Origin of the sequence: Methylobacter sp. Wu1 (assembly GCF_036553575.1) — a bacterium.
Taxonomy (GTDB): domain Bacteria; phylum Pseudomonadota; class Gammaproteobacteria; order Methylococcales; family Methylomonadaceae; genus Methylobacter.
Window position 1 is genome coordinate 1 of the sequence record NZ_JAZHOC010000035.1, and the last position, 48,341, is coordinate 48,341.

Annotated in this window: 46 protein-coding genes and 2 pseudogenes; 27 read left to right on the forward strand and 21 right to left on the reverse strand. The window is 49.3% G+C overall.

The window, feature by feature from the left end; genetic code table 11:
* The first annotated feature begins 230 nt into the window (after nt 1-230).
* The 4 genes from V2P20_RS04140 to V2P20_RS04155 all read left to right on the forward strand — a co-directional run bounded on the left by V2P20_RS04140 (nt 231) and on the right by V2P20_RS04155 (nt 2,391).
* On the forward strand, nt 231-530 hold the full coding sequence (locus V2P20_RS04140; protein WP_331816401.1) for a PilZ domain-containing protein: 300 nt from the start codon (nt 231-233) through the stop codon (nt 528-530).
* A 43-nt stretch (nt 531-573) separates the two neighbouring features.
* Nucleotides 574-978: a 6-carboxytetrahydropterin synthase gene (locus V2P20_RS04145; RefSeq protein ID WP_268119490.1), complete on the forward strand. Its 405-nt coding sequence runs from the start codon at nt 574-576 to the stop codon at nt 976-978.
* A gap of 8 nt (nt 979-986) precedes the next feature.
* Complete coding sequence (locus tag V2P20_RS04150; RefSeq protein WP_331816407.1) at nt 987-1,439, forward strand: DUF1249 domain-containing protein; 453 nt, start codon at nt 987-989, stop codon at nt 1,437-1,439.
* 145 nt (nt 1,440-1,584) lie between these two features.
* On the forward strand, nt 1,585-2,391 hold the full coding sequence (locus V2P20_RS04155; RefSeq protein WP_331816409.1) for a DNA/RNA non-specific endonuclease: 807 nt from the start codon (nt 1,585-1,587) through the stop codon (nt 2,389-2,391).
* 231 nt (nt 2,392-2,622) lie between these two features.
* Here V2P20_RS04155 and V2P20_RS04160 read toward each other — a convergent pair whose 3' ends face one another.
* Nucleotides 2,623-3,351, reverse strand: coding sequence for a helix-turn-helix domain-containing protein (locus tag V2P20_RS04160; protein WP_331816411.1), 729 nt, complete (start codon nt 3,349-3,351; stop codon nt 2,623-2,625).
* Between the two features lie 93 nt (nt 3,352-3,444).
* Entirely contained in the window at nt 3,445-5,598 is a 2,154-nt protein-coding gene (gene recQ / locus V2P20_RS04165) for a DNA helicase RecQ (protein WP_331816413.1), read from the reverse strand.
* A gap of 82 nt (nt 5,599-5,680) precedes the next feature.
* On the opposite strand from recQ, the gene gshA reads away from it, so the two are divergent.
* The 5 genes from gshA to V2P20_RS04190 all read left to right on the forward strand — a co-directional run bounded on the left by gshA (nt 5,681) and on the right by V2P20_RS04190 (nt 13,819).
* Nucleotides 5,681-7,270, forward strand: a complete 1,590-nt coding sequence (gene gshA / locus V2P20_RS04170) for a glutamate--cysteine ligase (protein ID WP_331816415.1) — start codon at nt 5,681-5,683, stop codon at nt 7,268-7,270.
* A 19-nt stretch (nt 7,271-7,289) separates the two neighbouring features.
* Nucleotides 7,290-8,021 (forward strand): phosphoadenylyl-sulfate reductase, encoded by a 732-nt coding sequence (locus V2P20_RS04175; RefSeq protein WP_331816417.1) that lies wholly within the window; start codon nt 7,290-7,292, stop codon nt 8,019-8,021.
* A gap of 395 nt (nt 8,022-8,416) precedes the next feature.
* Nucleotides 8,417-10,492 carry a TonB-dependent receptor plug domain-containing protein gene (locus V2P20_RS04180; RefSeq protein WP_331816419.1) on the forward strand — a complete coding sequence of 692 codons (2,076 nt, stop codon included), beginning with the start codon at nt 8,417-8,419 and terminating at the stop codon, nt 10,490-10,492.
* A gap of 52 nt (nt 10,493-10,544) precedes the next feature.
* Complete coding sequence (locus V2P20_RS04185; RefSeq protein WP_331816421.1) at nt 10,545-11,069, forward strand: YfiR family protein; 525 nt, start codon at nt 10,545-10,547, stop codon at nt 11,067-11,069.
* Between the two features lie 5 nt (nt 11,070-11,074).
* Nucleotides 11,075-13,819 (forward strand): response regulator, encoded by a 2,745-nt coding sequence (locus V2P20_RS04190; protein ID WP_331816423.1) that lies wholly within the window; start codon nt 11,075-11,077, stop codon nt 13,817-13,819.
* Nucleotides 13,820-14,153: 334 nt separating this feature from the next.
* Here the strand turns inward: V2P20_RS04190 and V2P20_RS04195 are convergent, their stop codons facing one another.
* From V2P20_RS04195 to V2P20_RS04205, 3 genes are all read right to left on the reverse strand, one after another.
* Nucleotides 14,154-14,387: an MbtH family protein gene (locus V2P20_RS04195; protein ID WP_331816425.1), complete on the reverse strand. Its 234-nt coding sequence runs from the start codon at nt 14,385-14,387 to the stop codon at nt 14,154-14,156.
* A 106-nt stretch (nt 14,388-14,493) separates the two neighbouring features.
* On the reverse strand, nt 14,494-14,769 hold the full coding sequence (locus V2P20_RS04200; protein ID WP_331816427.1) for a hypothetical protein: 276 nt from the start codon (nt 14,767-14,769) through the stop codon (nt 14,494-14,496).
* Between the two features lie 851 nt (nt 14,770-15,620).
* Nucleotides 15,621-16,844: an O-antigen ligase family protein gene (locus V2P20_RS04205; protein WP_331816429.1), complete on the reverse strand. Its 1,224-nt coding sequence runs from the start codon at nt 16,842-16,844 to the stop codon at nt 15,621-15,623.
* Nucleotides 16,845-17,049: 205 nt separating this feature from the next.
* On the opposite strand from V2P20_RS04205, the pseudogene V2P20_RS04210 reads away from it, so the two are divergent.
* Nucleotides 17,050-17,665: pseudogene (locus V2P20_RS04210) on the forward strand (IS6 family transposase).
* 365 nt (nt 17,666-18,030) lie between these two features.
* Here V2P20_RS04210 and V2P20_RS04215 read toward each other — a convergent pair.
* Nucleotides 18,031-19,155, reverse strand: a complete 1,125-nt coding sequence (locus V2P20_RS04215) for an autotransporter outer membrane beta-barrel domain-containing protein (RefSeq protein ID WP_331816431.1) — start codon at nt 19,153-19,155, stop codon at nt 18,031-18,033.
* 262 nt (nt 19,156-19,417) lie between these two features.
* Between V2P20_RS04215 and V2P20_RS04220 the strand changes: the two genes are divergently transcribed.
* A complete protein-coding gene (locus tag V2P20_RS04220) occupies nt 19,418-19,924 on the forward strand; it encodes a hypothetical protein (protein WP_331816433.1) in 507 nt (168 codons plus the stop codon).
* Nucleotides 19,925-20,006: 82 nt separating this feature from the next.
* On the forward strand, nt 20,007-20,465 hold the full coding sequence (locus V2P20_RS04225) for a hypothetical protein (protein ID WP_331816435.1): 459 nt from the start codon (nt 20,007-20,009) through the stop codon (nt 20,463-20,465).
* A 73-nt stretch (nt 20,466-20,538) separates the two neighbouring features.
* Here V2P20_RS04225 and V2P20_RS04230 read toward each other — a convergent pair.
* From V2P20_RS04230 to metE, 6 genes and pseudogenes are all read right to left on the reverse strand, one after another.
* Nucleotides 20,539-21,402: pseudogene (locus V2P20_RS04230) on the reverse strand (IS5 family transposase).
* Nucleotides 21,403-21,481: 79 nt separating this feature from the next.
* A complete protein-coding gene (locus tag V2P20_RS04235; protein WP_331816437.1) occupies nt 21,482-22,594 on the reverse strand; it encodes a methyltransferase in 1,113 nt (370 codons plus the stop codon).
* 10 nt (nt 22,595-22,604) lie between these two features.
* Nucleotides 22,605-23,225 carry a TetR/AcrR family transcriptional regulator gene (locus tag V2P20_RS04240; protein WP_331816439.1) on the reverse strand — a complete coding sequence of 207 codons (621 nt, stop codon included), beginning with the start codon at nt 23,223-23,225 and terminating at the stop codon, nt 22,605-22,607.
* Nucleotides 23,226-23,461: 236 nt separating this feature from the next.
* Nucleotides 23,462-24,604, reverse strand: coding sequence for an AAA family ATPase (locus V2P20_RS04245; RefSeq protein WP_331816441.1), 1,143 nt, complete (start codon nt 24,602-24,604; stop codon nt 23,462-23,464).
* A gap of 299 nt (nt 24,605-24,903) precedes the next feature.
* Nucleotides 24,904-25,830, reverse strand: coding sequence for an OmpA family protein (locus V2P20_RS04250; protein ID WP_331816443.1), 927 nt, complete (start codon nt 25,828-25,830; stop codon nt 24,904-24,906).
* Between the two features lie 379 nt (nt 25,831-26,209).
* Nucleotides 26,210-28,507, reverse strand: a complete 2,298-nt coding sequence (metE, locus tag V2P20_RS04255) for a 5-methyltetrahydropteroyltriglutamate--homocysteine S-methyltransferase (RefSeq protein WP_348532243.1) — start codon at nt 28,505-28,507, stop codon at nt 26,210-26,212.
* Between the two features lie 104 nt (nt 28,508-28,611).
* Between metE and V2P20_RS04260 the strand changes: the two genes are divergently transcribed.
* The 3 genes from V2P20_RS04260 (at nt 28,612) to V2P20_RS04270 (ending at nt 31,121) form a co-directional block, all read left to right on the forward strand.
* Complete coding sequence (locus V2P20_RS04260; RefSeq protein WP_331816444.1) at nt 28,612-29,520, forward strand: LysR family transcriptional regulator; 909 nt, start codon at nt 28,612-28,614, stop codon at nt 29,518-29,520.
* Between the two features lie 232 nt (nt 29,521-29,752).
* Nucleotides 29,753-30,142, forward strand: coding sequence for a glycine zipper family protein (locus tag V2P20_RS04265; RefSeq protein ID WP_331816446.1), 390 nt, complete (start codon nt 29,753-29,755; stop codon nt 30,140-30,142).
* A 445-nt stretch (nt 30,143-30,587) separates the two neighbouring features.
* The gene (locus tag V2P20_RS04270) at nt 30,588-31,121 is read left to right on the forward strand and encodes a copper resistance protein NlpE (RefSeq protein ID WP_331816490.1); all 534 of its coding nucleotides are present in this window, start codon (nt 30,588-30,590) and stop codon (nt 31,119-31,121) included.
* 215 nt (nt 31,122-31,336) lie between these two features.
* On the opposite strand, the gene V2P20_RS04275 is transcribed toward V2P20_RS04270, so the two are convergent.
* Nucleotides 31,337-32,053: a YebC/PmpR family DNA-binding transcriptional regulator gene (locus V2P20_RS04275; protein WP_331816448.1), complete on the reverse strand. Its 717-nt coding sequence runs from the start codon at nt 32,051-32,053 to the stop codon at nt 31,337-31,339.
* 230 nt (nt 32,054-32,283) lie between these two features.
* Nucleotides 32,284-32,739: a DUF6567 family protein gene (locus tag V2P20_RS04280; protein ID WP_331816450.1), complete on the reverse strand. Its 456-nt coding sequence runs from the start codon at nt 32,737-32,739 to the stop codon at nt 32,284-32,286.
* Nucleotides 32,740-33,516: 777 nt separating this feature from the next.
* Here V2P20_RS04280 and V2P20_RS04285 point away from each other — a divergent pair.
* The 4 genes from V2P20_RS04285 (at nt 33,517) to V2P20_RS04300 (ending at nt 36,850) form a co-directional block, all read left to right on the forward strand.
* Entirely contained in the window at nt 33,517-34,254 is a 738-nt protein-coding gene (locus tag V2P20_RS04285) for a TorF family putative porin (RefSeq protein ID WP_331816452.1), read from the forward strand.
* Nucleotides 34,255-34,340: 86 nt separating this feature from the next.
* Nucleotides 34,341-34,934, forward strand: a complete 594-nt coding sequence (locus tag V2P20_RS04290; RefSeq protein WP_331816454.1) for an RNA polymerase sigma factor — start codon at nt 34,341-34,343, stop codon at nt 34,932-34,934.
* A gap of 3 nt (nt 34,935-34,937) precedes the next feature.
* Complete coding sequence (locus V2P20_RS04295; protein WP_331816456.1) at nt 34,938-35,606, forward strand: hypothetical protein; 669 nt, start codon at nt 34,938-34,940, stop codon at nt 35,604-35,606.
* Complete coding sequence (locus V2P20_RS04300; protein ID WP_331816458.1) at nt 35,603-36,850, forward strand: S8 family serine peptidase; 1,248 nt, start codon at nt 35,603-35,605, stop codon at nt 36,848-36,850. The genes V2P20_RS04295 and V2P20_RS04300 overlap by 4 nt, the downstream gene beginning before the upstream one ends.
* Before the next feature lie 118 nt (nt 36,851-36,968).
* Here V2P20_RS04300 and V2P20_RS04305 read toward each other — a convergent pair whose 3' ends face one another.
* Nucleotides 36,969-37,265 carry a hypothetical protein gene (locus V2P20_RS04305; RefSeq protein WP_331816460.1) on the reverse strand — a complete coding sequence of 99 codons (297 nt, stop codon included), beginning with the start codon at nt 37,263-37,265 and terminating at the stop codon, nt 36,969-36,971.
* A 579-nt stretch (nt 37,266-37,844) separates the two neighbouring features.
* On the opposite strand from V2P20_RS04305, the gene V2P20_RS04310 reads away from it, so the two are divergent.
* Both V2P20_RS04310 and V2P20_RS04315 read left to right on the forward strand, forming a co-directional pair.
* Nucleotides 37,845-38,174, forward strand: a complete 330-nt coding sequence (locus V2P20_RS04310; protein ID WP_331816462.1) for a cytochrome c — start codon at nt 37,845-37,847, stop codon at nt 38,172-38,174.
* Between the two features lie 15 nt (nt 38,175-38,189).
* Nucleotides 38,190-39,527 (forward strand): FAD/NAD(P)-binding oxidoreductase, encoded by a 1,338-nt coding sequence (locus tag V2P20_RS04315; protein WP_331816464.1) that lies wholly within the window; start codon nt 38,190-38,192, stop codon nt 39,525-39,527.
* 213 nt (nt 39,528-39,740) lie between these two features.
* Here the strand turns inward: V2P20_RS04315 and V2P20_RS04320 are convergent, their stop codons facing one another.
* On the reverse strand, nt 39,741-40,556 hold the full coding sequence (locus V2P20_RS04320; protein WP_331816466.1) for a TraB/GumN family protein: 816 nt from the start codon (nt 40,554-40,556) through the stop codon (nt 39,741-39,743).
* 203 nt (nt 40,557-40,759) lie between these two features.
* On the opposite strand from V2P20_RS04320, the gene V2P20_RS04325 reads away from it, so the two are divergent.
* Together V2P20_RS04325 and V2P20_RS04330 are read left to right on the forward strand one after the other, a co-directional pair.
* Nucleotides 40,760-40,897, forward strand: coding sequence for a hypothetical protein (locus tag V2P20_RS04325; RefSeq protein ID WP_331816468.1), 138 nt, complete (start codon nt 40,760-40,762; stop codon nt 40,895-40,897).
* A 35-nt stretch (nt 40,898-40,932) separates the two neighbouring features.
* Nucleotides 40,933-41,301 carry a class IV adenylate cyclase gene (locus V2P20_RS04330; RefSeq protein ID WP_331816492.1) on the forward strand — a complete coding sequence of 123 codons (369 nt, stop codon included), beginning with the start codon at nt 40,933-40,935 and terminating at the stop codon, nt 41,299-41,301.
* A gap of 340 nt (nt 41,302-41,641) precedes the next feature.
* Here the strand turns inward: V2P20_RS04330 and V2P20_RS04335 are convergent, their stop codons facing one another.
* Nucleotides 41,642-42,658: a TIGR03118 family protein gene (locus V2P20_RS04335; protein WP_331816470.1), complete on the reverse strand. Its 1,017-nt coding sequence runs from the start codon at nt 42,656-42,658 to the stop codon at nt 41,642-41,644.
* A 133-nt stretch (nt 42,659-42,791) separates the two neighbouring features.
* Here V2P20_RS04335 and V2P20_RS04340 point away from each other — a divergent pair, with 133 nt between their 5' ends.
* From V2P20_RS04340 to V2P20_RS04355, 4 genes are all read left to right on the forward strand, one after another.
* Nucleotides 42,792-43,085 (forward strand): hypothetical protein, encoded by a 294-nt coding sequence (locus tag V2P20_RS04340; protein ID WP_331816472.1) that lies wholly within the window; start codon nt 42,792-42,794, stop codon nt 43,083-43,085.
* A gap of 285 nt (nt 43,086-43,370) precedes the next feature.
* Nucleotides 43,371-43,781, forward strand: coding sequence for an NUDIX hydrolase (locus V2P20_RS04345; protein ID WP_331816474.1), 411 nt, complete (start codon nt 43,371-43,373; stop codon nt 43,779-43,781).
* 141 nt (nt 43,782-43,922) lie between these two features.
* On the forward strand, nt 43,923-44,498 hold the full coding sequence (locus tag V2P20_RS04350; RefSeq protein ID WP_331816476.1) for a TIGR00730 family Rossman fold protein: 576 nt from the start codon (nt 43,923-43,925) through the stop codon (nt 44,496-44,498).
* A 105-nt stretch (nt 44,499-44,603) separates the two neighbouring features.
* On the forward strand, nt 44,604-45,008 hold the full coding sequence (locus V2P20_RS04355; protein WP_331816478.1) for a GFA family protein: 405 nt from the start codon (nt 44,604-44,606) through the stop codon (nt 45,006-45,008).
* A 193-nt stretch (nt 45,009-45,201) separates the two neighbouring features.
* On the opposite strand, the gene V2P20_RS04360 is transcribed toward V2P20_RS04355, so the two are convergent.
* From V2P20_RS04360 to V2P20_RS04375, 4 genes are all read right to left on the reverse strand, one after another.
* Nucleotides 45,202-45,978 (reverse strand): hypothetical protein, encoded by a 777-nt coding sequence (locus tag V2P20_RS04360; protein ID WP_331816480.1) that lies wholly within the window; start codon nt 45,976-45,978, stop codon nt 45,202-45,204.
* A 176-nt stretch (nt 45,979-46,154) separates the two neighbouring features.
* Nucleotides 46,155-46,880: a hypothetical protein gene (locus V2P20_RS04365; RefSeq protein ID WP_331816482.1), complete on the reverse strand. Its 726-nt coding sequence runs from the start codon at nt 46,878-46,880 to the stop codon at nt 46,155-46,157.
* 261 nt (nt 46,881-47,141) lie between these two features.
* Nucleotides 47,142-47,387: a hypothetical protein gene (locus V2P20_RS04370; protein WP_331816484.1), complete on the reverse strand. Its 246-nt coding sequence runs from the start codon at nt 47,385-47,387 to the stop codon at nt 47,142-47,144.
* Nucleotides 47,388-47,555: 168 nt separating this feature from the next.
* A complete protein-coding gene (locus V2P20_RS04375) occupies nt 47,556-48,182 on the reverse strand; it encodes a hypothetical protein (RefSeq protein WP_331816486.1) in 627 nt (208 codons plus the stop codon).
* Nucleotides 48,183-48,341: the final 159 nt, after the last annotated feature.

Here is a 48,341-nt window from a genome sequence, read left to right on the forward strand (position 1 = left end):
TGCCCATTTATTTAGGCTTTTTTGAATTTGTGCATAACGCCAGAAAACGCGGTAAAGCGTTATTAAGTTCACTGTTGGAACTGATTATCAGCTAACTCCCCGGAATCCATTATGAGCCCCTTGCTGCAATTCATCACCCATCCGTGTACTTTTTATAGTACACTGCGCCGCTAAAACGATATGGCTCATAGTAAACGCGATAACGAACAATATTTGGCAGGGGAAATCATATGATGGAATATGATGAAAAACGCAGCTATGCTCGCACCGAAGTAAACTGCGATATCATCTATAGACTCGCTGGCTCGAGTGAATATTATCGGGGGCGCTGTACATCGATCAGCGGCGCCAGCGTATCATTCACTGCCGACCGCTCTTTTGAACCCGGTAAAGCCATGGAGATCAATGTGATCCCCCACAATGCCATTACACCGCCGATGACGGCTTTTATTGAAGTAGTCAGAAGTACAAAACGTGAAAATGATCGCTACGAAATTGCCGCTACCATACAAAGCATAAAAGGGAATTAATCGCTTTTACTGTTAAAAACCACAAAGCTGTTTTACTTTAATTATGTTTACGATTACCAAAGAGGTCTATTTCTGCTACGGCCACCGGTTAATGAACCATCCGGGCAAATGCCGGAATCTGCATGGCCATAGCGTCAAAGCCTCGATTTCGATACAGCAGGCGCAACTTAACGAGCAAGGCATGGTCTGTGATTTCTCCGAGATCAAAGACTGTGTTGAAAGCTATATTGATCAGCACCTTGACCATAATTTTCTGCTGCACAAGGATGATCCCATCATTCCCATGCTAATTGAAAACAATGAACGTTTTCTCGCGCTGGCCGAACACCCTACCGCCGAAGTGCTGAGCAAAATGATTTATCAACATCTGAAACAGGCGGGTTTTAATGTTGCTCAGGTCGTACTATGGGAGACGGCCAGCGCCTATGCCTGCTACAGTGAGAACTGATATCCGCTATGGGCCTTCTTAATCCGATCAACAAGTCATTCTGCCTGGAACAAGTCTGTGCGTCCAACTACCGCAAGCTGTTCCAGCTGATTCCCGACCTGCTGGCTTTCAAAGAACAAGCCATCGGTCTTGCACCTGACAAAACCACGCTGCACCTGGAAGTCATTGAACGCACGCCCTATACCATGACCGTGGATCTAAGCCATTGCTTCAGGAAAAACCGCCATGAGCTTCTGGAGCCTGCCGTAAAAATAAGGATCTATCTTGATGCGCAGCTGGCGGAAGTGCTTAGCGACCATGCCCGGGAAAGCGTGCCGCATACATTCAAAGATCCGGGCTTGAGCATTGAAATCATGAATTACAAATGGCGTCTGAACTATTTTCTGCAAAAATGGCTGGACCACTGTTTAAAACATCACTACCAATTCAGCAATAAACCATCGATAGAAGCCTTGGCATGAAACCCTGCCAGATCAGCTAAAAGCAACCCCAAGCTTCGCCCGCCATAAACTTGCCATGCGCAGAAAGACCCGTACATTAAATTGGCTTATACTACTGCTTAGCTTATTTCGCATTGGCCGCAAGCATCCTGTGCTGTTGCTGACGATGATCTTAATCGGAGCCGGCGATTATGCCTATGAAGTCAAAATTGCCCGTCCGGCCCTGCTTTTTCAGGGCGCCCCTCAAGCCCGCGATGCAACAAACTACGAGACCTGGTTCCGGATATTGCGCAATGACGGATTTATTCTGGGTTATTCGGATTTGCGCGGCAATCCTCTATGGGTAGAGTACGCGCTCACTCCGCCTCCAGACAATACCCCATCTTTAAAACGCCCCAACCGCTTTGAAACGGACTGGCGCAGCATCAACCGCGTCAGCCATGACAGCTACCAGCAGAGCGGTTATGACCGTGGACACATGGCGCCGAATTATGCGATCAGCCGCCTTTACGGCAAAGAGGGGCAAGTCGACAGCTTCTTAATGACCAACATCAGCCCGCAGAAATCCAAGCTGAACCAGCGGGTATGGCAACGCCTGGAGGAAGTCGAAATCCAGCATTTCACCAAAAGATTCGGCAAAGTCTGGGTTGTTACAGGCCCGGTATTCAGCGGCACTGTCGAACGCCTGGCGTCAGACTGGACAGTGGAAGTACCGGATGCGTTTTATAAAATCTATATAGCGCGCCCCAATCCTAATGGATCGCCTATTGCACTGGGATTTTTGATACCGCAAACGGTCAAAGGCAAAGAACCGCTGATGCAATTCGTAACTACTATCGACCATCTGGAAGCGCAAACCGGTCTGGACTTTTTTCCTGATCTGGACGACAAAATCGAAAATGCCATGGAAGCCAGCGCTGATCCATTGCTGTGGGATTTGCCAGCCGTCAGTAAACTGCCGCCGCGTTATTGAGAGCGGCCAGGCTCTAACCGGACAAGTTGCCTAGGGAAAATCTGACGCCTCGGCTTATTAAACAAACATTTCTTGATCTGGCTCAACTTTAATATCGCAAAGTTTGTTTAAATAGCCTCGCTCTTAGCGCAAAATTGCTGAAAATTCCTCTCACGCAGCATATTTGTCTAAGTTCTACCTACATAGAATTACTAATTTTTAAATCCAACGAGCTTTCGGGCTGTTTGGCGATTATTCCGAATAATAGCCAAACAGCTTTTTTTTATCGATGATTTTCAATTGCTTGGATTTCACTTCAATCAACTGCAGCGCTTGAAAATGATGGATAATGCGACTGACCGTTTCATGGGCGATCCCCAAATAGTTGCCTATCTCCTCGCGCGACATGCTCAGGCGAAACTCCAGCTCCGAATACCCCCGCATCCTGAGCCGTTCAGAAACATGCAAAATGAAACAGGCTACTCTCGCTTCCGCCGACCTTCGGCTGAGCATCATCTTTTGCACCTGGCTGTCATACTGATCGCAGGAACGCTGCAGCAGCGCTTGACTTAGGCCTGGCGTTTTAAGGGCCAGCATTTCAATTTTATGGGCCGGCAGATGGCAATAATTCACCGTTTCCAGAGCAATAGCCGTACAGTTATGAATTTGTGCCGACAGGCCGTCAAATCCCAGCAACTCCCCAGGCAGAATGAAATCGACGACCAGCTCATTGCCGCTTTGGTCGAAACTGAGCAGTTTTGCGCTGCCGGAGCGCAAGGCGATAATGCCTCTGAATGGGCTGCCGGCATGATAGATCGCCTCGCCCTTCCGGCGGATATTGTTCCTGTTGACCAGCAAACCCAGTTCGCCAATCTCCGCACTGGTCAGTCCTTTTGGAATACATATGTTATCCAGGTTACAGTTTTCACACGTGATGGTTGATTTACTGGTCAATGGATGTGGAGCTGTTGGATCTATCATAAGGTCAGTATGAGGAAAGGACATTAAAATAGGCGACAAATCTATCAAAAACTTAGCTTGGTCACAAGCGCGCCCGATTTATTGACTAAGGCATTACAAAAGCGACTGGTAAAGCAAAGAGGCCCTGACGCAACGAAGAATACCGTAATTGTAGCGGCCGCCAAACCTCTCAAAGACGGGCTTGAGCGCATTTCTCTGATCTTCCGGCAGACTGATAAACGCATCCTCTATCAGCCTGATTTCCGGCTCCGGCAATTCAACAACATCGGCCAATGCCAAGAGCCCCTGTTCCAGAGACTGGGATAAATGGCCATAAATGGTCGTTTCCTGCATTTCCCGTTGCCGGGCAATCTGCTCCACACTGTAGCCCAGTCTGAATAAAGCCAGTGATTCGGCTATGGTATCAGATAAACCGATCGGCCCGTTATTTTCAATCGCGACAAATTCGCTGATAACAGCCAGAAATTCATCGCCATAAAGCGCCAGCTTGCGTTCACCAACGCCTGATAACAGACTCATCTGCTGAAGCGTCACAGGTTTGGCTTCCAGCATGGCCATCAAGGTCGCATCATGAAAAATGACATAAGGCGGCACATCCTGCGCATCGGCCAGTTCACGGCGCTTGGCGCGCAACGCATTCCACAGCAGCGCATCCTGGCTGCCGACAAACTGCCGGCTTTCGCCTTTGCTGCGTTTAATCTTGCCGGGCTGCAAATCCTTGCGCAGCATCAATTGCTGTTCGCCGCGCAGAATCGGGCGGCACGCCTCGGTCAGCTTAAAGGCGCCGAAGCCTTCAAAGTCGACCGCAACCAGCCCTCTGGCCACCAGTTGCCGAAATACCGAACGCCACTGGCCTTCGTCCAATTCCTTGCCGATGCCGAAGGTGGATTGCCGGTCATGGCCGAAGCTTTTGATTCGTTCATTGTCCTTACCGAGCAACACGTCGATCAGATAATTGACGCCGAAGCGCTGCTCGGTGCGGTAAATGCACGACAACGCCTGCTGCGCAGCCAACGTGCCATCCCAGGTCTCGACCGGCTCCAGGCAGGTATCGCAGTTGCCGCACGGTTGCGCCAAGGTGTCGCCGAAATAGCTCAGCAGCGCCTGCCGGCGGCAATGCACCTGCTCGCACAAGGCCAGCATCGATTCGAGCTTGTGGTATTCGAGCCGCTTGTGCGCCTCATCGGCATTGGAATCGGCCAGCATCTGCCGCAGCATGATGACATCCTGCAGGCCGTAGGCCATCCACGCATCGGCAGGCAGCCCGTCACGTCCGGCCCGGCCTGTTTCCTGATAATACGCCTCGACGCTTTTAGGCAAATCCAGGTGCGCGACAAAGCGCACGTTCGGCTTATCGATGCCCATGCCGAAAGCGATCGTCGCCACGATCACCAGCCCGTCCTCCATCAGAAACCGGTGCTGATGCTGCTGCCGCAGATCGGCGGTCATACCGGCATGATAAGGCAGCGCATTGATGCCTTTGGTCCTGAGCCATTCGGCTGTCGCCTCGACTTTCTTGCGCGACAGACAGTAAACGATACCGGCATCGCCGGCATGTTCGGCACGGATGAAATCGAGCAGTTGCTGCCGTGCATTTTGTTTCTGCACGATCCGGTAACGGATATTGGGACGGTCAAAGCCGCTTTGGAAAAGCCGGGCCTGTTCAAGCCCCAGACGCTGTATGATTTCCTGCCGGGTTTTCTCATCGGCCGTGGCCGTCAGCGCGATACGCGGAATAGTAGGAAAACGCTCGTGCAGCATCGAAAGCTGTAGATAATCGGCACGGAAATCATGTCCCCATTGCGAGACGCAATGCGCTTCATCGATCGCGAACAGGGCAATTTCAAGACGTTCGAACAGCGCCAGCGTGCGCGCCGACGTCAGCCTTTCCGGTGCAATATAGAGCAGATCGAGTTCACCGCGCAGCAGCTGCTGCTCGATGATGCGCACTTCACCCTGATCCAGCGTCGAATTGAGAAAGGCGGCTTTTACGCCGACCTGAAGCAGGGCAGTGACCTGATCCTGCATCAGCGCGATCAACGGCGAAATGACGATGCCGACGCCGGGCCTGATCAGGGCCGGAATCTGATAGCACAGCGACTTGCCGCCGCCGGTCGGCATCAAGACCAGCGCGTCCTGTCCGGCCAGCAATTGCTCGATAACGGCCTGCTGCTGTCCCCTGAAACTGTCATAGCCGAAAACCGCTTTGAGTATGTCAATGGGCTTGCTGTGCACGGCTTCCTTCACTGCGATAATATTTCTTCAATCAGTTAATACCTTCTATAATAGACCAAATTATACAGGACTACAGGGTACAAACGCCCAATCTATGACTCATTTGAATAATAATAAGCTTTCAACATGCCTTGATCACCTTCTGGAACACGGCCAGCAGCAATTGCTCCGTGAGGGCCTTAAAGGCATTGAAAAAGAAAGCCTTCGTATTTCCAAGGACGGTTTTATCGCCCAGACCCCTCACCCGAAAGCGCTGGGCTCCGCGCTGACCCATCCTTATATCACGACGGATTATTCCGAAGCCCTGATTGAATTGATTACGCCGCCGTTCGCCGATGTCAGGGACACATTGACATTTCTGCATAATACGCACCAGTTCGTCTACGATAATCTGGACAACGAAATGCTGCTGGCCGCGAGCATGCCCTGCGGCATCGACGGTGATGAAAGCATACCGATTGCACAATACGGCTTGTCCAATATCGGCCGCATGAAGCACATTTACCGGCACGGTTTATGGCACCGCTACGGCAGGACCATGCAGGCCATTGCCGGCATACACTTCAATTATTCCGCACCCGAGGCCCTCTGGCCCGTCCTGTACGGACTGGAAAAACCGGATGTCAGTCCGGAACAGTTCAAAGCCGATGCCTATTTCGCATTGATCAGGAATTTTCAGCGTCTGGGCTGGCTGATCCTGTATCTGTTCGGCGCCTCGCCTGCCATCTGCAAGAATTTCTTCAAAAGCCGGCCGGCGCTGATGGCCGGGTTTCAGGAGTTCGATCCGGGCACCCTATACCATCCTTATGCGACCTCTTTGCGCATGAGCGATATCGGTTATAAAAGCAAAAATCAGGCTAGCCTGCGGATCGATTACAACTCGTTGTCCGGCTATGTCGCCAGCCTGGGCAAGGCCATCGCCACGCCTTATCCGGAATACGAAAAAATCGGCACGGTCGTGGACGGGCAGTATCTGCAGCTCAACAGCAATATCCTGCAGATCGAAAACGAATTCTACAGCACGATGCGGCCTAAACAGATAGCCGAGTCCGGCGAAAAGCCGACCCTGGCGCTCAAGCGCCGAGGCGTGCGCTATGTGGAAATGCGCTCGCTTGACCTGGATGTTTTCACCCCTATCGGCATCGATGAAAGCAAAGCCCGTTTCATAGAAGCGCTGCTGCTGACCTGTCTGCTGAAAGACAGCCCCTTGATTTCCGAGCAGGACCTCCGCATCAACAACGCCAATCAGCTGGCCGTCGCGCAATTCGGCAGGAAGCCGGGACTGGAACTTGAAAGGGGTGGAAAGAAAATACTTTTACAGGACTGGGCCGCCGAAATTCTCGCCGACATGCAGCCGGTCTGCGAAATCCTGGACGGCGACGATGCCGGCAAACCTTACAGCCAGGCTCTCAAGCAACAGCAAGAAATCGTCGGCAACCCCGACCTGACCGCATCGGCGCGCATACTGGAGCACATGGGACATCAGCAACAGCAGTTCGGCTGCTTCTCCCTGAACAAATCGGCCGAGCATGAACAGTACTTCCGGCAACACAAGCTCGATGACAAGAATACTGCACGGTTCAATGAACTCGCCGAGCAATCGCTGGACAAACAAAAAGAAATCGAAAGCCGCGACCAACTGCCTTTTGACGAATTTTTAAGACAGTATTTCGCACAAAGCTGACTTTATATCACTGACCTTCATGACTGCATTCAACATCGATACTTTACAAACCGAGCTGGCCCAGAAAAACCCGCGCGCCGTTCTCAAAAAAGCCCTGGAGCTGTTCGACAACATCGCCATTTCCTTTAGCGGCGCCGAAGATGTCGTGCTGATCGACATGGCCGTCAAGATCAGGAAAGACATCCCGGTTTTCTCTCTCGATACCGGTCGCCTGCATCCTGAAACCTACCGCTTCATCGAGAAAGTCAGAAAGCATTATCAGATTGACATCGAGCTGCTGACGCCGGACCGGGACATACTGGACCGTTTCGTGAAAAACAAGGGCCTGTTCAGCTTCTATGAAGACGGCCACCAGGAATGCTGCGGCATCCGTAAAGTAGAGCCATTAAAACGCAAGCTGGCGCATCTGGACGCCTGGATCACCGGCCAGCGGAAAGACCAAAGCCCCGATACCCGACAAGCCATTCCCGAGGTGCAACTGGATACGGCGTTCTCAACGCCTGAGCACACGCTGGTCAAATTCAACCCATTGGCCAACTGGAGTTCGGCACAGGTCTGGGATTACATAGAGGCCTGGCAGGTGCCCTATAATGAGCTGCACGAAAAAGGCTTCATCAGCATAGGCTGCGAGCCCTGCACTCGGCCCGTCCTGCCTAATCAGCACGAGAGAGCCGGCCGCTGGTGGTGGGAAGCGGGAGCAAAAAAAGAGTGCGGTTTGCATGCCGGCAATGTAAAGATCAAAAACGAGTAAAAAGGCGATGCAGCCGGCTTGTTATCGCTATTACGGGCCTACTTGTTCTATAATTTTTTAGCAGCAAAAATCCGCAGGCCGGGTTGAGGAACGAACCCGGCCTGCGACAACAAAGAAACGGAGTTTCCGCAAAAGCAACCCAGGCTACGAGCTAAGGAAATCGTGCCCATATCCATCCAGTAAAAAGCACGCCCCAGGACGTAACTGAATCGTGTATCGGCAGGAAATGCCTTTGTTTTCGCGGCGGCCGATCAAATCGTTCTAAATGACAATTTATGCAATAAAACACTGATCAGGCGGTCGGACACTCTTGCCAAGCCTTGAATGGCTCGTAACCCAGGCAGCGCTTGGCAATACTTCACAGCTGTTCCTCGTTTTGAGGCGTATATAAAGCGATGAAAGGTAAAACAATAAAAAACTTGGCAAGCTGTCTATTCGCGCTCTTCTCTTTGCACGAGAGCGCTTTAGCATCGGAGCAATTGTCCTGCGACACGGTCGCCGAAAACGATATTGTCGACCTGGATCTGTCGGAACTGGGCAAAGTGCCGGTTTTTTTGTCCGCCAATCAAAAAGCGACTTGCACCAGGCAGGCAGCCGGCATTGTAACCGTGATCTCCGGCCAGGAAATCCGTAATATGGGCGCCCGGGATCTGGTCGACGTACTGCAACTGGTGCCCGGTTTCAGTTTCGGCGTCGACACCTCCAATGTCGTCGGCTTGGGCATTCGAGGCATTCAAGCCCATGAAGGCAAAGTCGCGGTTTTCATCGATGGCATCAATTTAAACGAGCACCGGTTTGGAACGACCCAGTTCGGCAATCATTTTCCAGTCGATCAAATCGACCGCATCGAAATCATCCGCGGCCCTGGCTCCATCATTCATGGCAATTTTGCGGAAATGGGCGTGATCAACATCATCAGCAAAAGCGCCGCGCAGATAGACGGCGTCAAAGTGACCGGAGCATATGGCCGCTTTGAGCGCGGCGAAGCCCGGAAAGTCACGGAATTTGTCTCCGGCAAAAAATGGGATGACTGGGAAGTCACGCTATCCGGCAAATATGGCCAGGCCCATCGGAGCGACCGGATCTATCATGACGCTACAGGGAAAAGCTTTGATATGGCCGACAACAACGAACTGGAGTCAGGGATGGTCAACCTGGGCGTCAAGTACAAAGACCTTGACTTCCGCTTTCTCGCCGATGATTACAGCGTCGATAGCCGCGACGGTTTTGCTGACGAAATTTTTGTAAACGACAAAGGCGAACCGGACCGATACCTGACCAATCGGTTCATGACATATGCGGCTAATCTAAATTATCAGCATGATTTTACCGAGGCCATACAACTGGATCTCAACGCCCAATTTTCCCGTCAGAATCCCTGGGAGCGCACCCGAAAGTATTTTGACGGCCGCCCATCAGTATTGCGCGAACAAGTCTTTGTCGATTCTTATAAATTCAACGCCAAAACCACATTCGCATCCGATGAAGGCAACTACGTGGTATTAGGCAACAGTTTCTCCTTTGACAAATTCGACATCCGTGTGCCCGAAGAAGTCGGTTTGGACACCCCTTTGCCGACCTTCAGCGATTACACCGCTTATGCTGAAGCCAGCTATGCTTTCCCTTGGGTAACTGTGTTGGCAGGATTGCGCTTCGATGCCTACAATGAATATGGCACCAATTTGGCTCCACGCTTTGCCTTGACCAAAGATTTCGGCCGATTTCATTTCAAGGGCCTTTACAGTGAGGCTTTTCGCATACCGACCGGCGGTAATTATCAAAAAAACGTGGAATACAATCTTATCCTGCCAGAGGATGAAAAAATCAGCCAGGTGGCTCCCGAAAGGACCTACACGGCAGAAATAGAGCTCGGCTATGAATTGCTCGACAATCTGGATCTAACCATCAATCTGTTCGATATCCGCAGCAAAAACATCATCTTGTATCAGGTCGATGAAACCAGGAATAACGCTGATTATTACATCAACGCCGCCGGCCAAAGCACCCGCGGGATCGAAACCGGATTGCGTTACAACGCCAAAGATTGGGGCTATCTGGAACTGGATTATTCTTTTTATCAATCGATCCGCAACACGGCAGGCAAATACAAAATCCTGACCGCCCAAGACCAGCAGATTCACGACCAGCTCAACGTTGGCTTTCCTACCCATAAAGTGACGTTCAATGCCCATGCCAATATAACGCCATCGTTTTCCATCAATCCGACCTTGATGTTCGTTAGCGACCGTTACGGCTATAACGGCAAGCTCCTGACGCAACACGGACCAGCTTGGATAGCCAACGTTTATTTCCGCTATCAGAACCTGCTGACCAAAGGACTGGAAGTCGGACTAGGCTTCTATGACATTTTTAACGAGCGATACGAATACGTCCAGCCTTACAATGGCGGCCATCCTGCCCTGCCCGGCCCCTCTCGGGAAATCATGCTGAAACTGTCCTATCAGTATTGATGATGCCCGCTCTCTTCCGTCAGCCTGATAAATTGAAAAGATAAAATCGATTATGCGCTTTTTGCAGTTGCTAACGAAGTCGGTTTTCATATCGGCGCTGCTGTTGAGCCAAGGCTGGGCCATGGAGCATCGGGAGCTGACGATTAAGGCGGCTTATCTTTTCAGGTTATCGCTGTTCGTGGAATGGCCGCCGTCCAAACTCAGTCCAACCGGTTCTGAGCCGATGCTTTTTTGCGTTGCCGGCGATCAAGGCATGAGCGAAGCCCTGAAAACAGCCCTGGCCGACAAATCAATCAATCAGCATAAAATAGAAGTGGCCGAGGTACAACTGCGTGACGACTTGTCTGCCTGTCATCTGCTTTATTTGCCCAGGCACATCCAGACGCCGAAGCCCTTTTTACAAGCCGTGGCTTCCTATCCGGTCCTGACTGTCGGAGAAACCGAGGCATTTTACCGACAGGGCGGAATGATATATCTTTACAATAAGGAAAACAGAATCCGCTTCGCTATCAATGAACAGGCGGCCAAAAGGGCCGGTCTGGAATTAAGAGCGCAATTATTGCATTTAGCCGATTAGCCACCATGATTCAGAACAAACGCTCCATCAAAAACCGGCTCTTCTTCGTCATCATGTTGACCAGCACTATCGTGCTCCTGATAGCGGGCCTGCTGTTCATAACCTTCCGGATGGTGCAGTTGAAGCAGGACATGAACAACAGTCTGACCATCCAGGCCGGCGTCATAGCCGATAACGCCCAGGCCGTCATTGTGTTTGGCGATAAGGATGAGGCCAACAACTTGTTAGCCTCATTGAAATACGATCCTCAGGTCATCTATGCATTATTACTGAACGACGAAAAACAGATTCTTGCCCATTATCAGCGCCCCGGCAGCGATGTGCCGATTACGACAGCGGCTATAGGCGAATTCTTGACCGAAAGCCCTGCCTCTAGCGAAACCGAGCGCTATCTAGCCTATGCTCGCCCCATTTATTCGCATGCCAATAAAATCGGCCATGTAATCCTGTTTGCCGATTTTTCCCGTTATTGGCAGTTGCTGAGCCGCTCGGCGATGGTAGTGGCCTTTGTAATCCTTCTCGCCCTGTTCGTAGCCTTATTTTTATCTTACATTCTGCAAAAGCTTATCTCGAAACCGATCGAGTCGCTGGCCAGCTTTGTCAGCACCGTTACCGAAGGGCAAAATTATGAATTGAGAACAGAGAATAAAAGCTATGCCGAAATCGAACAGCTGGCGGCCGCCTTCAACCAGCTGCTGGAGCAGATCCACCGTGCGATATCGGCGCGCGATCATGCTCAACACCAATTGAGGACATACAGTTTTCAATTGGAAGACCTGGTTTATCAACGAACCCGTCAGCTGGAAGAAGCCAAAGAGGCGGCTGAGGCATCATCCAGGGCAAAATCGGCGTTTCTGGCCAATATGAGCCATGAGATCCGCACCCCGATGAATGCCATTGTCGTGTTTACCAAATTGGCGCTGAATGCATCGGAATCCCCCCATCAGCAGCAGCAGCTGAAGCGGGCGCTTGAATCGGCCGATTTGCTGCTGGCCTTGATCGACGACCTGCTCGACATCTCCCGCATTGATGCCAACAAAATGGAACTGGACTATCAGAACTGCAATTTATTTGAAATCCTGAGCAGCATCGTCCAAATGCTGACCGCCAAATTTGTAGAAAAAGGGCTTGAATTCATCATAGACATCTCTGAGACTGTGCCCCGCTTCATCGAGACCGACTCACTGCGTTTAAAACAGGTGCTGATCAATTTATTGACCAATGCGATAAAGTTCACCGAAGCGGGGCAAATCCGCCTGTCCATCTCTGCCAGTGCAATGGGTTCAGCTGCGCAGGTGACTTTCGTCATCAGCGATACCGGCATCGGCATGGACCGCGAAACCATCGCCAGGATATTCGAGGTCTTCAGCCAGGCTGATGTATCAATCACACGCAAATATGGGGGCACCGGGCTCGGGCTCAGCATTTCCAAAAAACTGGTCGCCTTGATGGGAGGAAATCTGAACGTTGACAGCCACCCAGGGCAAGGCAGCCGATTTTCCTTTTCGCTGCCGATCAAATCAGCACTACCCGACTATGATGATGCTATTATCAGCCGTTCTGCTGCGTCGATGCCGGCCGTCATAGTCGTCGAATCGCGCCAACAGAGCCGGGAACATCTGCTCAAGCTGCTGCAATCGTTGGGATGCAGCGTCGACGGCGCCGAAACAGGCAATGAAGCGCTGGCTTTGCTGGCGCAGCGCCACTACCGCCATTTGCTGATAAGCCGGAACCTGCCGGATATTGACGCCTTTGCCCTGGTGCGCCAAATCAGAACCGATCCACAATTATCGGACATTTCGATTTCCCTGATGGACAGCCTGTTGGGCGAACAGGCCGTCAAACAGTTCTCCGAAACGGTCACACAGGTGGATTACCTGAAAACGCCCATTTTCGATCGGACACTGCTTTGCCGGCATCTGCTGCAGAACCAGCAAGAAACCGAACCGCAAATATTGCCTCATTTTTCCCGTCCAACCCAGACACCTAAGTTATTCAACGTGTTGATCGTCGATGACTACTATATTAACCGCCTGCTGATCATGGACATCCTTCAAGATCAGGTAGAGCATTTTCTGGAGGCCGGCAACGGCCGCGAAGCGCTGGAAATTCTGCAAAAAGAAAAAATCGATCTGGTGTTAATGGATATTCAAATGCCGGAAATGGATGGTTTCGAGGCGACGCGACAGATCAGGCGCCAGCTCCATCTCACAGCTTTGCCGATCATCGGCATGACGGCTTTTGCAGCCGAAAGCGACTGCCGGCAATGCTATCAGGCCGGCATGAACGACGTTTTGACTAAGCCGATCGACATCGACCAATTAAAAAAAATATTCGACCAGCTCGGCAAAGGACGAACAAAATTTGCAACCAAAGATCATGCGGCCGGCCTCACACTCTTGAATTATCGATTACCCGGTATAGATGTCGAAAGCGGCCTGTCGCGGCTGCGCAACGATGAAGAAAAATACAAAAAGCTGCTCGTGCTGTTTTATAAAAGCTATCAGGGCAAGGAATCCTTGCTGGAAGACCATCTGGAACAAAAAGACTGGACCGCCGCTGAAGTCTGGGTGCATGCGCTGAAAGGTATTTGCGCCAACCTATCCATCTCCAGCGTCAATGACAGCTGTGTAGCGCTTTATGAACAATTGAAGAATCGATCCGTCAACCAGCAGGATTTGCGGCAATTCAAGCACCATCTCACCGAAGTCATCATGGGCCTGCAACAATTGGCTGAGTCGGAGCAATAATACCCGCCAGAAGAAACTTGCCCACAATCACGGCTTTTATTGCTTGAAGCAGAATATTTTTACTTGGAAATTGCAAAAAATCCTTAGTGATTCAGCTCAACGGAATCGCTTTGCTCAACACTGAATTTTTAGTAGAGACAAAAATGAGGCGCTATCGCCGATCCAAGCTCGCGCACCTGGCGTCGCAGATAGGTTACTCTTGAAGACGAGGGAACCCGCTACCCTGTTTGTGAAAAAATAGACAGCATCTTTGCTGCCGACTGACGGCTTACAACCGGGAACCAGGCACATGCTCCCGCATGTGCGTCCGCTCCCGGGCCAGCTGAACTGACTCTCAGCCCGCTGCCGCTGACTGCCTGGCAGCATCCATCCGGCTGCGGAGACTAAAAGGCCGCATATCGCTCCATGCCTCTTTGATATACGCCAGACAGGTTTCTTTACTCCCGGCCTTGCCGACGGCCTGCCAACCGTCCGGGATAGCCTTAAAGTCTGGCCAGATTGAATACTGCTGTTCGTGGTTAACAACGACCTTATAGGTCATCCAATCATCTTCCTTGCCCTGGCTCATGAATCGTTCCTTTCCGTCATTAAATTTTTGCAATGGCTTTTTGACATTTGTACTGGAGTACCCCAGGCATTGAAAGCCTGGGGTACTCCATGCGCAAGGGCTTGGCTTATAAAGATAATGCCAAACCAGCGCCTACAGTAACAGTCGCGCCGGCTTGCAAACTTACTTCAGGCAATACTGCGTCTACTGTAGTGACTACTGATCCCAGAAGACCGTTTACCAGAGTCAGAGTGCTACCCACCAATGCGTCCAGCCCCAAAAGAGCACCAGCTGAAACATTGTCCATCTGAGCATCAGTCAAAGCCACAGGCTCAGCAGAAGCCAAACCCGTTGCAGTTAAAAGAACACCCGCTGCCAATGTTTTCATCAATTTGTTTTTCATAATTAATTATCTCTATTTTTAGTATTATTAACATAACCCATCCTGAACCTATCAGAATGAGAGATTATTTACCGTAGCGTTTCCTCAAACTCCCTAAAGCATTCGGTAAATTCCTTCTGCGATCGTCGCCGCCGAAGTATCCATTGGATGCCTAAGGCGCCGCCAACCGTTCAGGTGTCTCTTTTGGGAATCCGGCCATATTTTCCTGTCATGGCGCTTCCCTATATCCTTATATCCGGGCTAATCCTCGCCCTCTCGTACAAAAACTTAAGATTTTCTTAAATCATTGACCATACTGTAACCTAACTATATGACGATCTTATGACAAGCTTCCCTCAGTCGATGACGAAAAAAATGCTTGTTAAGTTGGGCCCATTTTCATCTCAACTGATAAAGGGCAGCGCTTCCCGTCTGGTCAATGCCCCAGCATGCATCTGATAGCTCGACCTTTAACTTAGCATATATCGTGCCCATGTTAACCAGCCGGGCAAACGTAAGCTGCAAAAAGCAACTCATTGGCAGAACCGACCTTGATATTGCAATCAGTAACCAGTGCGGCAGGCTCATTGCCAACGTGGTGATCGCTTATAACTCAATCATGCTCTCGATGTTGCTGGATCGGTATCGGTCTGCGGACAACCAAAGCGCACTGGCTATCCTAAAAAGAATCTCTCCAGTAGCATGGCAACACATCCACTTCCTGGGACACTATGCCTTCCGCGACAATAAGAAGCCGATAGACTTGGATGCTATATTGGCTAGCATAAGCCATTGTAATTTAAAGTATTACAAAATTTCCGGGGTTTGGGCTTACAGCCCCTATAAGTCACAGACTATTGTCGAACAGATCGCTAAAAATTCATGCGAGTCGATTTATGTTGGGAAAGTAAACAGGTAATAGCTGACAATATAAAAAACATTATTACGATCCACTGTCGTAAAAAACTCGATTCAAGAATAGCCGCTGCACAGTAACTGCATAGACTTGCCAAGACACAAATAGCAAAAGTACGGATAATGCCTTGTTCGATATTCACAATATGCAATAAAGTAGAAAAAAGAGCATAAAGCAAATAGATAAATGTGACAAAACCTACTATACCTTGTTCAGCAAGCAGCTCTAGGTAGAGATTATGCGCCCACGGCATCAAGCGATTATCTATGGGCATGGGTAGCCATGCTAACGCTTCGGTTGTTGGTAAATAATCTTGATAGAACAGCAAAAAAGTGCGAGGACCATGACCCCAAAGAGGGGAGTCCAAAAACATGCGCCAAGCTGCCAACCAAACTCGAAGCCGAGTATCTGCAAGAAAACCGTGTTTGGCTATCAGTGGAAAGCCCATCAGCCAATCAACCATGAGCAGGGGGCATACTATGCCAAAGCTGAAAAATAAAACGTATCTTGGTTTTAAAAAAAACAACATCCAGATAATTACAACGATCTCTGATATGAGCGCCGCTCGACTTTTAAGCAAAACCATGGACATTAAACCGAGAATGATCGACAGCGCCGCCAAAATGTGAATTATAAGTTTGTTTCTATGCAACAGTAGGGCCAAAGAAAAAGGCATTAGTGTCGAAAATAAAGTAACATCGTTAGGAACAACTAGCATGGGACTTCCTAACGATTTTATCCAATCAGTCGGAGTTTGCATCCAGTTAGATAGAGCTATCCAAATCAATGCCATGGAAAGCCCAATTGTTAGTATGGTAAATACTATGCAAAGATTTTGGAGAGCCCGCCAATTGAAATGCTGTGCAATCAGAATAAAAATCAATATGGCGGGCAAAAATATTCGGCTCATTCGCCAACTTCTTTCGATGTCATCAGATACAATAATCGAAACTAATCCTGAGAGAATAAATAGACTCAATGCGATGATGATAGGTTGACGCCATAGAGATGTATACTTTGCTTCTATTGACGCAGAAATAACGCCAACTATAGTTAACACAATAAGCGGAATGTCCCACTGAAAATTAAAGCAAAATCCAATTATGGCTAGATTTACTCCCCAACAAACCGTTTGAGCAGCAACATCGCATTCATTTTGAATGGTCTTTAAGTCCATCATGCCTTCTGCTTGAGAAAAATAAAATTTAACAACAATATTGGTGATATTTTGATAAGTTTTAGCTCGAATTTACAATATTAACAATGAAAATAGCTTAGTGAACCGTTTGGCTTGGTACACTTTTGAGGATGTGCTTCGAAGGGCTCTGTCGCAAAGTTTTACCGATTCAGTGACAATGCGTACTTTTAAGCAAATAAGCGGATTGATGATCAGTTTTAAAGGTGTGCATTTCCCCAAGGATGTCATTTTATACAGTATTTTCTATTCCTACCGTGATCTCGAAGACATCATGGAAGACCGCGGTGTTAATGTGGATCACGCAACACTTAATCACTGGGTTGTCGATTATTCTCCATTAATTGCCACTAAAGCCAAAAAACGTATACGTACTGCGACAAGTTCCTGGCGGATGAAGAAACCTACGTCAAGGTTAAAAACCGGCGGGGCTTATACCGGGGCTATCGACAAATTCGGCAATAACGTTGAATTTATGCTGTCTGAACACCGTGACGAAGCGGCAATGACCTCATTCTTTGTAAATGCCATCAACGCCAATGGGTTTACGCATAAAATCGTCATGGATAAAAGCGGTGCAATTATGCCGGGTAAGAGAATATCAACTTTCTGCTGATACTAGTTGGATTGACCTGTTTTATAGACAATTACCCAATCCAATAGTTGAACAATTTAATTGAGCAAGATCACCGATCCATAAAAAAATCACTAAACCAACGATGGGGTCTGGGGCTTGGCATTCAGCGAAAGCAACGATTGATGGCATTGAAACAGCATACATGATCCGAAAAGGACAACTATACTAATAACGAAGCATCCCGGCCTATCAGCAGTTCATGGCTTTAGCAGGATAGCCCTGCCTCCAGGACAGGCAGTCTTCGCCTTGAGCTAAACTTTGCGACAGCCCCATTCTTTAGCTATAAACCCAAAGCTTTTCTTGATAATGCTTGCAAACAGAGAGATAAATCGTTATTAAGCGGTCTTGCCAGTTCATGCGTTACTTTAGATGTATTGAAGGTGAGTGGTGTCTTCCTCAATAGTTTAACGGTATGAACAGGCTTCTATTCAGCCCTTAATTCGCATTTAAACAGTTTTACAAATCCTATCGAAGCACAAATCATTTAAGTCAACGGTGTTGACGTACACAACCCTTCATCATCGCAATATTACCCTAGAATTGGAACCTTAGCCCGCCCTCAATAGTATGGTTAGAGGCACCAGATATAATGAGAGCATTATAACCCACGTTTGCCGACAAGCCATTTGGTAATGTAACTAGAAAACCAGCACCGACATTACCCCAATCTCTTTCTCCTGCATTTGTCGCAATTAAAGTGGTGCCGCCCCCCTGAATCAGGGCCTGAGTTACGCGGGCGTCATTAGCATATTCCCGCACCCATTCCCCCGTCACACGGGGCGTAACTACTCCAAAAGGCAAGCTCCAAGCATAACTCAATTCTCCACCAAATGTACTTGTTACAGATGTAATATGTTGATCGGGTACATCAAGCAATCCCATTTGAGTATTCCCCATCTCCTTATATCCGTTAATATTTAAGTAGATGGCACTTGCTTGTCCGTAGCCGCGTAAACTCCATGCTCCAAAACTATGGGTATACCCTAAACCTGTCAGTATATTGAATTCATCCGTACCGAATGTTGCATTTGCAGAACCCGGACAATACTGACAATTACGTTTTGAATTATTGTCATGTCTCGCATAACCAGCGGCAATATCTATATATGTATTTTCAGTTGGAGCCAGTGTAACGAAAGGGGAAAATCTAAAAATATCTGCATCAAGTCGACCACCAGAGCTAAAAAGTTCAGCCGAAGAACTCGTATATCCAAATAAAAAGCCTGTTGCAAAATTATCACTCACAGCAAAATCAATGCCTCCATTGAAGTTCCGGTTGTATAAATCGAAACCCGAAGTATTAGTTTTACTATCAACCTTACCAAAGGTACCTCCTGCATTAGCATAAACGCCAAAAGGTCCCATAAGCGCATAACCATCACCTGCGCCGCCACCATTGGCTAGATTTTGCCTCATATCTCGCATGGAGTTTAATGATTGACTCATTTGTGTAGTGCTACGATTAAGCTGTAAATTAATAGTTAAAGCATTATTAACCGCGCTGATATCTTGCTGTTCTTTAATTAACTGTTCATTTGGTTGTAGATAATATCCTGCCGCTTGCAATTCGCCCCGCCAATCTGGAGATAACGCGGCTAGGGCACCGCATCCAATTGCAAATGCAGCGACTGGGAGCTGTTTTATTTTTATAAAACTCATCTGTCTCTTACCTTATATTAAAACTTTATTAGACTAAAGTAGATTAATTATTATTATCGTTATCGTGCGATTCAAAAATGAACAAATGGAATGTCTGTTATTGCTTATTTTTAAGTCAATTTATTTACCTTAAAAATGGCTTAAACATATTTTATAGATAAAATATGTGGACTGCATCACTAATTTAGAATTTTTTTACAAGATAACCGATGTCGTATATATTGCGTCGGACTTTGGAACTATCGCGTATCGGAGATTTTAAATGCGGTCTTATAAAATTAAGGAACGGACATCAGAAGCTATCAAGGACGGATTCGATGAAAACCCTACACAAAAACAAGTAGAATCGGGAACAATTCTGATCGTCTACCGTGCACATGGTAACTTATCGAAGATGATCGGCCGTTTTTTCTTTACACCTCAGATTGCCGGAACTCCAAGAATCAATTGGACTGCTGACATGCTGGAAAGAGAATTAAATGCAGCTCTTTGGGACAACGACTTTCGTTATCTGGCAAAGTTCCGTGTTCTAGAGGGTGTCAAATATAAGATCGGACCGATAGCTCACGACAAATATCAAGGTGTCGATTTCACGCCAAGCGGGGGTAGACTGTCGTTTGATCAGTACTCCTATTTCAGAAATGCCAACATGTTCTTGCAAGTTCAGATTGATGGGATAACCCCCAGTAATTGGCATGAGTACTTGGATCTCTTGGAGGCTGTGCCTATTAAAGCAGAGCGCTTCCATCGTGGTACAGGTCGTTGCTGAAACTATCTGCATTGCTCAGCAAAGCGTTCGATCACAATGCTTCGAATGTATAACAAAAACTTCTGATTTTTAGGAGATTGAGATGTTAACATCAGGAAAAACCGCATGTGAGATAAGTTCTGCTGCCATTGGCATGACTGTTATGGCTATTGGTAGCGGAGTATCGGGAGGCACACTAACCTTACCAGCAATGCTTGCAGGTGGTGCTGTTGGTTACCTTATTGGAAAAGCAGTGTGTAGGATACCTACTTTGCAGAAAGCTTTTGATCGTGCAATTGGAACAGATGATTGGCGTGCGTTAGAAATGGCGTTTTCTGATGCATCAACTAGAAAGCAAGCTGTGGCACTTATTGCGGACGAAGTTGGAGTTGACGCTAGTCGTGCGGAAGCGATTTGGGACGTAATTGTTGCGGCAGTGAAGTCCGAACCAAAAGCGATTATCCAAAGTTCTTTTTTTAAGGCTGCAACCTATCATCCTGCGACAGGTTCTGCTAAGCATGGACTTGCCGTTTTAAACATAACGTCCTCAAGTAAAGTATAGTCCAACTATTGCCGGCTCCTTGAAGTTTGAATATCTTCTCCGCAGTCCTAGCCATAGGCCAAGAGCTAAGAGCTTATCCGTAAATAATATTGAGTTGGTTTTGTCGTTTAATTTTACGAAAAACGATCACAGAGGCAGCCAGCATCAATAGCCCCAGATAACTCCGCTCCATTTTCTCATAGCGGACCAGTATTTTCCGAAACTGATTAAATCAGGCGTGGCAGACTTCCACTACCCAGCGTTTCGGTTTGAAACCGGGGTTTTTGGCTTTTTATTCGACCTCTTCATCTCGGGGGCGAATATGGGGGGACATAGTTTCTATCCAGCACCTATTGCCTCGCCTGTTTACCGACATAGCCCGCATCCAGGCAAAGATGTTGTTGTTTACTATCTTCGACTTCTGGACGTTCGATGACCAGGGCGTCCAAAGTGGCCGCCAGCAGCTTGACATCATGCGTGTTGGCGCCGCTGAGGACAATAGACAGCGGCACGCCTTTCTGATCCGTCAGGAGACTGCGCTTGCTGCCTTTTTTCCCCGATCCGTCGGGTTTCTGCCCACAGACTCCAATGCCAAAGGCGCCTTGACCATCGCCCCATCCAAACTTTGCCATTCCCAGGCTATGCCTTCCATTTCATCGTATTCCCGCAGACTGCTTTGCCATAGCTGTTCAAATAAACCGGCGGCTTCCCAGTCCAGAAAATACTGATGAACCGAACTGCTGCTCCCGAATTCGCTTTTTGGCAGCGCCTTCCACTGGCAGCCGGTTCGCAACACATGCATGATCCCTTCAAATACTTGCCTCGGTGCTAGCGGTTTTCTTCCGCCCCCGGCTTGGCGTTGGTAAGTTTTGTTGGGATCTCGCTGTGGTTGAGGTATCAACGGTTCTACACGTGCCCAAAAACCATCGGAAACTTTCCAGCTGGCTAATCTGTTCAAATTATGACGGTACTTAAAGCGTTAAAATCCGCAATTCTTCCATACGCAATTTTTTTATCAACTTATTTACGGATAAGCTCTAAGTCCTCAGCACCAGTATCTTCCCGATTGATTGAAGGCCTACTACTTCCTCAAGCATCAGTCCGGCCTGATCGAAAAGGTTTTGCCATTCGGCAAGCGTTCTTTCCCTGCCTCGGGTATTCACGAACATCTGCATATCGAAAGCGGCACTGGAATAATCGGCCTTCAATTCCGAAACAATCAATTCCATGAGCGCAATCCGGGCACCGGTGTTCCCAATGGCAATGGCTAGATTGCGCAAAACCTTGACGCAGTCTTCATCATCCATGCCATGTAAAACAGCGCACGCCAAGTAGATGTCTTTATCGCTTATCGCCTCCGGAATCGATTCGAACAGATCGCCGGCTTGGAAGCTCAGCCTGGATAGCAGAGCCGGAGCCTCGCGCCCTAGCCAATAATGTTCCGCTTCACGGACAATTTGGGCGCGGTCCACTACCAGAGCGTTCAGGTGCGGATGCCGTTTCAGGACAGCCAGGGATTTACTGCCTTTTGACCCGCCAATATCAATGACGCGCTCGAAGCGTCCCCAATCGAAGTCCAGCGCGAAGCTGTCGCCGGCCAGCGCTTCCACCCTGTCCATCGCCAGAGAGAACAGGCGATCGAATTCGGGATGGCTATCCATATAACCGTACAGTTCCTGCCCATGCGCGAGCTGGAACGAAACATTTCCGCTCTGCATGCCCTGTTCCAGTTGCTCGTACCACGACCGGCTCATCTCTTCTGAGTTATGCATCAGAATCATCGCGCGTACGCTTTTCGGATTGTCCTCCTTCAGACAAGCAGAAAGGCTATTGTTGGTGAACACGCGAGGCGATACCTCCTCGAAAACGCCCAGGGCCGCCAACATCCGGAGCAATCGATAGATGCCATCAGGCTCCGCGGAAACGCGAGCGGCAATCTCGTCTGCGGCGAGCTGCTCGCTGCCCAGCACTGTGGCTATATCGAGCCGTGCGGCGACGTAAAGTGCCCGCGACTGCCAGAACGCCGAGCCGATCTGCATGAGGCGGAACGGCGGCGGTGTAATCCTGTTCGGGATGTTTTGCAGCCAACCGGCGAATTTCATCAATTTGGAGAACCGCCGAACGGCTCCGGCATTTTTCTGCAACGGCATAGCCCCTCCGTTACCGGTGCGCGGCCGGCGCAAGGCCCGCCGTAAAGAGTTGGCCGTTGAAGCTGGCCAGATCTTCGATGAAAGCGTCATCCATCGCGTGGCCCATTTGTTCTTCGAAGATGTCTTTCAACAGCATCGGTGTCATGGCCAGGCTGACAAAGGCCATCCTGAGGATATCCGGATCTATCGATGGCGCGATCTGCCCTTGCGTTTTCAAGTCGGCCACTTTCCGCGCGCCCCGCGTGCGCCCGCGTTCCAGCAGCTGTTGAATAAAACGCCGCCCCGGCCCCTGGTTCAATGCCAGCACTTTCAGTATCAGCTTGGGAAATTCCGGCCGTGTGGTCATTGTGTCGTAATAGAGACGAAAGAAGCTCGAAAGACCTTCTGCCGATGACAACATCGGACCGTCCAGCACATCCAGCAGTGGGCCCAGCGTATCCCGGATCATCTCCTCGTACAGCCCCTCTTTGCTGCCGAAGTAGTAGCGGATCATGGAAATGTTGGCGTCGGCCTTTTCAGCAATCAGCCGGGTGGTGACCTTGTGGTATTCGTCAGCTAAAAAGCATTCCAGAGCAGCCTTGAGCAGCCGCGTCCGTACGGGGTCGGAAGATTGTTGGTGGGCAATATTCATCGCTTTCTCCTATAGCGTGCAATCGGGAGTAGATTAGCATCCGCAAGCCGGCCTCAACAGCATTTTCGTCAATCAGTTCACGTTGTTTGATTGACTGGCAATATCACTTCGTTCTGCAAATGCTGTAGCTTCCATCCTGGCCATATGCTTTTTCCGTCATAATGTTTTTTCTTCCATGACCCGCAACTATAGGAAAACGTTACCAGACTTCTGAACTTAAAATGTCGAGCTCCCGCTCACAGGTTTGCTCTGTAAGACAGAAAAAACCAAAGACTCGCTGCAAACAATAAAATAGAGCCGCAAAGCAGCAATATCGGAAACGTCCAGGAAGAATTGCCCTGATGCGCACGTGCCGGCTGGATTTTGTCGGCCGGTCTGGTTGGGCTTCTTCTTGGAGTGGGCGCAGCCTGGCTGAAATTATTCTTTAAAGGCGAAGCTTGCGGTGCGGCATTTTGCGCCAGTTTCTCCCGTTGACGGCTCGGCAGCGATAAATAGACTTCACTCCCTAGCCCTATTTCATCGGCTGCCCGCCTGACGCTCTCCAGATCAACTAAAGTTTTGTTGGCTTCATAGCTGACACGAAGCGCCCTGTCGCAAAATGTATTAACCAAACGAGGCGTGCCCCGGGCGGCGCCTATAAGCGTTTCAATGGCCTCGTCGGTAAAAATTCTTGACTGGCAGCCCGCGATTTTCAATCGATGCATGATATATTCATGCGTTTGCAGAGGCGTCATTCTGCCAATGGCCTCTAGCCAGGCGATGCGCTGTTTGAACGACTCCAGGTTAGGCTGGGACAATTTATCAAGAAATTCCTCCTGTCCGATCAGGAGCATCTGTATTAGTTTGATATTGCCGTGTTCAAGATTATTCAAAAGCCGAACACACTCCAGCACATCGTCGGATATCTTGTGCGCTTCATCTATGATCAGCAGGCAGCGATTGCCTTCGCTATGGAGCTTTATCAAATAGTCCTTGAGATCTCTTAAAACAAAAACTCTGCCGGACAGCTCAGGCCTGATCCGCAATTCTTGTGTGAGAAAAAGCAACAGTTCATCACTGGTATCCGGCGGCTCGCCCAACCAGATTATTCTGGTTTTCTCGGGGATGGATACTATGAGCTTTTGGCTCAAGGTGGTTTTCCCTGTGCCGATGGGCCCTACCACTACCATCAAGCCTCTTCCCGCCCATAAACTATCAATTATGCGGCTGAGCACGCGACTGTAATCGCCTCGTTCGAAAAAACATGCCGGATCAGACACGTTTTCAAACGGCAGGCTTTGTAATGAAAAATGATTTGTATACATACCACCTCGTTCCAGATTGTTCAAAAGACGGATACGCTTCAGCACAGCGTCTGAAATATTATGTACTTCATTCATAATCATCCGGCAGAGACTGCCGCCCTGGTGAAGTTTTATTAATACCTTTAACTTTTCAATTCAGGGTTGATATGCAATTCCTATGTGAGAAAAAGTAACAGTTCATCGGGTATTCGGCGGCACGCCCAACCGGATCGTTCCGGTCTTTTCGGGTACGGGCATCAAGAGTTTTTAACTCCAGTACTTCTTTCCGTACCAATCGCCCCACTGCCATGAAGCCCCTTTTCTGCCCATGGTCTATCCATCCATATGACAAACTTTCTGAACAAATGCCTTCCAGGCAAAGCAAATTTAAATTACTACTGTCGCGCGGGCGCTAGTCTTATCTCCACGCGACGATTCTTCGACCGCCCCTCCCAAGTGAGGTTGGAAGCAAGCGGAACGGCATCGCCGAGACCTTTGACAATGATTCTGTCGCTAGCGACTCCTTTCTGTTTCAGCAGCTGGGCAACTACCTTTGCACGCTGCATCGAGACGATTTTGTTCCATTTAAGGGCCTGAGCAGAACTAAAGCCGACCGGTATCGATTTGTCGGCATGCCCTTCAACGATGACCTTATCCAAAGGCTGCGCGCTGATAAGCGGGACAATCGCGTCAATCGCTCTCTGTGCTTTTGCATTGGGTCTTACCTCGCCCGGAGGAAACGAGTGTCCATCAAGCACAAGCAGGCGCGCCGGTTTGCGCTCAGCGGGGTGTTTTTCCTCTGTAGCCTTTGGATTTACCGGCTCTGGCAGTTCCGCATGAATTTGCGCAACAACGGGTTCAGGAGAAGCCTGTGGTGAAGGCATGGCGTTCTGAGCCTTAGAAAGCGTAACATTTGGATCCTTCGAAGGCGTAATGTTGGGATCCTTCGAAGGCATGACGTTTGGATCCTTTGAAGGCATGACGTTGGGATTCTTCGAAGGCGCAATGTCGGAATCCTTTGAAGGCATGACGATCGGATCCTTTCGATTTCGATCATTTGCGTTATCGTTTGGCTCTACCTTGCTTTCCAACTGCGTTATGGGTAAGGCCGGTTTATTAAGAGCAACCGGTCCCTGCGTTTGTTCAGGCACCGATTTTTTGACAATCTTTTCAGGAGATCCAGACGGTTTATAGGCTTCTGTTTTACTGATTACCTTCTGCGAAGTCGATTCGCTCAGCACGGGAATTAATAGTGCCGAAATAAAAATCAAGATTGAAGCCCCAAACAACATAAATGAGATCGCGGTAATGGCTCTGTGCATTATGAAATACTCCAGTTGTTCCTTATTATCCACTTCGGCTTGAACAAACCCTCTTTTTCTTCGGCTCGGACCTGTTCGCACCCCCCATAGAGCCAGTCTCAGAGCCAGCTTTAATTTAGATGCTTTCCGAATCCAATCGTTTCATAAGTTTTCACGCTAATTTTATTAATTCTCCATACGATAGGGTTATTAAGTTCAGAGCGAGCGTTATCTGGTAATTACTCTGACCATCGGGTTTCTTTCATCCCCGTGGATTGAATCCCGCTATCGCCGCAGCGGACTGGCAGGCATCTCTAAAGGAACACGCCGGGCTTTTATTCCAAAAAGCCCGGCAAAATATTTCCGGTTCCGTACTATCCGTTTGTTATATGTCGCTCATTCAGGACAAAACCCCGCCTTCCGTTTCAGCAGAACGCAGTATTTTTGCAGCTTCAACCATATTGGCCAGCGCTTTCCGGACTTCATCCCATTGCCGCGTTTTCAGGCCGCAATCCGGATTGACCCATAACTGCTTGTGACTGATTCTTTCGCCGGCCATTCTCAACAGCGAGACAATCTCTTCCTTCGTCGGGACATTCGGGCTATGGATATCGTAAACGCCAGGCCCTATGTCGTTCGGATAATGGAAATCGATAAACGCATCCAGCAGTTCCATATCGGATCGCGAGGCCTCGATGGTGATCACATCGGCGTCCAGTCCGGCAATGGCCTCGATGATGTCATTGAATTCCGCATAACACATGTGCGTATGAATTTGCGTAGTGTCCTGAACGCCGCTGGCGCTGATGCGGAAAGCGCGCCCCGCCCAATTCAGATACTCGGCCCATTGCGACTGGCGCAGCGGCAGCCCTTCCCGGAAAGCCGGTTCATCGATCTGAATGATCGGGATGCCGGCCCCTTCGAGCTCCAGCACTTCATCGCGCAAGGCCAGCGCCAGCTGATAGGCAGTGACCGAACGAGGCTGATCGTCTCGGACGAAGGACCAATTCAGTAGAGTGACCGGGCCGGTCAACATGCCTTTCATCGGTTTGCCGGTCTTGCTTTGCGCATAAGTGATCCAGCGCACCGTCATAGGCGCAGGCCGGCTGATATCGCCGTAAATGATCGGCGGTTTGACGCAGCGCGTTCCATAGGATTGCACCCAGCCGTGGGCGGTGGTCAGGACGCCGTCCAGCCGTTCGCCGAAGTATTCCACCATGTCGTTGCGTTCCGATTCGCCATGCACCAGCACATCAAGGCCCAGTTCCTCCTGCTCGCGGATGCAGTGCTCGATCTGCTGTTCCATCAGCTGGTTATAATCCTGCTCGCTGAGCAGGCCCTGCCTGAATTCGTGGCGAACCCTGCGGACCTCCGGCGTTTGCGGAAATGAGCCGATCGTCGTAGTCGGATAGCTGGGGAGCCTGAGCCTGATTTGCTGCTGTTCACGCCGTACCGTAAAATCGCTCCGCCTCCGGCCCATGGCTTCATCGATGGCCGCAACCCGGGCCTGAACGGCCTGATTATGCCCCAAACCGCTTTCCCGGCGAGAACGGATCGCAGCGCTTGATGCCGACAACTCCGGCTCGGCCGCCGCCGTTCCTTCTTCGACAGCCCGGCGCAAAACCGCCAGTTCCGAGAGTTTTTGCCGGGCAAACGCCAGCCAGGGTTTAACCGTTTCATCCAATGCAGTCTCGAGCTCCAGGTCAATCGGCACATGCAGCAATGAACAGGAAGGTGCCAGCCAGAGCTCGCCCTTGAAACGTTCGCGTACCCCAGCGACAGTCGCCAGCGCCGAATCCAGGTCGGCACGCCAGACGTTGCGTCCGTCAACCAGCCCCAGCGACAGCACTTTGTGATCGGCAAAATTATCGAGGACGTGCGTCAATTGCTCGATTCCCTTGACCAGATCGATATGAAGTCCCGCCACCGGCAATTTGCAGGTCAATGAGGCATGTGCGTTCAGTTCGCCAAAATACGTGGCCAACAGGATTTTGACCGCATTGTTCTGCAGGCGGTGGTAAACGGTTTCAAAGGCGCTGCTCCAGGCAACGGGCAGATCCAGCACCAGGATAGGCTCATCAATTTGAATCCATTCCACGCCCTGCCCGGCCAGGCGCTGAATGATTTCCCCATAAACCGGCAGCAGGCGATCCAGCAGGTCCAGCTTGTTAAAATCGGTTCTCGATTTTGCCAGCCATAGCCAGGTCAACGGCCCCAGCAGAACCGGTTTCGGATTGAAGCCCAACGCCTGCAGTTCGCCCGTCTCATCGAACAATCGGGTGCTGGACAAGGCAAACTGTTGGTCCGGCTCCAGTTCCGGGACCAGGTAATGGTAATTGGTATCAAACCATTTGGTCATTTCGCAGGCCCGATACGCCTGTCCATCGGTAGCCCGGCCTCGCGCCATTCTGAAATAAGTATCCAGGCCCAGCGGTTGTGTCAAGGGCCCGAAGCGCTCAGGCACAACACCGAGCATGGCGCTGGTATCCAGCACATGATCATAGTAGGAAAAATCACCGGCAGGGATAAGATCCAGCCCGCAGCCGGCTTGCAGCCGCCAATGGCGCTGGCGGATTTCGGCGGCAATCTCGTCCAGGGCCGGCTGATCGATCTCGCCCCGCCAGTAGCGCTCCAAGGCAAATTTCAGTTCACGGTTTTCGCCCAAACGGGGAAAGCCCAGATTGTGAATTTTTATCATTGTTATTGCTCTCGTCGTGTATTTAAGGGACAAGCGCATTGTAGGGCTTGCGTAACATGATAAATATTGATAGTTTCTCACTATTTCATGAGAAAAATTCATAAATGGAACTGATCCATCTGCGCATCCTGCTGGCACTCAAGCAAAGCGGGACTTTAAGCGCGGCCGCCGAACAGCTGCACCTGACCCAGTCAGCCCTGTCCCATCAAATGAAAAATCTGGAACAGCGCCTGGGAGTCATCCTGTGGCGGAAGCAGGGTCGCCTGCTGATACTGACCCAGGCGGGAAAATACCTCTCCGACGTCGCCGAGTCAGTCATTGCCACCGTTGATTCCGCCGAACAGCACCTGGCCCTGCTGGGCGCCGGAAAAACCGGCAAACTGACCGTCGGCATCGACTGCCATGCCTGCTATGAATGGTTCCGCACCATCCTCCAGCCTTATCTGCTGGCCTGGCCGGACCTGGCTGTCGAAGTCACGTCCCGTTACCGGTTCAACTCCTTTGAAGCTATCAGGCAATACAAGCTGGACGCGGTCCTGACATCCGATCCCGCCTTTAACGGCGTGCTGCATTATCAGCCCTTGTTCGATTTTGAACTGGTACTCATCGTCGCAAGCCGGCACCGCCTGGCCGGGCGCGGCTTTATCGAGCCCTCGGACCTGCAGCAGGAGGTCGTTCTGACCTATCCAGTTGACCGGGAACGCCTGGACATGTTCCGGAAAGTCCTGCAACCGGCCGGCATTGAACCTTTAAACCACATCACTGTCGAGGAAACCGATATCATGCTGCAACTGGCAGCCAGCCGGCGCGGCGTCTGCCTGCTGCCGGAATGGCTGATGGCGGAAAAGGCCGACAAACTGCCGCTGGACAGCCTGCGCTTTAAAAACTTGCCGTTAACCAAAACCATGTATCTGGCGACCCGTCATGAAGACGTGGCATTGGAATATATTCAGGGATTGATTGAGTTGGCATCGAATAAGCCGGATAAAACCGCTGTGCACGGGAGTCTTTGATCCTTTGGCTCGTGAGGGTGAAAGCCTGATCGCCTTCAGCTTGTTTAAATCGTACGATCACAAAGTCGACAGCAATCGTAGAGTCGGGCTTTACCGCCGCCATAAGCGGTCGATCAGCAAGATCGCTTCACTATCTGTGAAGTACTTAAAAGCAATCATTTAACTCTGCGCTAATTTTAAAATTATAAAATTTCCTTTAACGATTAAAATATGCCTTTTTTTAGAGAAAAACATGAAAAGAAGTAATTTACTAACAATACTAGTTCTTTCTGCATTAGCCACTGGCTGCGCCTCTGTGAGCGGCTGGCGCCCGATTGTCGATCCTCGCATGGACCAGCATCCTGAAACCGTTCAGCGCGACATGCTGGAGTGCAAGACACTGGCCGATCAGGCATCGGATGTCACGAAAGAAATCGGGATGGGCGCAGGTGTTGGCGCTGTTACGGGTGCAGCAGGCGGCGCTGCTGTTGGCGCTATAGCGGGCAGTGCTGCAACAGGTGCCGCGGGCGGCGCTATTTTGGCTATCCCTGCCGGACTGTGGAAAGGTTATGAAGCCAACGAGGACTTTAAACGATCATTCAAAAAATGTATGCGTCAGCGCGGCCATACACTGGTCAACTAAAGGCAACCCTGACAAAACCGCCATTTTGGGCGAAGTAGCCGTTTCTGAAAAAACCGAAATTTCTGCTGCGGACGTACGATCAGGCAGCACATAAAAAGCGCTGACCTGATGTACCCGCCCTATATCGGCACAGCACGAGCCGCAAGCCCTCTATCTCCCGCCAAGAGTGTCGGCAAGTTATCAAAAATATGCAAAGGTGCCAGTAAATCTTGGCATTCTTTGCCAACTATTCAATGGGCCTGGCCGGAAATTGGAGGCGTTAAAAACATATGCGTTGTAGGGATCATCCGGTCGCCTATCCGTAACTAATACCTGTCGTTCTCGCATAAAGGCGATTCCAGGACCAGGCTTGCCGGCACATTTACAAGCTCTTTTTGGTAAATCTTTGGTAAATCTGGTAAATTTTCCACCAGCACAACCATCGTTAATTTTCTGGGAGGTCATCATGCGAACATTGAAAAAACAATTAAAACACAATCTGGCTTTTTTACTTTTTAGCAGTCTGATTACTGCGATTCCTGCAATGGCGGCAACAGACCTTGAAGCTCAGGAAGAGTTCGCCAAAGCGCGTGCAAAGCTCCACCAGGATGAAGTAGATCACACGGCGCACCAAAACCACGCCGATGAAAGCAAGGTATTTCGCGGCGTGTTTTACGGCTATCTCCCTTGCGACGATTGCTCAGGCGTTAAAACGACGCTGTCCTTAAAACAGAACAACAATTATCTGCTGGTGACTCAGTATGCCAGAGAGTCTTCAAGGGAGTATTATGAAAAAGGCAAATACAGCTGGGATAATGAAAATCAGACCGTTGTCTTAACGCCCAAAAAAGGAGGAACTAAAACACGGCGCTATCATATTGAAGATGAAGGAACACTCATTGAGTTCAATGAGGATGGCACCAAGAGAACCCAGAATGCGAATGACTATGCCTTACGGAGAAGCGATACTGTGAAATCCCGTGAAGTACATATTCACTAACACATGACAGGTTTGAAAATAACGGGTAGAGCATCCGGCTGACCCGCTTAAAAAACCGCCTTTTGGCAAAAGCAGAGGCGGTTTTTTAGTATAGAAACAGAGACTGAATACTTTAAAGGGCTTTGCCGCAAAGTTAGCTAAGTCATCTTTGGCGGCAATGCCGTTATATAGCCCAAACGTATCGTAGTGCGCCATCGCATTAAGCGATAAGGCCGTCAAAGCTCGACATCATGATAAACATTCTGCACGTCATCCAGATCGTTCAACATATCCAAAAACTTTTCAAACAGCACCAGATCATCGCCGCTGATCGTCGTGGCCGTTCTGGGCAGAAATTGAATCTCGTCCACCTCAAAATCAATCTCGCCAAAAGCGTCCATTAACGCTTGCTTGGCTTTGAAATAGTCGGCCTGGGGCGTGAAGACGGTGATTTTCCCCTCATCGTTTTCAATATCGGTCACATCGACATCGGCTGAAAGCAACGCCTCAAGAACAGCGTCTTCGTCAGCATTGTGAAACGCCAGAATGGCGGCATGGTCAAACATGTGGCTGACTGTGCCTGGAGTGCCGATTTTACATTTTGTTTTGGTAAAGCACTGGCGCACGTCGCCGAAAGTACGGTTAGGGTTATCGGTCAGGCAGTCGACGATCACCATGCAGCCGCCAGGACCAAGGCCTTCGTAACGCGCCGGCTCAAAATTTTCGCCGCCGCTGCCTTTAGCCTTGTCGATAGCCTTCTCGATAACATGGGCAGGAACCTGGTCTTTCTTGGCGCGCTCAATCAATCCCCGCAATGCCAAATTTCCAGCCGGGTCAATACCTCCCGATTTAGCGCTTACATATATCTCACGGCCATATTTGCTGTAGACCTTTGTCTTGGCATCAGCCGTTTTGGCCATAGATACTTTACGATTTTGGTAGGCTCTACCCATTTTGCTGTTGCTCCAATGGCAATAATTAAAAAATAACGGATTTTACAGATAAGTATTGGCATAGGGAACATAAGAATTGCTTAACAATGCCGCGGAAATTCACGCCATAAAGCTATCTGGAGTTTTGACTGGACCGCCGGAATTAATTTTAGATGACCGATGGCATAGATTGATTCGGATCGGCTATATAGTTACTACGATCAAGCACATGCCATTATCTGCGTCATCGATTATTTTAGATATGCGCCTTCCTGGTGCGCCCCCTGGATGTCCCGGATACTCACAGGCGCTGCATTATCGATAAATTCGACAACATCCGCGCGAACAGAGATCTCGGGCAAAGCGAATAATATGAAATAAGTCGATGTTTGTTCATGCATGACGTTGACAAGCGCCTGCGGCTTTCCCTCGGCAATTCCAGCGGACTTATAAAGTTGGGTTATTGCTTTATCATAGCTCGGAGACTTCAGATTAATAAGCCCGAGAAAGCTAAAACCGACACTGCGACCAGACGCATTCGCTCTTATAATTTTGAAATTCTTTCTCGATAAATCGACCGAGGTGGCCGTTAATACCTGCGTTCCGGCAGGCGCCGGAATCAGCCCGGATAGCGCGGGCATCGACGGGAGCGCGGCACAGCCGGTAAGCAACCACAGGATTGGCAGTATTTTCATTGATTTCATCATGAAACAGCACCTCCCATTGCTGGTTTGGACATTATTTTCCGTTTTGGACAATGGAATCATGTTCACAGTTGCCTTAATTGGCGCATTTAATTGGTGCATTTAGTGCCATCCATGCACCATCATTGTGCATTCCGCCTCAATTACGGGTTAAAAATAGCCAAATCTATTGGTTTGAATAATGGCATCGATTGTGCTTCAAGAAAACTGATTTTTAACTCAATAATTTAGACTGCTTACGAAATGATAAGGCTAACCCTGGATCAGTTTAATCAACTTTACTTAGGATGCTTGGAGGAATCGGAGCGTATAGAACATACAGAAATAATCATCGCCCGATGTCATCACTCCGATTTAGGGCAAATCCTATTAATTATCGACAGCAAAGAAGGCGTGGCGATTATTCACCAGGATTATGACTCTTTCGACCTACGAAGGAGCCCCGTATTGAGTGCAGCAATTTAAAGCCATTTGCCGGAAGCTCAGGCTTTTGTTTTTAGCCTGAACGGCTTTATGACCGGAAATGATCGGTTTTTACTGTTGTATGATTAACGACCGGCCATTTTGCGATGTATATTTAATCAAAAATTTAATGCATAAGATTGATAATAAAAAAGTAATGTAACCAAGTCGGCCAGGATTGCATTCTCCTGCGGATTCGCGAGGGATATGCGGATTTTTGTGGACTTCGTTTCAATCTAGTGGTTTTATTTCAGCATTGATGAGCTAAAGAAACCGCCCTGATTCAACGCCACAAACAATCCATGTATTACATTACGCATGCCTTTTCGTGACCTTTTTCGGTTAATTTTTTCAGGATTAGTCCGCTTATCCTTCATTCTTTGGCTCCCGGCTTCACAAGCGGACTGGCATGGGGATATAAAATTCCTGTCCGACTACGTCTATCGAGGCTATTCCAAAAGCCGAGGCAAGCCTGTCGTTCAAGGAAATATTGACTATCAAGGCAACAGCGGATGGTTTGCCGGATTAGGCGTATCCCAGGTTCGCTTTGACGATCAACAGTTCTCTGACCGTGCCGAGATTGAAATAAAACCCTACTTAGGCTGGAGCCTGCCCCTTTCCGCGGATTGGAGGGCGGAGTTATCGGTCAGTGGTTATATTTATGACAATAAAATCTTCAATCATGCCGCCGATTACGCAGAATTTTATGCATCCCTGCATTACCAGGACTGGTTAAGCGCCACGGCATCCATTGCGCCGGATGCCTATCAACGCCGCGCCAATGTCGCAAATTATGAAATCACCTACCGCCGTGATATTCTGGATACCGTACAATTCTCCGCCGGCTTAGGCTACAACCAGGCCGGCGCATTGCTTGGGCATGATTACTTCTACTGGAATGCCGGCGTGTCGTGGTTTGCGACATCCTATTTATCCGTAGACTTTCGTTATATAGATGTTGATCTTCCCCATCAGCACCTCGAAGACCATCATGATGATTTTTATCCTCGGCAGCAGGAAAACAAATACCTGTTCTCCGTTACGCTGGGATTTTAAAAATATTTTAAAACAATTGAACCTTTTGCTTTGCTTAAGGAATACAGTTGCAAGACACCGGTTATCAAAGGAAAAAAGGTTAAACCATGCTGCGTTTAGTGCCTAACCCAACGCCTCCCGCACCCGACAAGGCTGCAGGCGATGACAATGAATATGCGTTGCTCCAGCGTATAGTCGAAGGCGATACGCTGGCATTTGAAAAGTTTTACAAGCTTTACTACCCCAGATTGTTTCGGTTCATTTTGCGCATCACCCGGCAGCCTGACCACATCGAAGAACTGATACAGGAAACCCTGCTGCTGGTTTGGGAGAAGCCGGAACGCTTCAATCACACTTGTAAAATTTCGACCTGGGTATTTGGCATTGCATACCACAAGGCGCTTAAATCGATAGCCAGAGCGGCCAGAAGCAGCAACAGTCTGGATGTTAATGAATTCTGCGAAATCATAGCCGATCCTTTAGCCAACCTGGCCGAAAATGCCGAAACTCAAGATTGGCTGAATTGCGCGCTCGATATTCTGCCTGCCGATCAGCGCGCCGTGATCGAATTAACCTTTTACCACGGCCTGCCTTATCAAGAGATTGCCAAAATCCTCGATTGTCCGGAAAACACTGTCAAAACCCGTATGTTCCATGCCCGTAAAAAACTTCAGGCATTTGCGCAAGCAAAGGAGAATTAAGCCATGAATCAATCGACAACAGCTAGCCAACACCAATATCAGCATCAACAGGTCCAACTCTTGTTGCCTTGGTACGTAAATCAAAGCCTGCTGAAGCATGAACATCGCCTGGTAGAGCACCACATCCGTTATTGCCTGCCGTGCCGCAAGGAATTGGCCAGCCTGCGCAAATTGGCCGAAGCTGCAGCGCAAGTTTCCGATCAGGATCTGGCTGCAGAAACGTCTTTCGCAAGCCTGCGGGCAAAGCTGCCGGCAAGGGCACAATCAACCGCATCGGTAAAGACCACGCCACCCGGCAGAATCGGCAAGTTTGCCAATAAAACCAGTGTTCGTTTTGCAATAGCGGCTTCCTTGTTATTGATGATTATTCCGTTAACGCTGCATACAGTGCAAACAAACCTGACAGGTGATTACTACACGCTGTCGGCGGCAAAACCCGAATCGGCCCGCGGCGAAGAATTGCGGGTAGTTTTTGCCAAATCGTTATCCGATGCGGAAATCGCTGCGGTTCTGTCAGAAATACAGGGTCAGCGTGTCGGTGAACCCAACAGCGTCGGCGCCTTAACTGTAAGGTTAGAAGCCGCCGGCAGCAGTCCTCGCTTGCAGGAAGCCGTCGCCTTGCTACGCGGCCGTCAGGATGTGCTGCTGGCTGAACCTGTTACGCAGCCATGAAACTCATTCGATTTACGCTATTGGTTGTACTGGCCGCGCTATTGATAACCGGTTGCGTCAACAATACCGATTACTCGCGCTTGGGCGACAGCCCGAACGGTGACGAGAGGCGCCTGCTGGTGACTTTTGTCGACCGGACCATCAACCGTAAGTTGCCCGGCAATGCCCAGGATCATTATCGGTCGCGCGGCCAATACGGTAACTCCAACTGGAGTGAACGCATTGCCCGCCAGCTCGCCGAGCGTTATCAAATACAATTTGTCGCCCAGTGGCCGGTTACAGAGTTAGGCGTCAGTTGCGTTGTTTACGAAGTGCCCGAAACATTGCCTTTGCCACAGGTGATGGCGGCTTTGCAAAAAGACCGGGATGTCGCTTCAGTGCAAAAAATGCAGACCTTCAATGTACTGAACGATAAGCATCCGGCAGACAAATCCTACAGTGACCCGTATCTGCATTTGCAAACGGGCTTTCAATCATTAGGCATAGCCGAATTGCACAAATACAGCACCGGCCAAGGGGTCCGCATCGCATTGATCGATACCGGCGTCGATGTCGATCACCCTGATTTGAAAGGCCAGATCAGCTATTCCGAAAATGTGGCGCCGGAACCCAGCGATCACAGCCTGGCAGAGATTCACGGAACGGCGGTGGCCGGCGTATTGTCGGCGCGCGCGGATAATGGAATTGGCATTGCCGGCATCGCGCCGGCAGCCGAAATTCTGGCTTTTCGCGCCTGCTGGCCGGACAAGCCCGGCTCCCTGGCGGCGCGCTGCAACAGCTTCACTCTGGCTCTGGCGCTCAATCAGGCCATTCGCTTGAAAAGCCGTATTATCAATCTCAGCCTGAGCGGCCCTAAAGATCCCTTGCTGAAAATGCTGATTGATAAAGCGTTAAGCGAAGGCATCATCGTCATCGCCGCTGTGCCAGGCAAAGAGCAAATCGGAAACTTTCCTGCCGATGTTCCTGGCGTGCTGGCCGTAGGGCGAGGCGGCGAGTCGGAAAAGCCAAGCTTTATCGCTCCCGGCCAGGACATTCTCACGACTGTCCCTCATGAATCTTATGATTTTATGACCGGCAGTTCCTTTGCCACGCCTCATGTCGCCGGCGTCATAGCGCTGCTGCTGCAACTTCATCCTGATTGGCAGGCCAGCGATCTCAAACAGTATCTCAACAGCGAATCAGGTTTATTGACAGCGCATGCGCTGAATGCGGCCTCAGGAGTTAAGCACACCAGCCCTAACTAGGGCTGAAAGGTTTTCCGCCATCAGGTAGAGCCATTTGCAGTATCTGTGGAACGGTTATTTGAAAATCTTAAAATGGCATCAATATTCATTCCGCAGATACCTTATATTTCCGAAATCTCTACATATAGCGGCGCCGGGACATCTCAATGCCTGCCCCCTTGGATTCTTGGATTAATGCTTTGATTAGCGCCCTTTGAATATCGGGATCTTTTTTATTCTGTACAAGCCATTTAGAAAGTGTCTGGCAACTGCAACCGATAAATATCGCTACCTCCATAATATTAAATCCCTTCTCAATGTATTCGATAATATCGGCTTTTTGATCATCTATACAACATACGCCAGTCGGCCTGCCTAATATACCACCAAGGGCTTTCTTAGCCTGTAATGCTCTTTTTATACGTTCTGCATTCATTTGTCGTTCCATTTGGGCAGATAATGATAGAGTAAAAACAGTTTAGCCATGCTTCTGAAGCGGCTAATTCAAAAGCAAACAAAGATTTCACCCTGTAAATACCCTTAACAATGGATAAGTTCAAAGACATAGAAATATTATTTTTAGCGATATCGAATGGCAATTCCCTTTCCCGCATCAGCCAGCCACACCTGATTACTGCTTAAAGCCCAGGCAATCAGAGCAACAATAAAATGTGATACTACTCACAAAATTTCTTTAATAAATCTGACCACCTCTCCAATTAATTGAGGCTTAATCTTGAACTTCTATTATTCTTAAATATTATTATTTAGTAATATAAAAAAGTAACTATGTAGGAAAATAAAAACATGCAAAATATTTAATATTTAGAACAATTAGAAAAATAGCCGAGAAAAGCCGACTGATACCTTCTCCACTAGTTCACCTGGCAACGCAAGTCTGCTGAGACAACCGCTTGTACTGTGACTAATCCGGCATCAAAAAATGATTAATTTTTCGCAGCGCGCAAAAGGTTTTAGCCCGCACTCGGCACAACAGCGTCTCAGGAGAATGTTTATGACTATAAAAGAAATCTTAAAAGGGTTTGCAGCCGTGTCATTGATGCTTATGACAACGATTACCGAAGCGGCCCCCCCTAGTAAAGGGACTGCTACAGCACCGACCGTGACGGGCAATACCCAAGGCCGGCTTTTGGCGAGCAACTGTTTCCAATGTCACGGCACGTACGGCAGCGGCGGCTTTTATCCGCTGTTCGGCAAGGGTAATGTCTCCAGCACACTGACCAAGTACCTGAGTGGAAATTCTGACAGCATCATGGCCGCGCATTTGAAAGGCTACACGCCAGAACAATTGCAAGCCATAGCCGACTACTTTGCTAATCCTTAAGAAGGGGACATTATAATGAATCGTAGAAAATTTTTAGGCGTGACTGCCAGCGGACTGGGACTTCTGACGCTCTCTTCATTTTCCGCCTTTGCCGCACGCGACTCAAATACAGCCCCTGTTCAGTTCGCGATCCCTACCAATACCGGGATTAACGGCCATATCGTTGTGCTAGGCGGCGGCATGGCTGGCGCCACCGTTGCCAAATATCTGCGTCTATGGGGCGGTACAGGCGTACAAGTAACGCTCGTGGAAAAAAGCGCAGCCTATACATCCAACATCTTAAGCAATACAGTGCTGACAGGCCAGCGCACCTTGGCCAATCTCGCCTATAATTACGATAAGCTGAAGAACCATTACGGCGTTAAGCTGATCAATAAAGAGGTAGCGGCAATTGATGCTGCTTCCATCCAGTTCGCAGACGGTACGACACTTGGCGGCTACGACAGACTGGTCATTGCGCCTGGGGTTGAATTCGATTTAATGCCCGGCATGACCAGCCTGGATGAGTATGAAACCCTCATTCCACACGCCTGGAAAGCGGGACCGCAGACTACTTTGCTGCGCGATCAACTCATCAACATGACCGACGGCGCTGACGTGGTCATCACGATTCCCAAAGCGCCTTACCGTTGCCCTCCCGGGCCTTATGAAAGAGCCTGCGTTATCGCTGACTGGTTAAAAGCGAACAAACCGAATAGTCGAGTCATCGTTCTGGATGCCAACGCGGACATCCTGGTTGAAAAAGACAATTTCAACTATGCCTTTACCGTGACCCATGCCGGCGTGATCGATTACCGCCCTGGCTGTACGATAACCGATGTAGACAGCGCCACTCGGGTTGTCACTTATAATCAGGGCTTATCTCTTGATAACGTGGTCGAAGCCGGCGTCCTTAATCCGATTCCGCCACAGCGAGCGCCAAAACTATTGGCAGATGCCGGCCTGCTTAACAGCCCGGATGGCCGCTTTGCCGCGGTGGATGTCTTGAGCTATGAATCGACGGCCATCCCCGGCATCCACATCCTCGGCGATGCAAGCAGTACGACAATGCCTAAGGCCGGCCATATAGGCAACCAGCAGGCCAAGACCTGTGTGGATGCCATCTTGCGCGTGCTTCAGGGCCAGTTGCCGGACCCATCGCCGGTTACCAATTCCGCTTGTTTCACGCCGATCACCGCGAGCACAGCCACTTGGCTTGCTGCCGTGTATCAATATGATCCAGGTAGTAAAAAGATGGTAATCCCCACGCAGCACAATAATGGCACGGCTATTTCCGCCCCCACAGCCAGCACAAGAAACTATCAGGATATGTTGACCTGGTTCAATACCCTGATGGGAGATACGTTCGCCTAACGTATCTGCATGAACAAGGGCAGAGCCTCGCAGTAACACTGCCTGACTGTACAAGAGGCTCTGCTTTTTGCTTCTAACATTGATGATGTCCACAATTTTTGATGGGCAACTGAAGGAGAGAAAATACGTGACATGATTAAAAATCCCGTCATGTAAGAGCCAGAGTATGGCCTGAAATACCCAAACGACTAAACGAAGCTGGGCCAAGCGCCATCAAAATGGCTCCACTTTATAGCCGCGTTGACGCAACTGTGCCAACAGGCCATCTTTTCCCGCCAAATGCAACGCGCCAATCAGAATTAACTCAGTTTCCGGCGTATTCAAGAACGCTTCAATTTGCGGCAGCCAACTCAAGTTTCGCTCCACTAATACCATTTCATAAAGAGCGGGATAGTCTCTACGCATGGAAGTAATCCCCAATGCTTCCAGTTGCGTTAAATCGCCATTGCGCCAGGCTTTTTTCAAATTCTTCATCATGCCGGGCAGTTGATTCAGATCATCGAGGGTGTTCAGAATCAGCTCGTCTTCATGGCCTTTGCCCATATTCACCAGTACATCCATCTGTTTTGAAACACTCTCCAACTGCCCCAAGCTTTTGCCATCGGCTAGGGCCTGCCGATTAAAAAACGCATCTACTCCTGCATCCGCCAGCCCTAAGCGTTGCAATTCTGTCATCATCAGGGTAAGCATCACCAGGGTTGGTTTAAACTGCTGAACGGAAGCAATCGGCATGTTCAGTTTCTGCAGATATGCCTCCAACGCTTTATAAGTCGAGGACTTTAGATTATTTTTCAGGCTCTCTCCCTTGGAGTACACCAATCTGCGGAGCAATTGGGCTTGCATTTCCGGTTTGCTCATGGCGTTCAGGTCGGTTTCCAACACCAGCATTTGGGCTTTGTTATAGGCTCGGCCAAACTCTTCCGGTAACGGATAATCGCTTTTACTGAGCACATGTACAGTGCCGCCGATAAACACTTCAGCATCGCCTTGACTGACGCGCCACAGTGACGTATCGGAAAAAGCCTGCAAAGGTATAAGCAGGCAAAATAAAATTAAAGTTCTCATATCTTGTCTCTTTGGAATGTTAGCCCGATAGGATACGCTGACCAGGAGCAGGCGCTCCAGGCGACGCAGTGAAGCGCACCAATCGCGATCGATGCATCTCTTGCATAAGCTTATCCTATAAGTTGGTCTGTTTTATTGCGTTTTATAATGATTAATCAGGTTGTCAAATGGCAAGAAATATTGAAATTAAAGCCCGAATTGAAAGCATCGACTCATTATTACCAATGGTTGAGAAGATCGCTGACGAAGGGCCAATCGAAATACTTCAGGACGATACGTTTTTTCCTGTCCTAACGGCAGGCTGAAACTTCGCGCTTTCTCCGAGCATGAAGGACAGCTGATTTTCTATCAGCGCCCGGACAGCGCCGGTCCCAAGGAATCTTTTTATGTCATTTCGCCAACCTCGTCGCCCGATACACTCCGTCAGGCATTGTCGCTTGCCTATGGGGAAAGCGGGCATGTTCGCAAACATCGCACTTTATTTTTGGTTGGACGAACGCGAGTACATCTGGATAAGGTGGAAAGACTGGGGAACTTTCTTGAGTTGGAAGTCATTCTTGCCGAGGGTGAGCCTATAGAAGCAGGTGTATCGGTCGCCCATGAACTGATGGAAAAACTGTCTGTCTCTCCGTATCAGCTAGTGGAAGAAGCCTATGTGGATCTGCTCGCACAAATGCCTGATAAGGCAATCCGTCGAATGCCCTCATAAATCGATGATTCTCAACGTTAAACTTGAATTTACAAAACTCGACAGCCGCTTGTCGGAAGTGATTTGGGACAGTCATGAGCCGCTCAAACATGCCCTGTAATCAATTTACAGGGCATCGTATTTTCAGCGTTTGATTTTGTTAAAAACGCAGTACAGATTCGACCACCAAAGCTGCCCTGTCAGGAAACCTACTCCAGTTTAAAGAACTTAAAGCCAAACAGTTCGCTTGAACATCAGTTCGTTATTCCGCCGAATCTGGCTGTCCCCTATCCATCCTGTCATCAAACCGATAGCAAATCATTGAAATCGTCCCAATTTGCGGTTGTCTCCTGTATTGATGTCACTGCACGTCAAGGCGGCCAAAGGCCCCGTGCTGCTCATCGCCCGGCCCTGCGGTAAAGAACAGAGTGTTGACCGGTTGGTTCTCGAAGCCATTGCCAAAGGCGAGCCCCCATAAGCCGTCGATCTGAATGGGCGTGCCGCTGGCAGATTCGAGCCGGCCGACAAACTCGCCCGTCGCCAGATCAAAGGCGTTGATCCTGCCGTCGCCGAAATTGCCCACCAACAGGCGGTTGCTGAATTTGCCGAAGCCTGCCGGCGCCAGGGCCATTCCCCAAGGTGCGTTCAGATTTTGCCGTGACGTTGAATCGACAGCCACGAGACGTTTGAGCAAAACGCCGTTGGGGTCGAACACATTGATCAAGCCGAGCCCCTCGCCTTTTTCGTCATCGTGCAGGCTGGGGTCCTGTTTGGCATAGGTAACGTAAATGTTGCCGTTGATTGCCTGTATGCCAAACGGCGCGCCGATTGAAGGAACCGCCGGGTCCACAAACGCCCCTTCAGGCAGGGTCACAGGCTTGAACGAGCTGTCAAAAACATCGATTTTTCTGTTACGGAAGTCGGTGGCATAAAGCAGGCCGCCGCGGCCGCCCGCACTGATGGCCAGTCCCTTGTAAATCGCGCCGGAGGATGTCGAATTGTCGATGACGCGGATCGCGTGCGTTTGATCGACATTGGGCGCCCAGCCCGCGATTACACCGTCTTCGGTCGCGAAGATAAAGCGGCTCGGCCCGGAAACCGCGCCCTTCGACACCACGAAATCGGATGGCGAGCCGCTATAAACGATGCCTGTCGGGTTTCCGCCGCCAGCGTCATTGCCTGGCGACGGAATCTGGACTACCAGGGGCCGGGCATTGCCTACGCCGTCATACAGCGTGGATACCCCGGTGCCGTTGTTTGCCACCCATGCGGGACCGAATGGGTTGAACGCAAGCCCCCAGCTGTTGACCAGGTTAGGATCGGTGTGGATTGGCGGAGGAAAGCCGCTCGGAGTAAAGCCATCGGATATATAGTTCAATTGGTAAAAATTGCCATCGGCAGATGCGCCCAAGGCAGCAAAATTCCCTCCGGTAGAGGTTGTAGAAGGCGCAGCAATGCTTCCCCCATTAGGAGGAGAAAGGCCTGGGGATGTAGAAAAGTCCCTGCTAGGCATGGTAGATGCAGAAAATTTCCTGTTAGGTGGCGTGGATGAAGAAAATTTCCTGCTAGGTGGCGTGGATGCAGAAAAATTTCTGTTGGATATGGTGGTTGGGGCAAAACGTTTCTGGGCCGGGCTCGTAGACGCGGCAGAGCCATTCTCTGCAGGCGGGGTAGACTGGGCAAAATTCCCCTTGGCAGTAGCGGCAAAGGCGCCAGATGCGGCGGCGAGAGCCATCGCAAACCCCAAAGATACACAGCAGCGTTGTACAAGGACGCAAGATGCTTTCATTTTCGGCTCCTTATAGAAGAATTTGGGGGAAACTATCTAAAACAGGTGCCATCTGTCGCTGAAACTACGCAATGTAGCCAGCGTTCTCTCTAGAGCTGAACCCGTCCAAGTTGGTTCAAACATTTTTGATTTCGGGCGGTAGCGCAATGAATGGATTGCGTCGCATCTTTCATTAAACCTGACAGGCAGGCATCCGGGTTTCTGGCCAGCATGTGTATAAAAGCGTGAAAAACTGGGAAACCAATGGTTTAATAACGGCTCTGCGATGACTCTCCATTAATCGATATAAAAAGGACAAACCATGCTCGCCCCCCAAATTGGAGTCGGAGTACTCGTCATTGAAAATGGACGCATATTGCTCGGAAAGCGAAAGGGATCGCACGGCGCCGGAACATGGTCCGCTCCCGGCGGCCATCTTGAATATGGCGAGTCAATCGAGAATTGCGCTGAACGTGAAGTACTGGAAGAAACCGGCATCAGCATCCGGGACCTGCAGTATGGTCCTTTCACAAACAGCGTATTTGAATCCGAGCAGAAGCACTATGTGACTGTCTTCGTGCTGGCAAAGTGGGAATCGGGCATTGTCGAAACCAGAGAGCCGGAAAAGTGCGAAGGCTGGGAATGGTTTGACTGGTCCAATCTGCCCGAGCCATTGTTTGCGCCGCTGGAAGCCTTGCGAAGCCAAGGCTTCGCCTTGCCGGACGGCTCTTGATCCCAGGCACTGAATATCACCAATAGAAAGTTTATAGGCGGGGTTGGTAAACCCAGCATTCGGAACCGCCAAAACTGGGTTTATCAACCCAGCCTGCCTGATCCAAGGCGCAGAATATCATCAATAGAAAAGGTCAAAGTTATGAAAAGCATTTGCGTGTACTGCGGCTCCAGCCCCGGCAGACTGGAAGCCTATTCCAACGCCGCCCGCGCCCTTGCCAGGACGCTCGTCGATAGAAACATACGGCTCGTATACGGCGGCGTCGGCATCATGGGCCTGCTGGCAGATGCAGTGCTGGAGCTCGGCGGTCAGGCGGTGGGTGTAATCCCCGAAGGCCTCGTACGCAGGGAGGTCGCGCACAAGCATCTGACCGAGCTGCACGTCACGCAGTCCATGCATGAGCGCAAGATGCTGATGGCGGAGCTTTCCGACGGGTTCATTGCTCTGCCTGGAGGGATTGGCACGCTTGAGGAACTGTTCGAAGTCTGGACATGGGCACAGCTCGGATTGCATAAGAAGCCCTGCGGGCTGCTGAATATAGCGGGTTATTTCGATGCACTGACCGCGTTTCTGGATCATGCCGTAACGGAACAGTTCGTCAAACAACCTCATCATTCGATATTGATCGTTGAGCGTGAACCGGAAGCGTTACTCGATCGATTCGACAGTTATATGCCGCCGGCTGTTACGAAGTGGATGGAAAAAGATGAGACATGAAGGGCTGGAGCTTAGCCGGAGCATGGCCGCAACACGATAATATTTTTTAACTTTCCGGACGCTGTCCGGTTAGCTTTACATTATGAAGCTACAAGGCGAATCATCATGATCAAACAGGTTGGAAAGACCGCTATCAACCCGAAACATCTGGCAACATGCCATTGCGGAGCTGTCGTGCTGGAACTCGACTTGCCTGACGGCATCGTTGACCCTCGCCGGTGCGACTGCTCGATCTGCCGGAGAAAAGGCGCGATAGTCGCCTCGGTTCCGCTTTCCGGCATCAGGATCATCCAGGGCCAGGATGCGTTGAGGCTCTACCAGTTCAACACCATGACCGCGAAGCATTACTTCTGCTCCATCTGCGGCATTTACACCCATCATCAGCGCCGGTCGAATCCCGAACAGTACGGCTATAACGTCGGCTGCCTGGAAGGCGTCAATCCGTTTGAAATCGAGAACGTGCCGACGAACGACGGCGTTAACCATCCGGCTGATCGCAGCGCTTTATAGTCCGGTAAATGTGGCGAGGCAATATTGATGTGCATTCTATCGACTAGAGCACACCCTCTTACATTGATAAATCGGCCGCCTGATTAAGTAAGCCGCTTAGGCAGCGGCTTTCCGTTATACAGTTCCCGCAGATACTATCGGCCGAGCAAGGCCAAAACAGTAACGCCCAGGCCTTGCTCGGCTCTGGTTCATTCTAATCGTCCATTAGCTCCCCAGGACTATTGAAATATTCATCCTCTATACCATTCGGACCATAAGTGTAAAAACTAAAAGAACTATTGATATACCTAAGCTCTCCAGCCGAAAAGGTTAAAGTAGTATGATGTGATGTGCTAGAGCCAGTGCCCCACACATAAAATGCCGTAGGTCCTCCTGAATTTACGCGCGCCAGAAGAACACCATGACAACCTAGAGTTTCAACAACTTCGTCATAGGTCATCCCTTCCTGGAGCTTACTTATTTGGGATTGTTCGGGTTTACAAGTGGGAAAGCGTCCAGCGGCGCAATAATTGTCGTGGGACCCCCAAATAACAGAATGGGCCGCATAAACGGAACATCTTGTAATATCGTCAGCCCGAGGTTCTTCACTAGAAAGCACGCCAAGCGTTCCATCCGGATTGAACTTCAATTTGACATTTGCATACGCAACCTTTCCTTCAATCACGACTGTCGGAATAGTCGCCGTGCCGCTAGCGGGATCATAAGTAGTCGCAGTCTTGGAAACGGAAGGCTTTTCAGTGGAAATAACGCTGAATGATAGATCTGAATTTCGCTCCAATTTGACGTTTACAAACTCAAGCTTATCGTTAACCATTACCTTAGGAATAGTTATTTTACCAAAATAATATTGATCGTTTACACGTTTTACCGTGTACTGATTGTTTCTTACAGGGTTTACCCTGTCTTCCGCTTGACCGACAGTTGTCAGGAACAGAGCCGCCAAAAACACCCCTAGTTTTTTTATTTTCATAGTCCTTTTACTCCCATAATCCCAGTAGATCAGTTATGTAGTTCTTAAAAAATTTGCGCGCAATTGCGAATGAAGAAGCCTGTAAGCTAAAGCTTGGTATGCAGGGTAAATTGATAGTTTAATCATCGCTAAGTGCCGCCAATTAAAGAGCCGCTTAAACAACGGCTTTCTATTATTCAGTTCTGGTCAGAATCATTGACTAGATCAGACGGTTTACGGTGAATGGCCAGTAGCTGATTGATAAATTTAACCGAACCCTTGTAAAAACCCACAGTAGCGAATGTACGCGGATTCACATTCCGCTCAGGAAAAGTGTCAGAACTAGCAGACCATGCGTAAAATGCGACTTCAGTTCCGTATTGATCAGTTCGCACCACAAGAACCCCATGACAGCCCAAAATTTCAACTACCTCATCATAGCTCATCCCTGCTTTGATCTTATCTACTTGAGACTGGACAGGGGGACAGGTGGGAAAGCTTCCATCAATGCAGTAATCGGTTCCGGCCGCATAAGTGGAGCAGTATAAAATATCGGAAACCTGAGGCTTTTCAAAAGAAAGAAGACTAAATGTTCCATTTGAATTTGCCTGCAATTTGAAATTTGCATAGTTAATCACACTCACATCGCGGCTAGGCGCCAACGTTGGAATAGTTACTGTGCCGCTGGCGGGATCATAAGTAGTGTCAGTCCTGGAAACGGGAGGCTCTTCAGTGGAAATAACGCTAAATGTTCCATTTGAATTTCGTTCCAATTTGACATTAACAAACGCAACCTTGCCGTCAATCTCCACCTCCGGAATAGTTACCGTGCCGGCAGCGGGATCATAAGTGGTGTCTGCCGAGTGGCCAGGGGTTGTTACAAATAGAATCGTTAAAAACACCCCTAATTTTTTTATTTTCATAGTCCTTTTACTCCCATAATCCCAGTAGATCAGTTATGTAGTTCTTAAAAATTTGCGTGCAATTGCCAAGCGAAGACGGCCTATGACAATTCAAATATTTTCATTATTTGTGTTATTAAAATTGAAAAACTTGCATAGCGCTCGGCGCAGTAAGACTACTATACATGACCGGCTTATACAATCCGTTAGTCTAGTATATAGATCACTCACCTTTTGAAGGTTTAATTCATCTGAGTTTTTGGAAAATATCACGCAATACTGTTAAGAGCATTCAGCGCCGATCCAATCGCGAACAGTACGGCTATAACGTCGGCTGCCTGGAAAGCGTCTGTCAATCCATTTGAAATTGAGAACGTGCCAGTGAACGATGGCGTTAACCATCCAATCCGACTGTTCGTAGTATTTCATAGCTGGATAGAATGTATTGAACGCAGTGAAACGCTTCGACCATGCTGACTTCTTCAGCATCCGGGCACCTGGTGCGCCTGCCTGCTTTAATCCGAGCATTAAAACTCCATCTGGAAATAACCAAGCAAAAGTCGCCCTATCAAGGGTCGCTCATAAAAAAGCCGCTGTTTAAGCGGCTTTCTGTTATTTAGCTCTTGCCAGAGTATTTGAATATTATTCAAATGGCCGTGAATTTTTGGACAACAGCTCAAGATCCATTGTAGGAAATTAAAAACGTATGAATTGAGCAAGCTTACCATCAAGAAAACTCGCGTCAGCAGAGTATACAGAATCAGTACCCCAACGATAAGATGTGTAGCCCCCTGAACCAACATTCTCGAGAACTCCATGACAACCTATAATTCCAACAACCTGATCATAGGTCATCCCGTCCTTGATCTGAGCTGCTTGAGAGAGAGTAACCAAGCAAGTAGGATACTTCCCCTCATCGCAAATATTAGTTCCGGGTACATGAGTGGAACAACTTAAACTATCGGGAACTGGAGGCGCTTCAGTAGAAAGAACACTCAGTGTTCCATCCGGATTTAACGCCAGTTTGACATTTGTATGCTCAACCTTGCCGCCAATCACCACCGACGGAATAGTTACGGTGTTAGCAGCGGGATCATAAGTGGTGGTAGAAGGGGAAGCCTTGGGAGCTTCAGTAGAAAGAATGCTGAATGTTCCATCTAAATTGGCCTTCAATTTGACATTGACAAACTCAACCTTACCGTTAACCGCCACCTCCGGAATAGTTACCGTGCCGGTAGCGGGATCATAAGTGGTATCCGCCGCGTGGCCAATAGTTGCCACGAACAGAGCCGTTAAAAATATTCCTGCTTTTTTTGTTTTCATAGTCCTTTTTACTCCCATAATCCTAGTAGATTAGTTATGTGAAAGGCTCATAATGGATTCCGGGGAGTTAGCTGATAATCAGTTCCAACAGTGAACTTAATAACGCTTTACCGCGTTTTCTGGCGTTATGCACAAATTCAAAAAAGCCTAAATAAATGG

Excerpts from the sequence above, each read along its gene's own strand:
- V2P20_RS04275 (WP_331816448.1), bottom strand. The coding sequence starts at position 32,053 with ATGGGTAGAGCCTACCAAAATCGTAAAGTATCTATGGCCAAAACGGCT.
- V2P20_RS04195 (WP_331816425.1), bottom strand. The coding sequence starts at position 14,387 with ATGAGCCAGGGCAAGGAAGATGATTGGATGACCTATAAGGTCGTTGTT.
- V2P20_RS04370 (WP_331816484.1), bottom strand. The coding sequence starts at position 47,387 with ATGCTCGGATTAAAGCAGGCAGGCGCACCAGGTGCCCGGATGCTGAAG.
- V2P20_RS04240 (WP_331816439.1), bottom strand. The coding sequence starts at position 23,225 with ATGAATATTGCCCACCAACAATCTTCCGACCCCGTACGGACGCGGCTG.
- V2P20_RS04285 (WP_331816452.1), top strand. The coding sequence starts at position 33,517 with ATGCCTTTTCGTGACCTTTTTCGGTTAATTTTTTCAGGATTAGTCCGC.
- V2P20_RS04200 (WP_331816427.1), bottom strand. The coding sequence starts at position 14,769 with ATGAAAAACAAATTGATGAAAACATTGGCAGCGGGTGTTCTTTTAACT.
- V2P20_RS04260 (WP_331816444.1), top strand. The coding sequence starts at position 28,612 with ATGGAACTGATCCATCTGCGCATCCTGCTGGCACTCAAGCAAAGCGGG.
- V2P20_RS04295 (WP_331816456.1), top strand. The coding sequence starts at position 34,938 with ATGAATCAATCGACAACAGCTAGCCAACACCAATATCAGCATCAACAG.
- V2P20_RS04235 (WP_331816437.1), bottom strand. The coding sequence starts at position 22,594 with ATGCCGTTGCAGAAAAATGCCGGAGCCGTTCGGCGGTTCTCCAAATTG.
- V2P20_RS04175 (WP_331816417.1), top strand. The coding sequence starts at position 7,290 with ATGACTGCATTCAACATCGATACTTTACAAACCGAGCTGGCCCAGAAA.
- V2P20_RS04205 (WP_331816429.1), bottom strand. The coding sequence starts at position 16,844 with ATGATGGACTTAAAGACCATTCAAAATGAATGCGATGTTGCTGCTCAA.
- V2P20_RS04270 (WP_331816490.1), top strand. The coding sequence starts at position 30,588 with ATGCGAACATTGAAAAAACAATTAAAACACAATCTGGCTTTTTTACTT.
- V2P20_RS04315 (WP_331816464.1), top strand. The coding sequence starts at position 38,190 with ATGAATCGTAGAAAATTTTTAGGCGTGACTGCCAGCGGACTGGGACTT.
- V2P20_RS04245 (WP_331816441.1), bottom strand. The coding sequence starts at position 24,604 with ATGAATGAAGTACATAATATTTCAGACGCTGTGCTGAAGCGTATCCGT.
- V2P20_RS04225 (WP_331816435.1), top strand. The coding sequence starts at position 20,007 with ATGTTAACATCAGGAAAAACCGCATGTGAGATAAGTTCTGCTGCCATT.
- V2P20_RS04355 (WP_331816478.1), top strand. The coding sequence starts at position 44,604 with ATGATCAAACAGGTTGGAAAGACCGCTATCAACCCGAAACATCTGGCA.
- gshA (WP_331816415.1), top strand. The coding sequence starts at position 5,681 with ATGACTCATTTGAATAATAATAAGCTTTCAACATGCCTTGATCACCTT.
- V2P20_RS04280 (WP_331816450.1), bottom strand. The coding sequence starts at position 32,739 with ATGATGAAATCAATGAAAATACTGCCAATCCTGTGGTTGCTTACCGGC.
- V2P20_RS04250 (WP_331816443.1), bottom strand. The coding sequence starts at position 25,830 with ATGCACAGAGCCATTACCGCGATCTCATTTATGTTGTTTGGGGCTTCA.
- V2P20_RS04150 (WP_331816407.1), top strand. The coding sequence starts at position 987 with ATGGGCCTTCTTAATCCGATCAACAAGTCATTCTGCCTGGAACAAGTC.
- V2P20_RS04340 (WP_331816472.1), top strand. The coding sequence starts at position 42,792 with ATGGTAGATGCAGAAAATTTCCTGTTAGGTGGCGTGGATGAAGAAAAT.
- metE (WP_348532243.1), bottom strand. The coding sequence starts at position 28,507 with ATGATAAAAATTCACAATCTGGGCTTTCCCCGTTTGGGCGAAAACCGT.
- V2P20_RS04305 (WP_331816460.1), bottom strand. The coding sequence starts at position 37,265 with ATGAATGCAGAACGTATAAAAAGAGCATTACAGGCTAAGAAAGCCCTT.
- V2P20_RS04140 (WP_331816401.1), top strand. The coding sequence starts at position 231 with ATGATGGAATATGATGAAAAACGCAGCTATGCTCGCACCGAAGTAAAC.
- V2P20_RS04300 (WP_331816458.1), top strand. The coding sequence starts at position 35,603 with ATGAAACTCATTCGATTTACGCTATTGGTTGTACTGGCCGCGCTATTG.
- V2P20_RS04310 (WP_331816462.1), top strand. The coding sequence starts at position 37,845 with ATGACTATAAAAGAAATCTTAAAAGGGTTTGCAGCCGTGTCATTGATG.
- V2P20_RS04365 (WP_331816482.1), bottom strand. The coding sequence starts at position 46,880 with ATGAAAATAAAAAAATTAGGGGTGTTTTTAACGATTCTATTTGTAACA.
- V2P20_RS04145 (WP_268119490.1), top strand. The coding sequence starts at position 574 with ATGTTTACGATTACCAAAGAGGTCTATTTCTGCTACGGCCACCGGTTA.
- V2P20_RS04360 (WP_331816480.1), bottom strand. The coding sequence starts at position 45,978 with ATGAAAATAAAAAAACTAGGGGTGTTTTTGGCGGCTCTGTTCCTGACA.
- V2P20_RS04190 (WP_331816423.1), top strand. The coding sequence starts at position 11,075 with ATGATTCAGAACAAACGCTCCATCAAAAACCGGCTCTTCTTCGTCATC.
- V2P20_RS04220 (WP_331816433.1), top strand. The coding sequence starts at position 19,418 with ATGCGGTCTTATAAAATTAAGGAACGGACATCAGAAGCTATCAAGGAC.
- V2P20_RS04185 (WP_331816421.1), top strand. The coding sequence starts at position 10,545 with ATGCGCTTTTTGCAGTTGCTAACGAAGTCGGTTTTCATATCGGCGCTG.
- V2P20_RS04350 (WP_331816476.1), top strand. The coding sequence starts at position 43,923 with ATGAAAAGCATTTGCGTGTACTGCGGCTCCAGCCCCGGCAGACTGGAA.
- V2P20_RS04325 (WP_331816468.1), top strand. The coding sequence starts at position 40,760 with ATGGCAAGAAATATTGAAATTAAAGCCCGAATTGAAAGCATCGACTCA.
- V2P20_RS04160 (WP_331816411.1), bottom strand. The coding sequence starts at position 3,351 with ATGATAGATCCAACAGCTCCACATCCATTGACCAGTAAATCAACCATC.
- V2P20_RS04345 (WP_331816474.1), top strand. The coding sequence starts at position 43,371 with ATGCTCGCCCCCCAAATTGGAGTCGGAGTACTCGTCATTGAAAATGGA.
- V2P20_RS04290 (WP_331816454.1), top strand. The coding sequence starts at position 34,341 with ATGCTGCGTTTAGTGCCTAACCCAACGCCTCCCGCACCCGACAAGGCT.
- V2P20_RS04215 (WP_331816431.1), bottom strand. The coding sequence starts at position 19,155 with ATGAGTTTTATAAAAATAAAACAGCTCCCAGTCGCTGCATTTGCAATT.
- V2P20_RS04155 (WP_331816409.1), top strand. The coding sequence starts at position 1,585 with ATGATCTTAATCGGAGCCGGCGATTATGCCTATGAAGTCAAAATTGCC.
- V2P20_RS04375 (WP_331816486.1), bottom strand. The coding sequence starts at position 48,182 with ATGAAAACAAAAAAAGCAGGAATATTTTTAACGGCTCTGTTCGTGGCA.
- V2P20_RS04180 (WP_331816419.1), top strand. The coding sequence starts at position 8,417 with ATGAAAGGTAAAACAATAAAAAACTTGGCAAGCTGTCTATTCGCGCTC.
- V2P20_RS04265 (WP_331816446.1), top strand. The coding sequence starts at position 29,753 with ATGAAAAGAAGTAATTTACTAACAATACTAGTTCTTTCTGCATTAGCC.